At 63.3% G+C, this 57,671-nt stretch carries 48 protein-coding genes and 1 other RNA gene (1 of these 49 running past the window's edge); 14 read left to right on the top strand and 35 right to left on the bottom strand.

Going from position 1 to position 57,671, the window contains the following annotated elements; genetic code table 11:
* A protein-coding gene (locus M6D32_RS18825; RefSeq protein WP_298258947.1) for a L,D-transpeptidase crosses the window boundary here: on the top strand, nt 1-678 show its 3' portion. Its footprint begins 120 nt before the window's first position; 678 of the gene's 798 nt are visible here — the last part of the coding sequence; its start codon lies beyond the left edge, outside the window; the stop codon is at nt 676-678.
* A gap of 120 nt (nt 679-798) precedes the next feature.
* Here M6D32_RS18825 and M6D32_RS18820 read toward each other — a convergent pair whose 3' ends face one another.
* Nucleotides 799-1,032, bottom strand: a complete 234-nt coding sequence (locus tag M6D32_RS18820) for a hypothetical protein (protein WP_298258945.1) — start codon at nt 1,030-1,032, stop codon at nt 799-801.
* Between the two features lie 489 nt (nt 1,033-1,521).
* Here M6D32_RS18820 and M6D32_RS18815 point away from each other — a divergent pair, with 489 nt between their 5' ends.
* A complete protein-coding gene (locus tag M6D32_RS18815) occupies nt 1,522-2,916 on the top strand; it encodes a TAXI family TRAP transporter solute-binding subunit (RefSeq protein WP_298258942.1) in 1,395 nt (464 codons plus the stop codon).
* Nucleotides 2,917-2,959: 43 nt separating this feature from the next.
* On the opposite strand, the gene M6D32_RS18810 is transcribed toward M6D32_RS18815, so the two are convergent.
* The 3 genes from M6D32_RS18810 to M6D32_RS18800 all read right to left on the bottom strand — a co-directional run bounded on the left by M6D32_RS18810 (nt 2,960) and on the right by M6D32_RS18800 (nt 7,242).
* Nucleotides 2,960-4,213, bottom strand: coding sequence for a Spy/CpxP family protein refolding chaperone (locus M6D32_RS18810; protein ID WP_298258940.1), 1,254 nt, complete (start codon nt 4,211-4,213; stop codon nt 2,960-2,962).
* Nucleotides 4,138-4,743 carry a hypothetical protein gene (locus M6D32_RS18805; protein ID WP_298258938.1) on the bottom strand — a complete coding sequence of 202 codons (606 nt, stop codon included), beginning with the start codon at nt 4,741-4,743 and terminating at the stop codon, nt 4,138-4,140. Before M6D32_RS18805 ends, M6D32_RS18810 begins: the two co-directional genes overlap by 76 nt.
* Before the next feature lie 228 nt (nt 4,744-4,971).
* On the bottom strand, nt 4,972-7,242 hold the full coding sequence (locus tag M6D32_RS18800; protein WP_298258936.1) for a fused MFS/spermidine synthase: 2,271 nt from the start codon (nt 7,240-7,242) through the stop codon (nt 4,972-4,974).
* A 218-nt stretch (nt 7,243-7,460) separates the two neighbouring features.
* On the opposite strand from M6D32_RS18800, the gene M6D32_RS18795 reads away from it, so the two are divergent.
* Both M6D32_RS18795 and M6D32_RS18790 read left to right on the top strand, forming a co-directional pair.
* Nucleotides 7,461-9,062, top strand: a complete 1,602-nt coding sequence (locus tag M6D32_RS18795) for an NAD(P)/FAD-dependent oxidoreductase (protein ID WP_298258934.1) — start codon at nt 7,461-7,463, stop codon at nt 9,060-9,062.
* Between the two features lie 210 nt (nt 9,063-9,272).
* Nucleotides 9,273-9,656: a YkvA family protein gene (locus tag M6D32_RS18790; protein ID WP_298258932.1), complete on the top strand. Its 384-nt coding sequence runs from the start codon at nt 9,273-9,275 to the stop codon at nt 9,654-9,656.
* A gap of 405 nt (nt 9,657-10,061) precedes the next feature.
* Here the strand turns inward: M6D32_RS18790 and M6D32_RS18785 are convergent, their stop codons facing one another.
* Complete coding sequence (locus M6D32_RS18785) at nt 10,062-10,409, bottom strand: GrlR family regulatory protein (RefSeq protein WP_298258930.1); 348 nt, start codon at nt 10,407-10,409, stop codon at nt 10,062-10,064.
* A 286-nt stretch (nt 10,410-10,695) separates the two neighbouring features.
* The gene (locus tag M6D32_RS18780; protein WP_298258928.1) at nt 10,696-11,109 is read right to left on the bottom strand and encodes a hypothetical protein; all 414 of its coding nucleotides are present in this window, start codon (nt 11,107-11,109) and stop codon (nt 10,696-10,698) included.
* A gap of 659 nt (nt 11,110-11,768) precedes the next feature.
* Between M6D32_RS18780 and M6D32_RS18775 the strand changes: the two genes are divergently transcribed.
* Nucleotides 11,769-12,662 (top strand): 50S ribosomal protein L11 methyltransferase, encoded by an 894-nt coding sequence (locus M6D32_RS18775; protein ID WP_298258926.1) that lies wholly within the window; start codon nt 11,769-11,771, stop codon nt 12,660-12,662.
* A gap of 88 nt (nt 12,663-12,750) precedes the next feature.
* Here the strand turns inward: M6D32_RS18775 and M6D32_RS18770 are convergent, their stop codons facing one another.
* Nucleotides 12,751-13,035: a hypothetical protein gene (locus M6D32_RS18770; RefSeq protein WP_298258924.1), complete on the bottom strand. Its 285-nt coding sequence runs from the start codon at nt 13,033-13,035 to the stop codon at nt 12,751-12,753.
* Nucleotides 13,036-13,151: 116 nt separating this feature from the next.
* On the opposite strand from M6D32_RS18770, the gene M6D32_RS18765 reads away from it, so the two are divergent.
* Both M6D32_RS18765 and M6D32_RS18760 read left to right on the top strand, forming a co-directional pair.
* Nucleotides 13,152-14,981 (top strand): aminopeptidase P family protein, encoded by a 1,830-nt coding sequence (locus M6D32_RS18765; RefSeq protein ID WP_298258921.1) that lies wholly within the window; start codon nt 13,152-13,154, stop codon nt 14,979-14,981.
* Nucleotides 14,982-15,293: 312 nt separating this feature from the next.
* Complete coding sequence (locus tag M6D32_RS18760) at nt 15,294-16,571, top strand: multidrug effflux MFS transporter (protein WP_298258919.1); 1,278 nt, start codon at nt 15,294-15,296, stop codon at nt 16,569-16,571.
* A 59-nt stretch (nt 16,572-16,630) separates the two neighbouring features.
* Here M6D32_RS18760 and ligA read toward each other — a convergent pair whose 3' ends face one another.
* On the bottom strand, nt 16,631-18,781 hold the full coding sequence (ligA, locus tag M6D32_RS18755) for an NAD-dependent DNA ligase LigA (RefSeq protein WP_298259047.1): 2,151 nt from the start codon (nt 18,779-18,781) through the stop codon (nt 16,631-16,633).
* A 152-nt stretch (nt 18,782-18,933) separates the two neighbouring features.
* On the opposite strand from ligA, the gene M6D32_RS18750 reads away from it, so the two are divergent.
* Complete coding sequence (locus M6D32_RS18750; protein ID WP_298258917.1) at nt 18,934-19,221, top strand: GIY-YIG nuclease family protein; 288 nt, start codon at nt 18,934-18,936, stop codon at nt 19,219-19,221.
* A gap of 92 nt (nt 19,222-19,313) precedes the next feature.
* Here M6D32_RS18750 and recN read toward each other — a convergent pair whose 3' ends face one another.
* From recN to rsmH, 18 genes are all read right to left on the bottom strand, one after another.
* On the bottom strand, nt 19,314-21,002 hold the full coding sequence (recN, locus tag M6D32_RS18745; RefSeq protein WP_298258915.1) for a DNA repair protein RecN: 1,689 nt from the start codon (nt 21,000-21,002) through the stop codon (nt 19,314-19,316).
* 81 nt (nt 21,003-21,083) lie between these two features.
* Nucleotides 21,084-22,001, bottom strand: a complete 918-nt coding sequence (locus M6D32_RS18740) for an outer membrane protein assembly factor BamD (RefSeq protein WP_298258913.1) — start codon at nt 21,999-22,001, stop codon at nt 21,084-21,086.
* A gap of 290 nt (nt 22,002-22,291) precedes the next feature.
* The gene (gene lpxC / locus M6D32_RS18735; protein WP_298258911.1) at nt 22,292-23,257 is read right to left on the bottom strand and encodes a UDP-3-O-acyl-N-acetylglucosamine deacetylase; all 966 of its coding nucleotides are present in this window, start codon (nt 23,255-23,257) and stop codon (nt 22,292-22,294) included.
* Nucleotides 23,258-23,610: 353 nt separating this feature from the next.
* Complete coding sequence (gene ftsZ / locus M6D32_RS18730; protein WP_298258909.1) at nt 23,611-25,413, bottom strand: cell division protein FtsZ; 1,803 nt, start codon at nt 25,411-25,413, stop codon at nt 23,611-23,613.
* Between the two features lie 87 nt (nt 25,414-25,500).
* A complete protein-coding gene (gene ftsA, locus M6D32_RS18725; RefSeq protein ID WP_298258907.1) occupies nt 25,501-26,823 on the bottom strand; it encodes a cell division protein FtsA in 1,323 nt (440 codons plus the stop codon).
* Nucleotides 26,820-27,806 carry a cell division protein FtsQ/DivIB gene (locus M6D32_RS18720; protein WP_298258904.1) on the bottom strand — a complete coding sequence of 329 codons (987 nt, stop codon included), beginning with the start codon at nt 27,804-27,806 and terminating at the stop codon, nt 26,820-26,822. Before M6D32_RS18720 ends, ftsA begins: the two co-directional genes overlap by 4 nt.
* 299 nt (nt 27,807-28,105) lie before the next feature.
* On the bottom strand, nt 28,106-29,104 hold the full coding sequence (locus tag M6D32_RS18715; RefSeq protein ID WP_298258902.1) for a D-alanine--D-alanine ligase: 999 nt from the start codon (nt 29,102-29,104) through the stop codon (nt 28,106-28,108).
* Nucleotides 29,105-29,201: 97 nt separating this feature from the next.
* The gene (gene murB / locus M6D32_RS18710) at nt 29,202-30,122 is read right to left on the bottom strand and encodes a UDP-N-acetylmuramate dehydrogenase (protein WP_298258901.1); all 921 of its coding nucleotides are present in this window, start codon (nt 30,120-30,122) and stop codon (nt 29,202-29,204) included.
* Nucleotide 30,123: 1 nt separating this feature from the next.
* The gene (gene murC, locus M6D32_RS18705) at nt 30,124-31,527 is read right to left on the bottom strand and encodes a UDP-N-acetylmuramate--L-alanine ligase (RefSeq protein WP_298258899.1); all 1,404 of its coding nucleotides are present in this window, start codon (nt 31,525-31,527) and stop codon (nt 30,124-30,126) included.
* Between the two features lie 205 nt (nt 31,528-31,732).
* Entirely contained in the window at nt 31,733-32,833 is a 1,101-nt protein-coding gene (gene murG, locus M6D32_RS18700; RefSeq protein ID WP_298258897.1) for an undecaprenyldiphospho-muramoylpentapeptide beta-N-acetylglucosaminyltransferase, read from the bottom strand.
* A 48-nt stretch (nt 32,834-32,881) separates the two neighbouring features.
* Entirely contained in the window at nt 32,882-34,030 is a 1,149-nt protein-coding gene (gene ftsW, locus M6D32_RS18695) for a putative lipid II flippase FtsW (protein WP_298258895.1), read from the bottom strand.
* A 113-nt stretch (nt 34,031-34,143) separates the two neighbouring features.
* Entirely contained in the window at nt 34,144-35,544 is a 1,401-nt protein-coding gene (gene murD, locus M6D32_RS18690; RefSeq protein ID WP_298258893.1) for a UDP-N-acetylmuramoyl-L-alanine--D-glutamate ligase, read from the bottom strand.
* 181 nt (nt 35,545-35,725) lie between these two features.
* The gene (mraY, locus tag M6D32_RS18685) at nt 35,726-36,829 is read right to left on the bottom strand and encodes a phospho-N-acetylmuramoyl-pentapeptide-transferase (RefSeq protein ID WP_298258891.1); all 1,104 of its coding nucleotides are present in this window, start codon (nt 36,827-36,829) and stop codon (nt 35,726-35,728) included.
* A 10-nt stretch (nt 36,830-36,839) separates the two neighbouring features.
* Nucleotides 36,840-38,279 (bottom strand): UDP-N-acetylmuramoylalanyl-D-glutamyl-2,6-diaminopimelate--D-alanyl-D-alanine ligase, encoded by a 1,440-nt coding sequence (locus M6D32_RS18680; RefSeq protein ID WP_298258889.1) that lies wholly within the window; start codon nt 38,277-38,279, stop codon nt 36,840-36,842.
* Entirely contained in the window at nt 38,276-39,739 is a 1,464-nt protein-coding gene (locus M6D32_RS18675; RefSeq protein ID WP_298258886.1) for a UDP-N-acetylmuramoyl-L-alanyl-D-glutamate--2,6-diaminopimelate ligase, read from the bottom strand. Before M6D32_RS18675 ends, M6D32_RS18680 begins: the two co-directional genes overlap by 4 nt.
* Nucleotides 39,740-40,118: 379 nt before the next feature.
* On the bottom strand, nt 40,119-41,867 hold the full coding sequence (locus tag M6D32_RS18670; protein ID WP_298258884.1) for a penicillin-binding protein 2: 1,749 nt from the start codon (nt 41,865-41,867) through the stop codon (nt 40,119-40,121).
* Nucleotides 41,864-42,292, bottom strand: a complete 429-nt coding sequence (locus tag M6D32_RS18665) for a hypothetical protein (protein WP_298258882.1) — start codon at nt 42,290-42,292, stop codon at nt 41,864-41,866. The genes M6D32_RS18670 and M6D32_RS18665 overlap by 4 nt, the downstream gene beginning before the upstream one ends.
* 3 nt (nt 42,293-42,295) lie before the next feature.
* Nucleotides 42,296-43,300 (bottom strand): 16S rRNA (cytosine(1402)-N(4))-methyltransferase RsmH, encoded by a 1,005-nt coding sequence (gene rsmH, locus M6D32_RS18660; RefSeq protein WP_298258880.1) that lies wholly within the window; start codon nt 43,298-43,300, stop codon nt 42,296-42,298.
* A gap of 588 nt (nt 43,301-43,888) precedes the next feature.
* Between rsmH and M6D32_RS18655 the strand changes: the two genes are divergently transcribed.
* Nucleotides 43,889-44,671, top strand: coding sequence for an N-acetylmuramoyl-L-alanine amidase (locus M6D32_RS18655; RefSeq protein WP_298258878.1), 783 nt, complete (start codon nt 43,889-43,891; stop codon nt 44,669-44,671).
* Between the two features lie 80 nt (nt 44,672-44,751).
* On the opposite strand, the gene M6D32_RS18650 is transcribed toward M6D32_RS18655, so the two are convergent.
* Together M6D32_RS18650 and M6D32_RS18645 are read right to left on the bottom strand one after the other, a co-directional pair.
* Nucleotides 44,752-45,987, bottom strand: a complete 1,236-nt coding sequence (locus tag M6D32_RS18650) for an RNA polymerase sigma factor (RefSeq protein WP_298258876.1) — start codon at nt 45,985-45,987, stop codon at nt 44,752-44,754.
* An 8-nt stretch (nt 45,988-45,995) separates the two neighbouring features.
* On the bottom strand, nt 45,996-46,346 hold the full coding sequence (locus M6D32_RS18645) for a YciI family protein (protein WP_298258874.1): 351 nt from the start codon (nt 46,344-46,346) through the stop codon (nt 45,996-45,998).
* Between the two features lie 148 nt (nt 46,347-46,494).
* Between M6D32_RS18645 and rnpB the strand changes: the two genes are divergently transcribed.
* From rnpB to M6D32_RS18630, 3 genes are all read left to right on the top strand, one after another.
* Nucleotides 46,495-46,900: RNase P RNA component class A (gene rnpB, locus M6D32_RS18640), an RNA gene on the top strand.
* 151 nt (nt 46,901-47,051) lie between these two features.
* Nucleotides 47,052-47,606, top strand: a complete 555-nt coding sequence (locus M6D32_RS18635) for a hypothetical protein (RefSeq protein ID WP_298258872.1) — start codon at nt 47,052-47,054, stop codon at nt 47,604-47,606.
* Between the two features lie 58 nt (nt 47,607-47,664).
* Nucleotides 47,665-48,411: a sulfite exporter TauE/SafE family protein gene (locus M6D32_RS18630; protein ID WP_298258870.1), complete on the top strand. Its 747-nt coding sequence runs from the start codon at nt 47,665-47,667 to the stop codon at nt 48,409-48,411.
* Between the two features lie 7 nt (nt 48,412-48,418).
* Here the strand turns inward: M6D32_RS18630 and M6D32_RS18625 are convergent, their stop codons facing one another.
* Both M6D32_RS18625 and M6D32_RS18620 read right to left on the bottom strand, forming a co-directional pair.
* Nucleotides 48,419-49,921, bottom strand: a complete 1,503-nt coding sequence (locus M6D32_RS18625; protein ID WP_298258868.1) for an MBOAT family protein — start codon at nt 49,919-49,921, stop codon at nt 48,419-48,421.
* Nucleotides 49,922-49,930: 9 nt separating this feature from the next.
* On the bottom strand, nt 49,931-50,920 hold the full coding sequence (locus M6D32_RS18620) for a hypothetical protein (protein WP_298258866.1): 990 nt from the start codon (nt 50,918-50,920) through the stop codon (nt 49,931-49,933).
* Nucleotides 50,921-50,935: 15 nt separating this feature from the next.
* On the opposite strand from M6D32_RS18620, the gene M6D32_RS18615 reads away from it, so the two are divergent.
* Nucleotides 50,936-51,310 (top strand): hypothetical protein, encoded by a 375-nt coding sequence (locus M6D32_RS18615; RefSeq protein ID WP_298258864.1) that lies wholly within the window; start codon nt 50,936-50,938, stop codon nt 51,308-51,310.
* 258 nt (nt 51,311-51,568) lie between these two features.
* Here the strand turns inward: M6D32_RS18615 and M6D32_RS18610 are convergent, their stop codons facing one another.
* From M6D32_RS18610 to M6D32_RS18590, 5 genes are all read right to left on the bottom strand, one after another.
* Complete coding sequence (locus tag M6D32_RS18610; RefSeq protein ID WP_298258862.1) at nt 51,569-52,456, bottom strand: alpha/beta hydrolase; 888 nt, start codon at nt 52,454-52,456, stop codon at nt 51,569-51,571.
* Between the two features lie 110 nt (nt 52,457-52,566).
* Nucleotides 52,567-53,511 carry a transporter substrate-binding domain-containing protein gene (locus M6D32_RS18605; RefSeq protein ID WP_298258860.1) on the bottom strand — a complete coding sequence of 315 codons (945 nt, stop codon included), beginning with the start codon at nt 53,509-53,511 and terminating at the stop codon, nt 52,567-52,569.
* On the bottom strand, nt 53,508-53,885 hold the full coding sequence (locus M6D32_RS18600) for a cytochrome c (protein ID WP_298258858.1): 378 nt from the start codon (nt 53,883-53,885) through the stop codon (nt 53,508-53,510). The genes M6D32_RS18605 and M6D32_RS18600 overlap by 4 nt, the downstream gene beginning before the upstream one ends.
* A 199-nt stretch (nt 53,886-54,084) precedes the next feature.
* Nucleotides 54,085-55,749, bottom strand: a complete 1,665-nt coding sequence (locus M6D32_RS18595; protein WP_298258856.1) for a methanol/ethanol family PQQ-dependent dehydrogenase — start codon at nt 55,747-55,749, stop codon at nt 54,085-54,087.
* A 333-nt stretch (nt 55,750-56,082) separates the two neighbouring features.
* A complete protein-coding gene (locus tag M6D32_RS18590) occupies nt 56,083-56,472 on the bottom strand; it encodes a hypothetical protein (RefSeq protein ID WP_298258854.1) in 390 nt (129 codons plus the stop codon).
* Nucleotides 56,473-56,744: 272 nt separating this feature from the next.
* On the opposite strand from M6D32_RS18590, the gene M6D32_RS18585 reads away from it, so the two are divergent.
* Nucleotides 56,745-57,461: a response regulator transcription factor gene (locus tag M6D32_RS18585; protein WP_298258852.1), complete on the top strand. Its 717-nt coding sequence runs from the start codon at nt 56,745-56,747 to the stop codon at nt 57,459-57,461.
* Nucleotides 57,462-57,671: the final 210 nt, after the last annotated feature.

The following is a 57,671-nucleotide window of genomic DNA, read 5'->3' as shown; positions in this document are numbered from 1 at the left end:
GTCACCCGTTATCACTGGCCGGTCTCCACCGGAAATCCGTCGCACGAGACGCCGAACGGCACCTTCCGCACCTTCCGCATGGAAGCCGACCACTTCTCCAAGGAATTCGACGACGCGCCGATGCCGCACTCGATCTTCTTCACCAAGATCGGGCACGCGATCCACGGTACCGAGTCCGAACGAAGCCTCGGCATGCCGGTCTCGCATGGTTGCGTGCGGCTGTCGCGCGCCAACGCCTCGACGCTCTACGCGCTGGTCGAGCAGCAAGGCGTGCTCAACGCCACCGTGACGCTGACCGGCTCGTCCACAGTGGCGATCGCCCGCAAGCGGGGCAATACCGCCGTAGCGCGCAACGAGCCCCAACAGCCGGATCAGCAATATCAGCAACGGCTATATCAGCAGCAAACTTCGGACGCCGGCCAGCCGATGTTGCTGACGCCGCAGCCGCAATTTTTCCCCGGCCGCCGCCCCGTGCAGCAGCAGCAGCAGCAGCAACGGGCCGACGACGGCTACATCTATCCGGCCGATGGCAGTTCGACCGATCAGCGCTATCCGGCACCACGCGGCGTGCGGCGGCCCTCAGACAGGCAGGCCGATTACTATCAGCAGCAGCCGCAGGGCTATGACGGCTACGGCAATCAGTACCAGCAGCAGCGCGGTTACTACTATTCGAATTGATCAGGCACTTGGAGTTGCGAGGCATCCTTCAAGTCGCGCTTGATGGACGCCAGTAGGAGCTGACTCAAGAGCTGAGGCGCGCTTTGCGGCGCTAGCCAAAACGGGCACTGGTTTGAGTCCCTACGGTTCGGCCGGCGGTCTCGCACCGCGCAGCCGGCACGAGGTGTTGCAGGTCACCACATTGCCCTTCATGCAGACCCGGCACACGTCGACACATTGGTCGAGTTGCTTGGCGTCATAGGCGGCATAGTGCGAGGCAATGCAAACCCGTTGCTCCGGGGTGTAGTCCGGCTCCTGGCAGGCCGAAAGGCCGGCCGTCAGCACTACCAGGCAAAGCACACGTCGCCATCGCACGGCACGCTCTCCTCGGCGCGCGCGTTCGGACCTGCCGAAACGCGTCCGGGCCAAATTGTCGGTTTCACAACATTCGGCGGGCATAACTGGTTCTGCACCATCGTGTTCGAAATAAGCGCAAACCATCGGCCGAATGCCACGCCCCGGCAACGAAATTCCCCGGGTCGGGCCATCGTTACGCGATTCGGCAATTTTAACGATGACCGAAGCAAGTCCGCCAACATAAATAGTAGCGCCCGCACAACCTCCGAGGCGTGCTGGTGCGGCGAATTTGAAGTTCCTATCAGTTTCGCCGTGAGTTCGTTATACGAACTTCAAATTCAAAGCCTACTCAAAACAATAAGTTGCTAGAGCTCCTTTGATTCCGAAGTTCGCATCGGAGGGGCCGCAATAGCTTGCGAACTTCGGAATCGGAGCTCTAGAATGGTGCAGCGCATCCTTGGGGCCTGGGATAGGCTTTCGGGGGCTACCAATTCATCTGGCGGCGGCATGCCTGTATCGGACAGTTTGAACGCGAAGCTGGCTTCCGGCGGACGGAAAAGCGGCTCTCCTTTTTTGCTCATTGCCGCCGCGCTGCTGATCTTGGCGGCGGTCGCCGGCGCTGCCTTCCTGCTGTCGCGGCCAGCCGTCTTGCGCATCGCGGTCGGACCGGCCGGAAGCGAAGACCAGAAAGTGATCCAGAGTCTGGCGCAGGAGTTCATCACCGAAGGAACTCCGGTCCGCCTGACCGTGGTCTCGACCGCCGGTCCGGTCGAGAGCCTCGGGCTCCTCGCAGCCGGTGAAGTCGACCTTGCCGTCGGCCGTGCCGACGAGGACATGCCGAAGGGGGCGGGATCGGTCGCCATCCTGCGCAAGAACGTCGTGGTGCTGTGGGCGCCGTCCGGCGCGCCGCGCAAGAGCGGCAAGAAAGAAAGCAAATCGAAAATCAAGGAGATCGCAGAGCTCGACGGCAAGCGTGTCGGCGTTCTCGGCCGCACCGCGGTCAATGTCACCCTGCTCAAGCTGATCCTGAGCGAATCCGGCCTTAACCCCGACAAGGTAGCGATTTCGCGCTTCCCCGTTTCGCAAGTAACCGAGATGGTGAAAGATCCCTCGATCGACGCCTTCATGACGGTCGGCCCGCTCGATAGCAAGATCACCACCGATGCCATCGTCACGACCGCGCGGCTGCGCGGCGAGCCGGCTTTTCTCGCCATCGATGTCTCGGAGGCGCTCGCCCACAAGCATCCGCTCTATGAGTCCGAGGAAATTCCAGGCAGCTCGTTCACGACCTCCCCTGCCCGCCCCGACGACACAGTCGATACCGTCGGCGTCAACCACCTGATCGTGGCGACGAAGAAGCTGTCGGACACGAAGGCCGGCGCGTTCACGCGGGCGTTGTTCAACGTGCGCCCGGCGCTCGTCAAGCAAGACCCCGCTGCATCCAAGATCGAAAAGCCGGACACCGACAAGGACGCGGCGATCCCGGCGCATCCCGGCGCGGCGGCCTTTATCGACGGCACCGAACGGACCTTCCTCGACAAGTACAGCGACTACATCTGGGGCGTCGTCTTGCTGCTTTCGGTGCTTGGGTCGGCGACGGCGGGGTTCCGCCATTACATGAAGCGCGACGAGCGCTCGCTGACCGGCGAGCATCGCGACAAGCTGCTGGCGCATATCGCGCAGGTGCGCAAGACAAACTCGCTTGAAGAACTGGACGCGCTCCAGGAAGAGGCCGATGAATTCCTCCGCGAAACGCTGGAAGGCTACGACGACGGCGCGATCGATGAAGGCGATCTGTCCGCCTATGGTCTCGTGCTCGAGCAGTTTCATCACGCGGTCGCCGATCGCCGCGCGGTGATCGGCGGGGGCGCGGCAGGTTTGCCGCGCGTCCGGGCTTCATGAAAAACGCGCCGGCAAGAGCCGGCGCGTTGCTTGCGAAATCCGATCAGAACCCGATCAGCCGGCGGATAATGCCCGCCGCGCTGGCGTGATGGCGATGATGGTAGTGGTGCCGTGGCGCCGGGGCCGTCTCATTGGTATCCGAGACCTGGGCGGCATCGCGCGATGTCCCGATCGATTCGAACTCGGCCTTCTGCTCATCGCTCAGCTGGTTGTAGAAGTCATCGAGTGCGGGTTTGACGGTTTCAACCGCTTGCAACATCGCATCCAGGCGTTTGCCGGCTGCCGCGAGCCGCGCCGGCGGGGTCAATGCCTCGTTGGGCTCGCACGTTCCCTTCAGCATGTCGGCTGCCTTAGCCGTGACATCCTTCAGATTGTTCAGGCTCGCCTGCTGTGCCTCGGTCGGACGCAGCTTTCGTTCGATTTCGGCCGCCGGCCAGTCCGTGACGCCGGGCTGCCCGTTACCGCAGGCTTGCGTCGACGAATCGTCATTGTTGCGGCCGCGCCGCTGCTCTTCACCAAGCGCCGTCAACCGTTGCTTTTGCTCGTCGTTGAGCAGGCCGTAGAAATGATCGAGCGGCGGCTCGACGGTGTTGACGGCCGAGATCATCGCCTCGAGCCGCGTCCGCATCGCAGCCAGCCGGCCGGGCGCGGTGGATGCAACTTGCGACGGGCAGGCATCCTTGATGATCTGGGCCGCCTTGACCGACGCATTGGCGAAATCGTCGAGCGCCTTGCGCTGCTCGTCATCCGGATTGATCGCCTGTTGGATCCGGTCGATCGGAAGGCCGGCGATGTCCTGGGTGTCCTGGCCGCACATTTGCGTCAGTTCATTCGGCTGGTTCGGCGCAGCCGCACGACCGGACGGCGCCGCACCGCTACCGGCAGTACCGCCGCCGGCATAACCGCCGCCGGAATAGCCGCCGCCGGCATAACCGCCGCCGGAATAACCGCCGCCATAAGGCAGATAGCCGGCCAGGTCGTCATAACCGTAAGGCGCGAAAATTCCAGCGTAGAGATCGCCATAGCCGTAGTCCCAGAACGAGGGACCATAACCCCACATCGCATAGTCATACATGTCGTTGTAGGCGAACGGCCAGAACAGCGGGCCGACCCAGCCATAGCCGCCATTGCCGTGCCGCCACCAGCCGCCATTCCGGTCGTGACCACGCCATCCGGCCGTCGCTGCAGCCGCCGAAATATGTGCACGCGATGCCGGATTGTTTAGCGCACCGCGGTTATGCAGCGCGCCGGCAACAGCGGCGCCGGCAAGTGCGTGATGAACGGCGTTCGCCCGCATTGCGGCGTGACGGTTGTTTCCACCGTTACGTCCCGCCAGCGAGTGAGCCCCGCCGAAATTGCCGCCGCGGCCTGCGCGCGAAATTGCGCCACCGCCGCGGCCAGCGTTCGAAATTGCGCCACCGCCGCGGCCTGCATGCGCAGTCGCGCCAGCGCCGCCGAGATGCCCAGCACCGCCGACGTGGCGTCCGCCACCCGCGAAATGCCCGCCGCCGTGGACGCCTCCGCCACGCGCACCGCCGACGTGACCGCCGCCAAATTGGCGACCGGCCATATGACCGCCGCCAACGTGACCGCCGCCGAAGCGCGCGCCGCCGCCATGGACGCCACCGAAATGCGCACCACCCCCGCCGAAATGCGCGCCGCCGCCGTGAAAGCCGCCACCCCCGCCGCGGAATCCTCCACCGCCACCGCCGTGAAATCCTCCACCTCCACCGCCGTGGAAGCCTCCACCTCCGCCGCCGTGGAAACCTCCACCTCCGCCGCCGTGCCCCCCGCCCCCGCCCCCGCCTCCGCCTCGTGGACCCGCATAGGCGCCGGCTGACAGTCCAACAGACAGCACAACGACCGATAACCATTTGATGCTTGACATAGACTCCTCCCGGGCGACGCGCCGGCATCGCACAAGCAAGGTTGCAAGCCCGAACGGCGGCACAAACTTCGACAATGTGCAAGAAAACGCCGAGATTACCGGCCGAGTTCCCCGAGACTATGGCGGAAGACTAAAATCGATTTCAGAATTGGCCGTTCTTGAAGCAGCTATCCGCCTTCGCGAAGGCGTCGATAAACCGCGCCAAGCACGTTGCAATAGTCGTCGGTCCAGACCCGCTGACCGGCGGAAGGTTCGGTTTCTTCCCATTTGTCCGATGACACGAGCTTGCCGACATCGGCCACCGCGCGCGCCGACACCACGACATTGGTCGCGAAGATATATTCGTCGTCGCGGCCGGAATCTTCATCATAGACCCAGCTTTTCATTGCGTTGGCGTCCGCAATGCCGACCACGACGCTCGCCAGTTCCAGATGCCGGTTCGAGACGTGCATCAGCACCACGCCTTGCGGAGCAAGCTTGTCCTTGTAGATCTTCATCGCCTCCTGCGTGGCGAGATGGATCGGGATCGCGTCGGATGAATAGGCATCGACGATGATCAGGTCGTAGAGCCCGTCGGGCTCGCGCGCAAACGTCAGTCGTGCGTCGCCGATGACCGGCTTGAAATCGGGCTGGCAATTCCGGACGTAGGTGAAATATCTGATATCGCGCGCGGTATCGACCATGGTCTGGTCGATCTCGAAGAACTTCCAGGTCTCGCCCGGCGCGGCCGCACAGGTCAGCGTACCGGAGCCGACGCCGATCGCCGCTACGCGCAGCGGCGCGCCCTTGCGGTCGCGGACCGCGGCGATCGCCTGACCGATGCCGCCGTCCTTGTGATAGTAGGTGATCGGGTCGGGCCGGCCCACGACCGGCGTGCCGTCGGCGTTGGCGAATTTCTGCGCGCCGTGAATCGTGGAACCGTGCATCAGCACGTGGTAACGGCCGCTTGGCGTCGTCACGATCTTGTGGACGCCGAAGAAGCTGCGCACGGTATCCACCCGGCCGTCATCGGCGGGATAGACGCGCACCAGCACCAGCGCCAGCGCCGCGACAACGGCGAGCTTGAACCGCGCGGTGTCGAACACGAGCGCCAGCAACATGCCGAGACCGGCGACGCCGCCCGCGACATCGACGCGATAATCCTCGAACCAGTCGAACAGTTCGCCTTTCATCTGCGACGGCACGATCAAGAGCAATGCAACCATCACCGCGAGCGGCCACAGCCAGCGGCTCAGGCGCGGCCAGCGTTCGTTCTCAACCGGGCGGCACAGCGCAGCGAACACGATCAGGATCGGGTATTCCGCGATCCAGGAAAACACGTTCGGCGCGATCAACCCGGCGAAGAGCCCGCCGATCATGCCGCCGAACGACAGCGCGACATAGAAGCCGGTGAGATATTTTGCGTGGGGGCGCGTGCGCGCAAGTTCGCCGTGGCACGCCATGGCGATGACGAAGAAACAAAGTTGATGTCCGCCGAGCGTCAGCAGCAAATTCTGTTCACCGCCGACAGCGAGCAGCATGATGGCGCCGGCGATCGCAACCGGCTGCGCCAGCAACACCCATTTATGCGGTATCAGCGGCCGCGACTGGAACACCAGTACCCAGGTCAGGAGATAGAGCGAGAGCGGCAGCACCCACAGCAAGGGTGCGGCGGCGACGTCGGTCGAAATATGCGCGGTCACCGCAATCAGCAGGCCGGACGGCACCGCGGCGAGAAACACCCAGCGCGCGCGGGTGGCGAGAGATGGCGCCGGCGCGTCGCTTTCGGCCGTCATGCCTGAAGGCACCAGGGCTGGAGACCGCCACAACAGCAAGCCACAAGCCGCGATCAAGACGATCAGGAGGCCGTAGCCGCCGCTCCAGAGCAGATTCTGCATCCTCAGCGTGAAGAGCGGCTCTAACACCAACGGATAGGAGAGCAGCGCGAGGAAGCTGCCGACATTGGAAGAAGCATAGAGAAAATACGGGTCGACGCCATCGGGATGGCCGGTGCGGACGAACCAGGCCTGGAGCAGCGGATTGTTCGCCGCGAGCGCGAAGAACGGCAGCCCGATGGAGGCCACAAACAGGCCGAGCAGCCAGATCGCGTAGCCGCCGGTCGGCGGATCGCCGAAACCGGCTGCGATCGCGAGCGGCAGCGTCGCGAAGGCGACGATCAACAGCGCCACATGCACCAGGATCGCGACCAGACGGTTAGCGATCCGCATCAGAAGATGCGCATAGGCATAGCCCGCGAGCAGCAGCGACTGGAAAAACACCATCGCCACCGACCACACCGCCGGCGAGCCGCCGAGCCGTGGCAGCACCATTTTGGTGAACAGCGGCTGCACCGAAAACAACAGCAGCGCACTGACGAAGATCGCCGCCGTGTAGACCAGCAGCACCAGCCGGTTTCGCGAGACGGACGGCCTGTCTGTCACCAACTCAACGGCGGACATGAAAACTCCGGGTAGGGCCGGGCAATGGAGCATAGGATGGGAATGCGGGCAACGGACTGAACGTAACCCAACGCTCGCATCGCCGCCTTCGATGTGTCATCTAGCAGTCATTCCGGGGCGCCTCGAAGGGGCGACCCCGGAATCTCGAAATTACGGCGCGAGATTCCGGGTCCACGCTTTATGCGTGTCCCGGAATGACGCCCGGGATGAAACCCCACATGAACGAAACCGACGTCGTCATCATCGGAGCCGGCCACAACGGCCTCACCTGCGCGGCCTATCTGGCACGGACCGGCTTGCGGGTGCGCGTGGTCGAGCGACGCAAGGTCGTGGGCGGCGCTGCGGTGACGGAAGAATTCGTTCCGGGCTTCCGCAATTCGGTCGCCGCCTACACCGTGAGCCTGCTCAACCCCCAGATTATTTCTGACCTGAAACTCGGCCAGCATGGTTTGAGGATTGTCGAGCGCCGCGCGCAGAACTTCCTGCCCGCGCCTGACGGCCGCTATTTGCTGACCGGCGAAGGCCGCACCAGGGATTCGCTCGCAAAACTCAGCCCGCGCGACGCCGCCGAACTCGACGGTTTCAACCGAAAGCTGGAGGAGATTGCCGACGTGCTGCGCGCCTTCGTGCTGCGCGCGCCGCCGAACCTGGTCGACGGTTTTGGCGCGGGCGCGATCCGCGAAAGCTTCAATGCGCTCGGCACGGCGAATATCCTGCGCAAGCTGTCGATGGAACAGCAGCGCCTGCTGCTCGACCTGTTCACGCGCTCGGCCGGCGAGATGCTGGACGAGGTGTTCGAGAGCGACCTGATCAAGGCGCTGTTTGGTTTCGATGCCATCGTCGGCAACTATGCATCGCCCTACGCCGCAGGCTCGGCCTATGTGATGCTGCACCATGCCTTCGGCGAAGTGAACGGCAAGAAAGGCGTCTGGGGCCATGCCATCGGCGGCATGGGCGCGATCGGCCAGGCCGTCGCACGCGCCGCCAAAGAGGCCGGCGCCGAGATCACGCTGGAGACAGGCGTTCGCGAGGTGATCGTCGAGCGCGGCCGCGCGGCCGGCGTCGTGCTCGACAATGGCGAGACCATCCGCGCCCGCTATGTCGTGTCCGGCGTCAATCCGAAGCTGCTCTACACCCGCCTCGTGCCGTCAAACGCCCTGCCGGAGGATTTCCTCAAGCGCATGCAAAACTGGCGCAACGGCTCCGGCACCTTCCGCATCAATGTGGCGCTGAAAGCGTTGCCTTCGTTCACGGCGCTGCCGGGAGAAGGCGATCACCTCACCTCGGGAATCATCCTTGCGCCGAGCCTTGCCTACATGGACCGCGCGTGGCTGGACGCGCGCGAAAGCGGCTGGAGCCGCGCGCCCGTGGTCGAGTTGCTGATCCCCTCGACGCTCGACGACAGCCTCGCGCCGCCGGGCCAGCATGTCGCCAGTCTGTTTTGCCAGCACGTCGCGCCGGAACTGCCGGGTGGGCTGTCCTGGGATAACTATCGCGAGGAAGTCGCCGACCTCATGATCGCCACCGTCGACCGGTATGCGCCGGGCTTTGCGGCGAGCGTGATCGGACGCCAGATCCTCTCCCCACTCGACCTCGAGCGGCAATTCGGACTGCTTGGCGGCGACATATTTCACGGGGCGCTGACGCTGAACCAGCTGTTCTCGGCGCGCCCGATGCTCGGCCACGCCGACTACCGCGGCCCGCTCAAGGGGCTTTATCACTGCGGCTCCGGCGCCCATCCCGGCGGCGGCGTCACCGGCGCGCCCGGCCACAACGCCGCGCAGGTGATCTTGCGCGATCGCCGGGGAGTGTTTGCGTAAAGGCGGTGGACAGCCTGGGGATGAGATGTGGATGGCCGGTGCAGTGGAGTGGATTTGACATTCGCTACCCACCTAGCCGCGGGTTCGTCAAGCGAATGTCAAATCCAAAACTCCACTAGAAACCCATATTTGCTAGTGGTCCTTCTAATTCTAACATTCGCAAAAGCGACTGCTGAGAAGGGATGCGAATGTTAGAATTGGACCACTAGAATGTGGGGAGAGGTGAAGAACTGGGCTCGTCTCGTCAAACGGGACGTTCACGCCCTTTACCTTGCCAGCCGGGACCCGCGTGTCCCCTGGTACGCGAAGGCACTGGCCGCGCTCGTGGCGGGATACGCGCTCTCACCGATCGACTTGATACCTGATTTCATCCCGGTCCTCGGTTACCTGGATGATGTCATCCTGGTTCCTGCGGGTATCTGGCTGGTCATCCGGCTGATCCCTGCAGACATCATGGAAGAGCACCGGGCGTTGGCGGAGGCGGCGCAAGCGCGACCTGTCGGCAGGCGTGCGGCGGCAGCGATCGTTGCGGTCTGGATGGCGGTCGCCGCAGGCTTCGGATGGTGGCTGTACCGCCGTCTGACGTCAAACTGACGCAGCTCGCGAAATGGAAACGGGCGACCGCGTCGTGAACGTCAACTCGCGACGGCGAGATCGTTCGCGGGTTCTGCAAGCGCAGTCTTCAGTTCACTCAACTGGAGTCGCAACAGCAACGCCAAAATCCCTGGCGGCGGCGGAGTCTGCGACCGGTCGAGCAAAACACGAAGACGTTCGCCAACCTCGTCGCAAATTGCGCGAGCATGGACGTCGCTACTGGTGCAAGAACCTGGGTCTGGCATATCCCGTCTCCGTCTGGGCCAGACCATGAGCTACCGCCGCTGTTCAACCGGTTAAGTCAGGCAATTTCCGTCGCGGCATAGTCAAACCTGAGTAAATGCCGACAGCTTTCCAAAAAGCCGGAAGTGGATCGTTAACCAGGCACGGCGCTGCTGCTTCTTGCTATTCCTCCGCCAACAGCTTCAGCACGGCGCGAAAGGAGAGGCTGCGCGATCCCACCAGGGTCGTGCCGAACACCTCGGACTCGTCGTCGGCAAATTTCCCGGTAAATCCGGAGCTGACCTCCTCTCCGCCGAACAGCGGGCGGCCGAAGGGATCGGTGAATGGCGTATGCTGGTTGGTGACGAGTTCGCCATTCCAGGTGCCGTCACCCACGCTGTAGCGGCCGACCGACCAGAAAAACGGACCACCCCCGAGCAACTGGCCGTCCTTGAGAATGAGGATTCCGCTATCGCGGCCCCTCACGCCGTCGAGCATGTGGATGTTGATGGAGTAAAGCCCGTTGCGCATGGATCAGGTCGCCCTTCACTCTCCAGAAGGTAGCAGCGGATCTAAACGTCAAACCGCTGGATTGTCGCGCGATCTTTGCACCTGATACGGTGGATGGGACGCGGAAAAGTCTGGGGACGCGCGGCACTCTCAAAGCTCAAGGGACGCATTTGTGACGCGCCGATGAAGCCTGGGGAAAAGCCGGCAAGCGCTTGAGACAACGGCGAATGTTTGACGTCAGTAACTGTGGACGAGCGTTGGGTTCGCTGGCCAATCGGTAGTGCGTCACTGACCCACTACCGATGTGTCACCACCTGGAGGCCCCCCTCCTCCGGATGCACTCATACTGACCCGCGACGATCAAGGCCTGCTCCTCCACCGTGAAGGGCACGCTCGGAACATACCCGGCCGGGCAGGCCGTAAAGAGCCAGCTCGTCATATTGATCACCTGTTCGGGCAGCTTGATATCGAACCGCTCCTTCGGCTTGATCACGCGATCAAACCGGCGCAGGCCACCAAGCTCGACGAAGACGAGCGCCACCGGCTCGCTGCACTCGTTGGTGAAAGTGAAGCTGCCTTGTTGTTCGGTCCATTTGGTGCAAGCTTCGAGGTGAAGCCGGGTGTCGCCTGGGCCCGGCGCGAGATTGGTCGCCGCGTGAAGCCGCCCCAAGACGGCGGACGCGAGGACACACGCTGCGACAAGACCGAATGGGCGCTTCACAATTCTCTCCGATTTCGTTCGCTTACTTAGCGCGGCCGGATGAGAACCTGACAAGAAACGTGAAGCCGTTCGGATTTTGCGCATGAGGGAAGCATCGTCGAGGTGCATCGCGCGAGAAGCCGTCCGCGGCAACCAGGCGATCGGGCCGCAAATCGGCGACCGCCATTCGCGCAGCAACCGTCATCTCCACGGGTTGATCAGCCAGCAAATTCAAAACGATGGAAAGCTTGCTTTAACCAACACTTAACCATCAAGAGGATGAAGCCTGCGAAGGGGGAAGCGATCCCGGCATTTGAGGCGGCAAATGAGCTGCCTCAACGGATAGTTTGAGAACCACCGCTATGCCCTTGCGCGTTAATCTGCTTTTTAACCACAGAGGTGCGCGGAGCCGATATCGGCGCCAAAACGCGCGCACGGGCGTCTCGCACAGGCGAACCTAGAATAACGGGGTGAACGAAACCTTAAATTGGGCCATGACGAACCGACTGTTGATCCCGCCGGGGCTGAGTACACTTTTCTTTTTCCCGCCCCTTGCGGGTCGGGGTGGGGTATAGGCCCCCCACCCTGGCCTCCGCTTCCCTACGGCCTTCCCTCCCCACCGCTTCGCGGGGGGAGGGATCGACCGAGCCGATCAACTCTACCCGATAGCAGCCGATCCAATGACCTCGACGCTCACCCCGCAAACACACCGCGCCACGCTGCCCATCGGCGACGAGGCCACCGCCCGCCGCGTCGCCGATCGCCTGACCGAAACCCTCGATGAAGGCGAAGCAGCCGTCGGGGCCTTCGAGGGACCGGGCGGACGCTGGGACGTGGCCTTCTATTTTGCGGACGCGCCCAACGAGACCGCGATCCGCGAACTGGTCGCTTTGGCCGCCGGGGAGGACGCTGGCCGGGCCGTGACGTTCGACACCGTCGAGCCCAAGGACTGGGTCAAGGCCACGCTGGACGAGCTGGTGCCGGTCCATGCCGGTCGCTTTGTCGTCCATGGCCGGCACGACCGGGCCAGAGTCGCGCCCAACAGGCTCCGCGTCGAGATCGAGGCGGCGCTGGCGTTCGGCACCGGCCATCACGGCACCACCCGCGGCTGCCTGCTGCTGCTCGGCCACGTCCTGAAGGCTTACCGGCCGCGCCGGGTGCTCGATCTCGGCACCGGCACCGGGGTACTGGCGATCGCCGCCGTCAAGGCCCTGCGCGACCAGGTGCTGGCGAGCGACATCGATGCGCTGTCCGTGAAGGTCGCCGCCGAGAATGCGCGGCAGAACGGGGTCGGTCCGTTCGTTGAGGTGACGTGGGGCAACGGCTTTTCGGCACCGCTGCTGCGCCAACGCCAGCCCTTTGACCTCATACTGGCCAATATTCTCGCCAATCCGCTGCGGCAAATGGCGACACCGATGTCGCGGCACCTCGCCGGCGCGGCGCGGCTGATCCTGTCCGGATTGCTGACGCCGCAGGCGGCGTCGGTGATCGCAGCCTACCGGGCGCGCGGGCTGATCCTGGAGCGGCACATCAGGATCGAAGGCTGGAGCAGCCTGTTGCTGTGCAAGGCTTAATCAGGTCATTCCGGAAACCGCGCAGCGGTTATCTGGACTCTCGAGATTCCGGGTCTGGTCCTTTGGACCATCCCGGAATGACAGTGGATTATTTGTTCGGCGTCTGCTGTTGCGGCGGGCTACCGGAATTTTCCTCAACGGCCGTGCGCTTGACGCGCGCCTCGACGAAACGATCCAGGAACTGAACGATAACGTTGCGCGGTTTTTCGGCAGCAGGCGCGGACGCAGCCGCACTGAGCGGCGGCGAAATCTTCTCAAAGGTGAAGACGGGCATGATTAATCCCTCGACGCTAGTAACAAAACGCCCTTGGAACTGCCTTGGAATTCCACCCGAAGATTTCTTCTCGAAGCGCCTCGCGACCATGGACGTCACGAAACGTTCAAACCCGTCTAACGCAGGTGCAGCAATTCAATCACAATAAATTCCGAATCGGAAGCGATTTGAGTCGGTTACACAGTTGTCCTTGGAAAAGATGATACTATCGTCCAATGTTCGAAGCCCTGTTCCAGACGTTCGAAGAACCCGAAACCGGCGTCGCCCTGACCGCGCGCCTCTCCGCATTCCGCGAAGAACTGACACGACGCAACCTGACCGGGTTCGTGGTGCCGCGCGCCGACCAGCAGCAGAACGAATATGTCGCGCCGTCCGAAGAGCGCCTGGCGTGGCTGACCGGTTTCACCGGCTCGGCCGGCATGGCGATCGTGCTCGCCCGCGAGGCAGCTGTCTTTGTCGACGGGCGCTACACCCTGCAAGCCGGCAAACAGGTCGACACCAGGGTGTGGAGCGTCCAGCCGCTGGTGGACCCGCCGCCGGAAGCCTGGCTGGCGCAACATCTTAGCCCCGGCGATCGCCTCGGCTTCGATCCCTGGCTGCACACTACTGCGGCGGCCGAGAAGCTCGCGGCCGCCTGCGCCAGGGCCGGCGCCGAACTGGTCGCGGTCGAAGGCAACCCCGTTGACGTCGTCTGGACCGAGCGGCCACTTGCGCCGGTGGCGCCGGTGTCGCTGCACGGAAAGCAATTCGCGGGCGAAATCGAAGCCGACAAGCTGAAGCGGATCGAGGCCGAGATCGCAAAACTTAACGCCGATGCGCTGGTGCTGTCGGATAGCCATGCGGTCGCGTGGACCTTCAACATCCGCGGCGCCGACGTCGCGCACACGCCCCTGCCCATGTCCTATGCGCTGGTGCCGAAAAGCGGCCGGCCGACGCTGTTCATCGATCATAGAAAACTCTCCAACAGCGTGCGCGATCACCTCGAACAGACCGCTGATATCGTCGAGCCCGGTGCGATGACGCCAAAGCTGGTGGAACTGTCGAAAAGCGGCGCCTCGATTGCGCTCGACAGCGCGACGGCCGCCGACGCCCTGACCCGCCTGATCATCTCGAGCGGCGGCAAGCCGATCCGCGGGTCCGATCCGATCGCGCTCCTCAAGGCCGTGAAGAACGCCACCGAGATCGCCGGCACGAAAGCCGCGCACCGGCGCGACGCGATTGCGCTGGCGCGCTTCCTCGCCTTCGTCGATCGCGAGGCGCCGTCGGGCAGCCTCACCGAGATCGACGCGGTCGAAGCGCTGGAAACGTTTCGCCGCGACACCGGCGCGCTGAAGGATGTGTCCTTCCCCACCATCTCCGGCACGGGGCCGAACGGCGCCATCGTGCACTACCGCGTCACCCGCAAGAGCAACCGCCGCATCGCGCCTGGCGATCTGCTGCTGATCGATTCCGGCGCGCAATATGAAGACGGCACCACCGACGTCACCCGCACGATTGCGATCGGCGAGCCGACGCCGGAGATGTGCGACCGCTTCACCCGCGTGCTGCGCGGCCATATCGCGATTGCGCGCGCGCTGTTTCCCGACGGAACGTCGGGCGCACAGCTCGATACGCTGGCGCGGCAATATCTCTGGCAGGCCGGCGTCGATTTCGAGCACGGCACCGGCCATGGCGTCGGCAGTTATCTTTCGGTGCATGAAGGGCCGGCGCGGATTTCCAAGCTCGGCACCACGCCGCTGAAGCGCGGCATGATCCTTTCCAACGAGCCCGGCTATTACAAGACCGACGCCTTCGGCATCCGCATCGAGAATCTCGAACTCGTGGTCGCCGCCGAGGTCGCCGGCGCCGAAAAGCCGGTCAACGCCTTCGAGACGCTGACGCTGGCGCCGATCGACCGTCGCCTGGTCGATCTGAATATGCTCAGCGGCGACGAATTGAGCTGGCTCAACCAATACCATGAGCGCGTCCGCCACGCCGTCCGCGGCCAGGTCGACGACGCCACCAGGACCTGGCTCGACGCGGCCACCGCGCCGCTGTCGTTGTAGGTGCCATGTTGAAACGTCGTTCCGGGGCGCGCGTGAGCGCGAACCCGGAACCTCGAGATTCCCAGGTGCGCAATTGCGCACCATAGCTCGCGTCTCCGACGCACCCCGGAATGACGAAGAACAACCATTCCCCGACGACATTCCCGATTGCGCACCACGCATCCCGGAAAACGAATAGCCGCATTCCGAAACACCGCATTCGCCGTGCGCGGAATGGCGCTAGGGTCCGACTTAACAACATCACGTAAACGAAAGCATGAAGCGCATGCCGGACCGATGACATCTGCGCCTAACTAAGGAAACGAGCTCTTGATGCATGGCGTCGTCGACAGACCGGCCGCACCGACCAAACAAGACGCGCCGAACGCGCGCATCATGCTGCTGCTGCTCGTCGCCATGACCGGCGTGGCGCCGATCTCGCTCTACATGCTGGTGCCGGCGCTGCCGTTGCTCGCCACCGGCTTTGCGAGCGACATCTCCATCGCGCAGATGACGGTGTCGCTCTACATGGTCGGCATTGCCTGTTCGCAGATCCTGATGGGGCCGCTCTCCGATCGCTTCGGACGCCGGCCGGTTCTACTGGCGGGCCTCACCCTGATGGTGGTGGCGAGCGCGGCCTGCACCTTCGCCCATACGCTGCCGCAACTGATTGCCGCGCGGTTCTTCCAGGCGCTCGGCGGCGCCACCGGCATGGTGGTGAGCCGCGCCATCATCCGCGACCTCTATAGCCGCGAGCGCATCTCCTCCATGATCAGCCTCGTGATCGCGGTCATGATGATCGCGCAGATGCTGAGCCCCCTGACCGGCGGCCTGATCGAAACCGCATTGGGCTGGCGTGCGATCTTCTACGTGATCACGGCGGGCTCCATTATCGTCGCAGCCGCGATCGCACTGGTCTTGCCGGAGACGCGCCGCGTCCGGCCCAGGACGGGCGGCGGCTTTCGCGGCGATGTCGGCAGTCTCCTGACCAGCCGCGCCTTCATCGGCTATGTGCTGTGCCAGGTGCTGGCCTCGCAGATCATCTTTGCCTTCGCCGGCGGAGGGCCCTACATCGTCGTCACGCATATGGGCCGCACCGGCGCCGAATATGGCGCGTGGTTTGCGACCACGGGATTTGCCTATCTGATCGGCAATCTGTTTTGCGTGCGCTTCTCGCCGCGCTATCAGCTCGAAAAGCTGATCTGGTTCGGCCTTGCGCTGCAACTCTTCGGAAGCCTCTTGAACCTGATCTGGGGGCTCAGTGGGATCAACCAGGTGCCGTCCTGGCTGTTCGGCACGCAGATGATCGTGATGTTCGCCAACGCCTTCGTGATGTCGAACTCCGCGGCCGGCGCCATCAGCGTCCGGCCTGAAGCGGCCGGCACCGCCTCCGGCGCGATGGGATTCCTGCAAATGGGGCTTGGTTCGTTCCTGTCGCAGTTCGGCGCCTGGCTCGGCGACCATTTTGCGACGCCGGCGCCGCTCAACGCGGCGATATTCGTGCTCTCGCTCGCCTGCGTTTCGACGATGGTTTTCATCATTCCCCGGCGCAATCTGGTGGTGAGCCAGGCGCTGATCGAAAAGGCGGAAGAAGAAGGCGGGATTGTGTGAGGGAATGTCATTTCCGGGTCTGGCGCTGACGCGCCATCCCGGAACGACAAATTCAATAATCACTCCCCGACCATCTTCAGCCACTCGTCCTCGGTCAGGACGGCAACCCCGTGCTTCTGGGCTTCCGCGAGCTTCGATCCCGCGCCGGGACCCGCGACGACGTAATCCGTCTTCTTCGAGACCGAGCCCGCCGCCTTGGCGCCGAGACGCTCGGCCATCGCCTTGGCCTCGTCGCGCGTCATCTTCTCCAGCGAGCCCGTGAACACCACGGTCTTGCCGGCAACCGCCGAATTGCTCTTCGGCTTTTCGGCATCCTGAATCGCGACCTCGCGGGTGAGCCGCTCGACGATGCCGCGGTTATGGCTTTCGCCGAAATAGGCCTTGATGCTGGCGATCACGGTGTCGCCGATCTGATCCAGCGCGTCCATCTCGGCGATTACCTCCTCATCGCCCCTGGCGACCTTCCGGCACGCATCGTGGAAGGCGTCCCATGAGCCATAGCCGCGCGCCAGCGCCAGCGCCGTGGTCTCGCCGACATGGCGCATGCCGAGCGCATAGATGAAACGCTCCAGCGAGATTCTCCGCCGCCCCTCGATCGCGGCAAACAGGTTGCGCACGGAGGTTTCGCCGTAACCTTCGATCTCCTCGAGTTTGAGTTTGGCATTGCGCTTTTGCAGCGTGAAGATGTCTGCGGGCTCCCTCACCCATTCCTCGTCGAAGAAATACTGAAGCTGCTTCTCGCCAAGGCCGTCGATGTCGAAAGCACGCCGCGACACAAACAGTTTTAGATGCTCGATCTTCTGAAAAGGACAGGCGAACTCGCCGGTGCAGCGCGCCCGCGAGCCCTCTTCGCCTGTCGCGGTCTCCTCGCGCACCACGTCGGTGTGCAGCGGACACGGGCATCTCTTCGGGAGGCGAAACTCCCTGGCATCCTTTGGCCGCTTGTCGATCACGACATCCACCACCTGCGGAATCACGTCGCCCGCGCGCTGGATCACGACGGTGTCGCCGATCCGGATGTCGCGTCCCTCGCGCAGTTCCTCGCCCTTGTTGCCGATGCCCTTGATGTAATCCTCGTTATGCAGCGTCACATTCTGGACGATGACGCCGCCGACGCCGACCGGCTCGAGCTTGCCGACCGGCGTGAACGAGCCGGTTCGTCCGACCTGAATCTCGATGTCGCGCAGCACGGTCATGGCGCGCTCGGCGGGGAATTTGTGCGCAATGCCCCAGCGCGGGGTGCGTGAGACGAAACCGAGACGTTCCTGCCAGTCGAGGCGATCGACCTTGTAGACGACGCCGTCGATGTCGTAGTCGAGCCTGGCGCGCTGCTCCTCGATCTTGCGATGAAAGGCGATCAACTGCTCGACCGAATGACAAAGCTTGGTCAGCGGGTTGGTCTTGAACCCGCATTGCTCGAACCAGGCGATCATGCGCGACTGCGTATCTTCCGGCATGTCGCTGATCTCGCCCCAGGCATAGGCGAAGAAGCCGAGCGGGCGCGAGGCGGTAATCGAAGGATCTTTCTGGCGCAGCGAGCCGGCGGCCGAATTGCGCGGATTGGCGAAGATAGTGTCGCCGGCCGCTTTCTGCCGTTCGTTGAGCGCGAGAAAGGCCTTCTTGGTCATGTAGACCTCGCCGCGCACCTCGCAGATTTGCGGCACCTTGCGGCCTTTCAGCTTCTTCGGCACGTCTTCCAGCGTGCGGATATTGGCGGTGACGTCCTCGCCTTCGGCGCCGTCGCCCCGCGTCGCCGCGGTGACGAGTTCGCCGTCCTCGTAACGCAGCGACATCGAAAGCCCGTCGATCTTGGGCTCGGCGGAAAAGTCGATCCGCTCGTCCTCCGCCAATTTCAGAAAACGGCGGATGCGCCCGACGAAATCGACGACGTCTGCCTCGGCGAAGGCGTTGTCGAGCGAGAGCATCGGGATCGCATGGCGAACCTTCCTGAATCGGCCAGACGGCGCCGCGCCGACCCTTTGCGACGGCGACTCCGCGCTGACCAATTCCGGGAAGCGCTTTTCGATGGCGTTGAAGCGCTGCCGCAACGCGTCGTATTCGGCGTCGGTCACATCAGGCGCGTCGTCCTGGTAGTATGCCCTGTCGTGCCCCTCGATCTCGAGCGTAAGACGCATGTGCTCGACCTTCGCCTGCGCCTTGGTGAGGTCGGCGACGTCGGTGAGTGGTTTTGGTTTGGCTTTTGCTATCATGCTCGAAATCTGCTTCGTCATTCCGGGATGGTCCGAAGCGACAAAATTGATATTCAATTTTGCGCTGAGGACCAGACCCGGAATCCCGAGATTCCGGGTCGCGCTAGGCGCGCGCCGGAACGACTGGTCGGTTGGGGCAATCGGCGACAATCATGGCTTACTACGTCTATATCCTAGCAAGCCGGAAAGATGGGGCAACCTATGTCGGCGTCACCAACGACCTTGTGCGCCGGGTCTACGAACATCGTCAAAAGTCGGTCCCGAGCTTCACATCCAGGTACAACATAACGAAGCTCGTATGGTTCGAGACCTACGATGACCCGGTTTCCGCCATATCGCGCGAAAAAGAACTCAAGAAATGGAAGCGGGATTGGAAAGCTCGATTGATAGAGGCTGAAAATCCACGGTGGCTGGATTTGTACGACTCGATTTGCACGTAATCCGTCATTCCGGGATGGCGCGCTAGCACCAGACCCGGAATCTCGAGATTCCGGGTTCGATGCTTCGCATCGCCCCGGAATGACGTCACACCTTACGCGGTTGCGGCCTTGAGCAGCCGCTCGGCGGCCGCGCGGGCCTCGGCGGTGATTTCCGCGCCCGCCAGCATGCGGGCGATTTCCTCGCGGCGGTGATCGGCGGCAAGCGCATTGACGCGGGTGGCGACGCGCTTGCCCTTGTCGAGCGCATCCTTGGAAATCAGCAAATGCCGGTTGGCGCGCGCGGCCACCTGCGGCGCATGCGTCACCGCCATCACCTGCACCTTGGAAGCAAGCCGCGCCAGCCGCGCGCCGATCGCGTCCGCCACCGCGCCGCCGACCCCGGTATCGATTTCGTCGAACACGAGCGTCGGTGCCGAGCCGCGGTCCGACAGCACCACCTTGAGCGCCAGCAGAAAGCGCGACAACTCGCCGCCGGAGGCGACCTTCATCAGCGGTCCCGGCCTGGTGCCGGGATTTGTCTGCACCCAGAATTCCACGCGGTCGTGGCCCTGCGGGCCGGGCGAAGCGGGATCCGATTCCACTTGCGTGGTGAACTTCGCGCGCTCGAGTTTGAGCGGGGCAAGCTCGGCGTTGACGGCCTTGTTGAGCCTTTCGGCCGACTTGACCCGGGCCGCGGAGAGTTTCGCGGCCGCCGCTCCGTAACGCTTGTCGGCCTCAGTTGCGGCCGCTGCCAGCTTCTTCAACTGATCGGCGCCAGCATCGATCAGCGCGACGTCGGCGGCATATTTCGCGGCCAGCGCCGCAAGCCCATCGACCGGCGTCGAATATTTGCGCGAGGCGGCGCGAAGGGCGAACAGCCGCTCCTCGATGCGCTCGAGTTCGGCGGGATCGAAATCGGCCGCGGCAAGCGCAGCCGCAAGATGCTGGTCGGCTTCTTCCAGCGCGTTGATCGCGATATCGATTGCCTTCACCGCGGGTTCGACTAGGGCGGGCGAATTGGCCGCGCGGCGTTCGAGGCGGCGCACGGCCGCCGAGAGGCTAGCTACCGGCGAGTGATCGCCGCTGACGGCGTCCTGCGCCTCGCGCAAGTCGGATGCGATCTTCTCGCCCTGCATCATGGTAGTGCGGCGCGAGGCGAGATTGGTTTCCTCGCCGTCCTTCGGGCCAAGCTGCTTCAATTCGTCGGAGGCGTGCCTCAGGTAATCGGCCTCGCGCGCGGCGCGCTCCATGCCGGCGCGATGTTCGTCGAGCGCCTTGTTGGCCTCACGCCGCGTCTCCCAGAGCCTTTCCAGCGCAGCGACATCCTTCTCGAGGCCGGAAAACGCATCGAGCAGGCGGCGATGGGTCGAGGCATCGACCAGCGCGCGCTCGTCATGCTGGCCGTGGATTTCGACCAAGGCGGAGCCCAGCGCCTTCAGGGTCTGCACGCTGATCGACTGATCGTTGATGAAGGCGCGGGAGCGGCCGTCGGCGAACTGCACCCGGCGCAGGATCATTTCGCAAGAATCCTGAAAGCTCGCGTCATCGAGGCCATTTTCGGCAAGCAGGGTTGCGGCCGGATGGCCCTTCGGCACATCGAAGGTGGCCGTCACCTGGCCCTGCTCGACGCCGTGGCGCACGAGGCCGGCATCGCCACGGCCGCCAAGCGCCAGCGCGAAGGCATCGAGCAAAATGGATTTACCCGCGCCGGTCTCGCCGGTGAGAACGGCCAGCCCACGGGCAAACTCGATATCGAGCCGTTCGATCAGGACGATGTCGCGGATCGACAGACGCGCCAGCATGCGATGAAGATTCCCAAGCTCCAACCCGACGGAATCAGTGATTCCATCTCCGTTTCAGCATAGTCGCTTCGGAAAAAAGGACTATGCCTTGCCGATACCGAGCGCTCTGAAGGCCTTGGAAATATAGGAGCCCGTATTCTCGCTCGGCTCGACTCCGCCGGACTTTACTAGATTGTAGGCGTCCTTGTACCAGGGACTGTCAGGAAAATTGTGCCCGAGCACGGCGGCGGCGGTCTGGGCCTCGCTGACGACGCCGATCGCCATATAGGCTTCGGTCAGCCGCGCCAGGGCTTCCTCGACATGGCGGGTGGTCTGGTACTGGGTGACCACGGTCTTGAAGCGGTTGATCGCGCCGGTGTAGTTGCGCTTCTGCAGGTCATACCGGCCGACATTCATCTCCTTGCCGGCCAACTGGTCGCGCGCGGCCTCGAGCTTCTGCTTGGCGCTGACCGCATATTCAGACGTCGGATATTTGCGCACCACTTCTTCGAGCGCGGCGATCGCCTTCTCGGTGCGGCTCTGGTCGCGGGTGACATCGGCGATCTGGTCGTAATGCGAGGCGGCAATCAGATATTGCGCGTAAGCCGCGTCCGGGCTGCCCGGATGCAGCGTGACGTAACGGGTCGCAGCGCCGATGCAGCTGTCATAGTCGTTGGCCTGATAGTAGGAGTAGGCCGACATCAGAAGCGACTTGCGCGCAAGATCCGAATAGGGATGCTGGCGATCGACTTCCTCGAACTTCTTGGCGCCGCCCTTCGGGTCGCGCTTCTCGTTGGTCAGGAACAGGCCTTCGTTATAGAGCTTTTCCGCCGGTTCATCGACAAAGGTGTCGTCCTTTTGCGTCACCTTGTCCCACAATTCGGTGGCCCCGCCGCAGGCGCTCAACATGGTCGCGGCAACAGCAAGGCCCGCCACAATGCGCAGCGGCCGCACGAGAGCTTCAAGGCCCCAATGATTCGAAAGCCGCCGGCATTGGGGCGTCATACGCTTTGTCGACATGGAGTTCAGACCTGACGCCTTTCGAACATCATATGCGCTGGTGTCTTGTTCCGGCATTCGTGCCTTTCGCGGCCAAGCGAATGTCAATTCACCACTGCGGGGCGCAATAAAACCCGGGGGCCTTCGCACCCGGCGCCCGGCCCTGTTTATCTAAAACAAGTCCTTTAACCAACCGGATACGCAGCTATTTCGCCCGGATTAAGGCGGTTCTAGTGGTCCCATTCTAACATTCGCAAAGCGCCCGCTGAGAAGGGACACGAATGTTAGAATCAGACCACTAGACGGACGTTTCAGGAAACGTCGGGACCGTAGGCGGGAGCCACCATGCCGCCAACCATGCCGCTGCCGACCTCGGCGTAGGTGCGGGATGAACGGCGTGCGGTGGTCTCGAGCTCGACCACCCGCCAGGCGGTACGATCGGCCAGAAGCGCCGTCAGCACGGCGTAGTTGAGCTTGTGGCCGCCACGGACCGAGCGGTAGGTGCCGAGCATCGGCAGGCCTGCGAGCGCCAAATCGCCAATTACATCCAGCATCTTGTGACGCACGCATTCGTCGCCGTAGCGCAGGCCTTCGGCATTGAGCAGGCGGCTCTCATCGAACACCACCGAATTCTCAAAGGACGCGCCGAGCGCAAAACCGGCGCTCCACAGACGCGCGACGTCGTTGACGCAGCCGAAGGTGCGGGCGCGGGAAATCTCGCGACGGAACCGTTCGGCGCTGAGATCGAGGATATAATTCTGCCGGCCGATCACCGGGTTGGCGAAATCGATTTCGACCTCGGCGCGGAAACCGGAAGAGTTCGGCCGCAATTCGCCGAAGGAATCGCCGATCGCAACCTGAACCGGCCTGGTTATCTGGAGGAAACGGCGCGCCGCCGACTGGCTGACGATGCCGGCCTGGTCGATCGCGGCAACAAAGGCCGCCGCGCTGCCGTCCATGATCGGCACTTCGGGGCCGTCGACTTCGATCGTGGCGTTGTCCACACCCATGCCGCGCAACGCGGCGAGCACGTGCTCAGCAGTTGAGACCAGTGGTCCGTTGCGGTCGCCAAGCACGGTGGCAAATTCGGTAGCAATGACGGATTCGGCAATGGCGCGGACTTCACGGTCGCTGCCATCAAGGCCGGTGCGGACAAAAATAAAACCCGCATCCACGGATGCAGGTCCGATGGTAAGATTGACCGGCAGTCCCGAGTGGACACCGACGCCCGTGACCGTTGCCTGCGAACGCAGCGTTGTTTGCCGACCGAATTTCATACAGAAGCGCCCACACTGACTTACCGTGAGACCGGGCTGACTTCCCCTTATGACGTCAGTCCGACTCAGTGGTTCCCCAAGTCACTGGCGAGAATAATCGCCGCCTTATTGCGCGCCAACTCACGCTTTTTTACCGATTGTTACCCTATCTCTGCCGCATTCGCGCCAAGCCTTGCCCCAAATCGGAAATCGAAAACGGCCGTCAACGGCTGTCATTCGAATTCCAGCAGGGCTATTTAACAAATATATTTCAACCGTTTGGGTGAATTTCCAGCCCATCGCCGCAGCCAGAACAAAAAGAGCCCCGGTGATCCAACCGAGGCCCTTTGTCGTCGCCGAGATTGTAACAAGTTTCAGGTTACCTGACGGCGCAGGAAGGCCGGGATATCCAGATGGTCGTCGCCCTGTGGCGCCGCGGCCACAGGTGCCGGGCGGCCGTGAGCGTCCAGACCTTGAGGTGCATGCCGTGGAGCATACTCCGATACCGGAGAATGGGCTGCGATTTGCTGAGCGACCGAGCGCTGAGGCTTGCGCTCCGGCAACGACGGCATCGCCGGCATGGCCGGACCCGAGGCGCGGGCCGCGATCGGCGGTTCGCTTTCGCTTTCTTCGTCGCGGCGGCCGAGGCCGACATTGGCCAGGCGCTGCAGCAGCGACATTTTGGTCTTCTGCGGATGCTCGTCCTCCAGTTCCCCGCGGGCCTGACGGATTTCGGCCTGGGCCGGCATCGGCAATTCCTCGAATTTCGGCATCCGCGGCGCACGGAGCGGCGGACGTTCGGCCGCTTGCGGGATGAACGTCTCGGGCGGGATCGGTTCGAGCGCGGGCGCCGCCGCTACTTCCGGATCGGGAAACAGCGAGGGCTTTTGCGCGATTGGACGAACCGTCACATCGCCATAGGCCGCCGGCTGCAACGGCGCAGCCGCCACAGGGGCCTGCGGCTCGGCTGAAACGGCCGCCGCAATGGCGGCAAGTGCGGCTCGCTCGACCGTGTTGCCTTGACGCGGCGGCGAAGCCGGCGCGGCCAGCGCCGCGTTCGAGCTTTCGAGCTTCTGGGCGCGCTCGGCGAGCCGCGCATTGTCGGCGCGAAGCCGCGCGGTCAGCTCGGCCAGGCGCGTGTCGGGAGACGACGTCGGCGGCGTGATGCTGGCGGCGGGAGTGGGCGAAGCGCCGGTGGTGCGCGAAATCTGCGCCTGCTCGATGCCGGTGGCGACCACCGAGACACGGATGATGCCGTCGAGCGCCTCGTCGAAGGTGGCGCCGACGATGATGTTGGCGTCCTGGTCGACTTCTTCACGAATCCGCGTCGCGGCCTCGTCGACTTCGAACAGGGTTAGGTCCTTGCCGCCGGTGATCGAGATCAACAGGCCACGGGCGCCCTTCATCGAGGAATCGTCGATCAGCGGGTTGGCGATGGCAGCTTCTGCCGCCGTCAGCGCGCGCTTGTCGCCGGAGGCTTCGCCGGTACCCATCATCGCCTTGCCCATCTCTCTCATCACCGCCCTTACGTCGGCGAAGTCGAGGTTGATCAGGCCTTCCTTGACCATGAGGTCGGTGATGCAGGCGACGCCCGAATAGAGCACCTGGTCGGCCATCGCGAAGGCGTCGGCAAAGGTGGTCTTTTCGTTGGCGACCCGGAACAGGTTCTGGTTCGGGATGATCAGAAGCGTGTCGACCACCTTGTGAAGCTCGTTGATACCGGCTTCCGCAGTGCGCATGCGGCGCTGGCCTTCGAAGTGGAACGGCTTGGTGACAACGCCGACAGTAAGAATGCCGAGGTCGCGGGCGGTCCTGGCGATGACCGGAGCAGCACCCGTGCCGGTGCCGCCGCCCATGCCCGCGGTGACGAACATCATGTTGACGCCAGAGATATGATCGCGGATCTCGTCGAGGACTTCCTGCGCGGCGGCTGCGCCCACGTCGGGCTGCGAACCCGCGCCCAGGCCCTGGGTCACCTGCGTGCCCATCTGGATGATGCGCTGCGCCTTCGACATCGTCAGCGCCTGCGCGTCGGTGTTGGCGACGACGAAGTCGACCCCCTGGAGGCCGGCGGTGATCATGTTGTTGACGGCATTGCCGCCCGCTCCACCGACGCCGAAGACAGTGATCCGGGGCTTCAGCTCATGAATGTCAGGAGGAGTAATATTGAGTGCCATGGTTGCCTCTTGGTCACGCGCGCGTGGGTTCGCCCCGGCCTCTTGCCGCGGGTGTTGGTGAAATCAGGGATTGGCGGAAAAAATTCATCAGAAACCCTCTCGAAGCCATCGGCCGACCTTGCCGAAATAGCCGTCGGTCCCTGTCCGGAGTTGCCGCGTGTGCCGCGGTTCAACATGTTCAAGGTAAGCGTATTGCGGATAGACCAGCAGCCCGGCCGGAACCGCGAAGGAAGCCCCCTTGGCTTCGTTGCTCAGCCGGCTGAAGCCGAGCGGCCGGCCGATCCGTACCGGCCGGTTGAGGACCTTGGTTGCCAGTTCCAGCGTGCCGGTCAGCTGTGAAGCGCCTCCGCTCAAAACCACACGGGCTTTCGGCTCCGCCGCAAAGGGAGAATCCGCCAGCCGGTCCCTGACCATCTCAAAAATCTCCTCGGCACGGTACCGGATAATGTTCGCAATCGTGGCGCGTGACACGACCTGCGGAACATCCAACTCGTCGTCGCCGGCAGACGGCACAGACATCAACTCGTGTGCGTCAGACCCGCCGGTCAGCACCGTGCCATATAACGTCTTGATTCGCTCGGCATCCGCAATGCACGCCGAGAGTCCCCGCGCCAGATCCATGGTGATGTGGTGCCCACCCAGTGCAAAACCCGATGTGTGCATGAACCGCCCGCCGGAATAGGTCGCGATCGTGGTGGTCCCCGCCCCCATTTCGACCACCGCCGCCCCCAGATCCGCCTCGTCGTCGGTCAGGACCGACAGGCTGGCCACATAGGGGCTCGCCGCCATCGCCTCGACATTGAGATGGCAGCGTTCCACCACCAGCATCAGGTTTTTGACGACCGTCGTATCCGAGGTGACGACGTTCATGTCGACGCCGAACTGCCGCGCCACCATGCCCTTGGCGTCGCGAACGCCCTTCACCCCGTCGATCGAATAGCTGATCGGCAGCGCGTGCAGCGCGGTGCGCCCCGCCCCGGTCGCATGATGCATGCCGGCGGAGGTGACGCGCGCGACATCCGCGGATGTCACGGCCCCGCCCTTGATATCGGCGGCCGCCTCGACCAGTTGTCCCTGCAGCCGGCCGGCCGAGACCGACAGCAAAACCGATTCAACCCGGACCTTGGCCATATCCTCGGCCGCGGCGACCGCCTGGCGAACGGCCTGCTCGCATTCGGCAAGATCGACGACGGCGCCGGCCTTGACGCCGCGCGACTGAATCTGGCCGTAGCCGATCAGTTCGACCGCATGGGTGCGGCCGCGCAAGGTTTCGCTCGGCAGGCATGGCTTCAGCCGCGCGATCATGCAGGCGATCTTGCTGGTGCCGATATCGAGCGAAGCGACCAGCGCGGTGCGCTTGCCGGACATGGGGCGCGTTTTCGGCGCCTGGTTGTTATCGAGGCCGCTCATGCGTCGCCGACCTTCTTTTTCGGTTCTTTCTTCTTGAGCGCGTCTTCGCGGGCCTTGGCCGCGTCATCCGACAACTGCACGATCAGCCGGTCCGGCAGACGGAGATCGATCGCGACGATGTCCTTGGAAAACAGCTGCTCGTCCTTGTCGAGTTTGCTCAAGGAAGCAAGCGCATTGCTGACGTCGTTTTTCGGCAGCCGAACTTCGAGGCCGTCGTTGAACAGCAGGCTCCAGCGCCGTTCACCGACGAAGATCGCAGCCCTGGTCACGGCATTGACCTGCGGATAACGGGCAAGCAACGCCAAAAAGTCCTTGGCGTGGGTTGCAGCTCCCTTGCCCACCACCAGCGGCAATTTGACGAAGCGGTCCGGCACGTAGTTCTGCAACACCGCGCCATCTTCGGAGATCACGAACAGGTGGCCGTCATGCTGCCACAGCGCAAACGGCGCCCGTTCGGTGATGTCGATGCGCAATTGGCCGGGATAGAGCTTCAGCACGGTTGCGTCGCTGATCCAGGCGTCGGCCCTCAGTTTCTCGCGAACCGCCGCCGCATCGAGGAACAGCAGGGAGGAGCGGCCGTTGACGCCGCCGATCGCAAGCACCTCGTCCTGAGAAAGTTGCTTGCGGCCGTTGATGGCGACCGACGTGATCCGGAAGCCGGCCGAATTGGCCAGCGCGTTGCGGGTGTCGCTCAAAGAGATCAGAAAATCATCGAGATGGCCGCCCTTGACGATGCCAAGTCCGGCGCTAGCCGCGAGCAACAACAGCGTCGCCATGAGGCCGGCGCGGCGGGGCAAACGTTCGATAAACGCGATCAGGCGGAGCGGATGCTCATCGCGGACGTCGCCGCGTGATTTGACGGAAGACGATCGACGGCGCAGGCGCGCGCGCAAGCCGGCGGCCGCGCCAAGGACGGCGTCCATCAGATCAACCTGTTGCCTCGGCGATCGCGGTGACCGGGCGAGACGTCCTCCACCATCCATTACTCGAGCTCGTCAACTATTGTGTCCGCAAGGATTTGCGGGTTGCGAGCGCATCTGACGGCTCGGCCGCACCGGGCAAGAAGATCACGATCCCCGCGCGCGCTGAAAGTTCCCCAAACAGCACGCGCCCCGGCGGCCAAGCGCACACGCGCCGCCAGCGTTAACCTTCGGACTTCCTGGTAAACAAAGGGTAAATTCCGCCGCCTCAGGCCCCGATTTCACGTGTTTCGATAAGGCTTTGGTAAGTAACGTTAGGATTTTCGTAACGCCTGAGCCCGTTCCACCGCAGAACCGCGGATTCAGCCACGGGAGCGCCGCTCTCCGATCACAATCTGGCCCTTGAGGAAATCGGCGAACTCGAGCCCAAACGCCTTCAACGCCTTGGGAAAAAGCGAGGCCTTGGTGAGGCCGGGCAAGGTGTTGGTTTCGAGATAAACCGGCCCGTTGTCCGAGACGATGAAATCGGTGCGCGAATAGCCGCCGCACGATAGCGCCAAGTGCACCCGCAAGGCCATGTCCATGATCGTTTCGCTGATTTCGGGCGGAAAGCGGCCCGGGCAGATTTCCTGGGTCGCTTTCGCAAGATACTTCGCCCGGTAGTCGAAGCCTGCCCCGCCCTCGGCCGGGATGATCTCGATCGGCGGCAGCGAGATGAGCGAACCATCGGCCTGCTCCAGCACGCCGCAGGTTGCCTCGGTGCCGGCGACGAACGGCTCGATCACATATTCCTCTGACCGGGCGGCGTTGCGAACGGCGACGATATCCTGCTTCGAATTCACGAAGATCAGCCCATAGCTTGAGCCATCGCGCGCCGGCTTTGCGATCAGCTTGCCGTACTGGGCGAAGGCCGCGTCAATGTCGGAAAGCGCAATGCCGTCAGGCGAATGGACGCCTGCGATCGCAGCAAAGCGCTTGGCCGCGACCTTGTCGAACGCAAGGTTGGACGAGGCGGAGCCGGAGCCGGTGAAGGCTATGTCGCGCAGTTCGCACATTGCCTGCAACTCGCCATTCTCGGCGCGGCCGCCGTGCAGCCCCAGCACCAGCAGGCGGCCATCGACCTTGGCGCGATCCATTGCCTGATCGATCGAAAGACTGACGCGCGCGCCGTCCGGCTTGAACGGATTTTCGAACGGCCGCGCGTGAGCGAGCAACGCCTTGCCGCTCGCCTCGTGCACGCTGTCGTCAGCTTCCCAGAACCACAGATCGGCGTCGGGCAGCGCGGTGTGCAACGCCTGGGCGCTTGCTACCGACACCAGCCGCTCCTTGTTGGTGCCGCCGAAGAGAATGGTGATCCGCATCAATTCGCACCCTTGTCATTCCGGGATGGCGCGGAGCGCCGGACCCGGAATCTCGAGATTCCGGGTTCGATGCTAACGCATCGCCCCGGAATGACGGTTAAAGAGAAACCCCGATCCGCTTGATTTCCCATTGTAACTCGATTCCGCAATTTTCCTTTACCCGCGCGCGAACCGTTTCACCCAGCATCTCAATGTCGGCTGCCGTGGCATCGCCGGTATTGATCAGAAAGTTGCAGTGCATTTCCGACACCTGCGCGCCGCCGACACGAAGGCCGCGACAGCCGGCGGCATCGATCAACTTCCAGGCGCTGTGGTCAGGCGGATTCTTGAAGGTCGATCCCCCCGTCTTTTCGCGGATCGGCTGCGCCGCCTCGCGATGGGCGTGCACCTCGTTCATCCGCACGCGGATCGCATCCGTCGTTGCCGGCCTGCCCTGAAAGCGGGCCGAGGTGAAAATGATGGAAGGATCGACACCCGACTTGCGGTAGACGAACTTCATGCCGGCGTTGTCAAAGACATGCTTCCGGCCATCACGGCCGATGCCCGTTGCTTCCAGTAGGACGTCCCTGGTCTCTGCGCCGTTGGCGCCGGCATTCATGCGTAGCGCCCCGCCGATGGTGCCCGGAATGCCGAAGAAGAATTCGAGCCCGGCAAGATTGGCGCTCGCTGCCACTTCCGCCACGCGCTTGTCGAGCGCGGCCGTGCCTGCGCTCACGACCTCGCCTTGTGTGATCGCCTCGCCGAAGCCGCGTGGCGACAGGCGGATGACCACCCCCGGCAGGCCGCCGTCGCGCACGATCAAATTGGAGCCGACGCCGACGATAGTGACCGGCAACTCTGCCGGAAGGTTGCTAAGGAAATATGCGAGATCATCTTCATCGGCCGGCGTGAACAGGACCTGCGCCGGTCCACCGACGCGAAACCAGGTCAGTTCCGCAAGCCGCTGGTTCGCCGTCAGCCGCCCGCGCAATTCCGGCATCGCGGCTTTGAGGTCGGCGGTGAGATCGGGGAAGGTCATCTCACCCCAGCGCCTTCAACTCGCCCGGAAGCGCGTAGGCCCATTGCGTGATGCTGCCGGCACCTAAGCAGACGACGAAATCGCCGCTGCCGGCCAGCCCCTTGACGATGCCGGCGAGCGCGCCCGCCTCGGGCAGCGGGATCACCTCGCGATGACCATGCGCCCGCAGGCCCAGCACGAAATGATCGCGGTCGATGCCTTCGATCGGCGTCTCGCCCGCGGGATACACTTCGGCCACGACGACGGCATCGGCATCGTTGAAGCAGGTACAGAACTCGTCGAACAACGATTGCAGGCGCGTGAAGCGATGCGGCTGCACTACGGCGATGACCTTGCCGTTGGTGGATTCGCGCGCGGCCCTGAGCACGGCGGCAATCTCGACGGGATGATGGCCGTAGTCGTCGATGACGGTGATGCCGTTCCATTCGCCGGTCTTGGTGAAGCGCCGCTTCACGCCGCCGAACCCGGCCAGCGCCATGCGGATCGCTTCGTCGGAAATGCCGAGCGCATGCGCCACCGCGATCGCCGCCGTGGCATTCAAGGCATTATGGCGTCCTGGCATCGGCAAGGTGATATCGGCGATTTCGTGCGCCGCATCGCGCTTGCGATCGCGGATCGCGACCTTGAATGTCGAGCCGCCCCCCATTGGCGCGAGATCGACCAGCCGCGCGTCGGCCTGCGGGTTTTCGCCGTAAGTGATGATGCGGCGATCCTCGATCTTGCCGACCAATGTCTGCACCACCGGATGATCGATGCACATCACGGCGAAACCATAGAACGGCACGTTCTCGACGAAATTGCGGAATGCTTCCTGGATCGCATCGAACGTCTTGAAGTGATCGAGATGTTCGGGGTCGATATTGGTGACGATGACGACATCGGCCGGCAACTTCAGGAAAGTGCCGTCGCTTTCGTCGGCTTCCACCACCATCCAGTCGCCTGCGCCGAGGCGCGCGTTGGAGCCGTAGGCGTTGATGATGCCGCCGTTGATGACGGTGGGATCGATGTCACCGGCATCCAGCAAGGTTGCGACCATGGTCGTCGTCGTGGTCTTGCCGTGGGTGCCCGCGATGGCGACGCAACTTTTCAGCCGCATCAATTCGGCGAGCATTTCGGCGCGCCGCACCACGGGGATGCGTTGCGTCCGCGCCGCCATCAATTCCGGATTGTCGCGCTTGATCGCGGTCGACACCACGACGACATCGGCACCGTCGACGTTCTCGGCCCTGTGGCCGACCGTGACCTTGATGCCTTTCTCGCGCAGGCGGGCGACATTGGCGCCTTCGGAGGCGTCCGAGCCCTGCACCGTGTAGCCGAGATTGCACAAGACCTCGGCGATGCCGCTCATCCCGATACCCCCGATCCCGACGAAGTGGATGGGCCCGATCTCGCGCGGCAGTCTCATTGGTGTTCCCCAGACATCAGAGTCCGCGAGGCAAAAACCAGCCCACGCGCATTACTGGATGCCCCGCTTTCGCGTGGCATGACAAGGGGGGATTTTCGTCATTCCGGGGCGGTGGGAACCACCGAACTACAATGTGCACTTGCACATTGGAGAATCTCGAGATTCCGGATCGGTCCGATTCTCGTCCCGTCCGGAATGACTAACGTCAAATCCCGGCGACTTTCGCCACCAGATCGGCGAGCCGCACCGCGGCATCCAGCCGGCCGGCATTCTTCGCGGCCTGAGCCATTGCCGTCAATTTTGACGGCTCGGCGCCGAGCGCAGAAATTTCCGACGCCAGGCGATCGGAGGTAAATTCGGCTTGCGGAATCCGCAAGGCGCCGCCCGCCTGCGACAGCACGCCGGCATTGGCGAACTGGTCCTGATCGATCGAACCCGGCAGCGGCACCAGGATCGAGGGACGGCCGATGGCGGCGAGTTCGGATACGGTTCCGGCTCCCGAGCGCGAGACGACCAGATGGTTGGCCGCAAGCCGCACTGGCAAATCCGTGAAGAACGGCGCGAGCTCCGCATTGATCTTGAGCCGGTCATAGATCGCGCGGACCCGCGCCATGTCTTCTTCGCGCACCTGCTGGGTCAGCTGCAGCCGGCCGAGGAGCGAAGGTTCGAGCTTTTCGATCGACCCCGGCACGATGTCGGCCAGGACGCGCGCGCCCTGACTGCCGCCAACTACGAGCAGACGAAGCGGGCCGGCCGGACCTGGCGTCGTGTATTTCACGGCGGCCGCGGCGAGAATGGCCGGGCGCATCGGCATGCCGATGGTTGTGGTCTTCGAGGCAAGCTCCGGATCGCGGTCGAGCACTCCGGGGAGTGAGGTCGCGATCGCGCTGACGCGCTTCGACAGAAAGCGGTTGGCGCGGCCAAGCACCGCGTTGGCCTCGTGCACGACGGAAGGAATGCCGAGCAGTCGCGCGGCGATCAACGGCGGCAGCGTCGGATAACCGCCGAAACCGACGACGGCTGCCGGCTTCAATTTGCGCAGCAAATAGATCGCGGCCGCCACGCCGCTGGCGAGCATAAGGCCGGTGCGCGCCAGCGATAACGGGTTGTGGCCGCGCACGGTTTCGCTCGGTACCACGTCGATGGTGTCGCGGGTGAACAGGCCGGAGTAACGCAACGCTCGCGAGTCAGTCGCCAGCCGCACGCGCAGGCCGCGCTTCATCAATTCCACGCCGAGCGCTTCGGCTGGAAACAGATGGCCACCGGTGCCGCCGGCGGCCAGCAGGATCAGGGCGTTTTGCTCCATGGCCGCCTCTTTACCGCCAAAGCCCTGACATGGCGAGGCGCGAAAGATTTATGCGTAGCCTGGCGCGGCCGAGGTGTTCATCGATTCCAGTTCCGTGCGCGGACGCTGCCGAGTCAAGGCGAGCATCATGCCGACACCATAGGCCAGCGACACCATCGATGAACCGCCATAGGAGATGAACGGTAGCGTCATGCCTTTGGCCGGAATCAGCTGCAGATTCACCGCCATATTGATCGCGGCCTGCACGCCGAACAGGATGGCAAGGCCGGAAGCCGCAAAGCGCGCGAACATGTCCTCGCTCCGATAGGCCCGCGACAACGCGCGGAGCACGATGAAGGCGAACAGCGCCAGCAGTATCAGGCATAGAATGATTCCAAACTCCTCCGCAGCCACCGCGAACACGAAGTCGGTATGGCTGTCCGGCAGACTGCGCTTGGCGATGCCCTCGCCCGGCCCGAGCCCGAACCAGCCGCCATTGCTGAAGGCTTCCATCGCCGTGTCGACCTGAAAGGTATCGCCGGAAGCCGGATTCATGAAGCGCTTGATGCGCCCGGCGACGTGCGGGACCAACAGATAGGCAACGAACAGGCCACTGCTCGCAGCGCCCGCAAGGCCGACCACCCAGATCATGCGCATGCCGGCAATGAAGAACAGCGAACCCCACACCATCGAAATCAGCATGGTCTGGCCAAAATCGGGCTCCATCACGAGCAACGAGACCAGCGTCAGCAGAAGCACCAGCGCCATCGAGGTCGCCGGCATTTCCGGCTTCTTCGTCGATTCCGCGAACAACCAAGCGGCGAGCACCACGAAAGCCGGTTTGGCGGATTCGGAGGCCTGGATATTCACCCCGATCAGCGTGATCCAGCGCCGCGAGCCCTTCACTTCAGGTCCGACCAGCAGCGTCAGCACAATCAACGCCACACTGACGACAAAAACGATCAGCGCCGTGCGGCGAATCTGCAGCGGCGACAGGAACGACACCCCGATCAGCACCGTGAACGACGGCAGCAGAAAGAACACGTGATGATTGAAGAAGTGGAAGGGATCGAGCCCGATCCGCACCGCAACTTGCGGGCTTGCCGCCAGCGACAGGATCACCCCGCCCAGGATCAGCGCGATGATCGCCGCCAGTTGCAGGAGGTCGACCGTCCACCACCAGTCGCTGAGGGGGTTGCGCTGTTCACGAGAGAGCATGGGCGTTCTCAAAGGTAAGAGACCCGCCCATTGGTCGCCCATGATGGTTTCCAAGGGGTTAATGGAATTGACGCTTTCTTATCCCTCCCCCTCGCGGGGAGGGATGAAGAAAGTCACACCACCGGCTTCACGCCCGGGAGCGCCTGCACGAGATCGCGGAATTTGGTCCCGCGGATTTCGAAATTGCGATACTGGTCGAACGAGGCGCAGGCTGGCGACAGCAACACCACCGCCTCCTTCAATCCCGACGCTTCCGCATCGCGCGCGGCGTGTTCGACCGCGACATCGAGCGTCTGCGATATCTCGTGGGCGACTGTCTTGCCGAGCGTGGTCGCGAATTCCGCCGCCGCTTCGCCGATCAGATAGGCTTTGCGGATGCGCGGAAAATATTCCGTGAGGCTGGTGATGCCGCCGGCCTTGGGCTTGCCGCCCGCGATCCAGAAGATGTCGGCAAACGACGACAGCGCATGCGCGGCCGCATCGGCATTGGTGCCCTTGGAGTCGTTGACGAACAGCACGTTGTTGCGGCGGCCGACCTGCTCCATCCGGTGCGCCAGCCCCGGAAAGCTGCGCAACCCCTTCTGCAAGACATCGCCGGCAACGCCCAGCGCGAGCGCGGCGGCAGAAGCGCATGCCGCGTTCTGCGCATTATGCAGGCCGCGCAGCGAGCCGATGCCGCCGATCTTCGCGATCTCGCTCCGCGCCCCGGTGGAAGCGCGCCAGATCACCTCGTGATCGATATAGATGCCATCAGGCAACGGGTTTCGCACCGAGATGCGAACGACGCGCTTGCCCGCCTGCTCGATCCGGTCGGCAGCCGCGCGGCACCAGATGTCATCGACGCCGACGATTGCCGTGCCCTGCGGCTGAACGCCGGCGACAAGGCGCTCCTTCACCGCGGCGTAATGTTCGAGCGTGCCGTGGCGATCGATATGGTCTTCGCTGACATTGATCAGGATGCCGACGGTCGGATCGAGCGAGGGCGTGAGATCGATCTGGTAGGACGACATCTCGATCACATGCACGCGGCCCTTGCGCGGCGGCTCCAGCGACAGGATCGCGGTGCCGATATTGCCGCCCATCTGGGTGTCGTAACCGGCGACGCGCATCAGATGCGCGATCAGCGCCGTGGTGGTCGATTTGCCGTTGGTGCCGGTGATCGCGACGAACGGCGCATCCGGCGCATGGCGCTGCCGCTCGCGGCAGAACAGTTCGATGTCGCCGATCACCTCGACGCCGGCTTGGCGCGCCATCACCACGCTCCAATGCGGCGCCGGATGGGTCAGCGGCGCGCCGGGCGTCAGGATCAGCGCGGCAAAGCGCGACCAGTCGACCGTTCGCAAGTCAGCGGTGATGAAGCCGGCTTTTGCCGCTTCCGCAAGTTTCCCGGCGCCGTCATCGCCGGCGATGACTTCGGCCCCGCCGGCCCGCAGCGCCTGACAGCTTGCAAGGCCCGAGCCGCCAAGGCCGAACACCGCAACGGTCTTGCCCGCAAAGGAAGTGACGGGGATCAAGATGACGCCTCACTCTTTGCTTTCTTGTTGCCTCCCCCCTTGTGGGGGAGGCCGACGCTGCGAAGCAGCGGCGGGAGGGGGGTGCGAATAGGCGCGCATCCAAAATCAGGATACCCCCCTCCCCAACCCTCCCCCACAAGGGGGGAGGGAGCGGAGCGAGCAGCGCGGCGGAGAAAAGTCATCACCGCAGCTTCAGCGTCGAGAGGCCGGCAAGCGCCAGCATCACCGAGATGATCCAGAAACGGATCACGATCTGCGGCTCGGTCCAGCCCAACTGCTCGAAATGATGGTGGATCGGCGCCATCTTGAAGATGCGTTTTCCAGTGAGCTTGAAGGAGGTGACCTGCACGATCACCGAGACCGCTTCCAGCACGAACAGGCCACCGATCACCGCAAGCACGATCTCGTGCTTCACGGCTACCGCGATCGAGCCCAGCATGCCGCCGAGCGCGAGCGAGCCGGTGTCGCCCATGAAGATCGAGGCCGGCGGCGCGTTGAACCATAAAAATCCAAGGCCCGCGCCCAGCACCGCGCCGCAAAGCACCGCGAGTTCGCCGGTACCCGCAACGTAGTTGATCTGCAGATAATCGGAGAATACCGCGTTGCCGGCCAGGTAGGAGATCATGCCGAAACTCGCAGCTGCGATCATGACCGGCACGATAGCGAGGCCGTCGAGACCGTCGGTCAGGTTCACGGCGTTGCCGGCACCGACAATGATGAATGCACCGAACACCGCGAAGAACCAGCCAAGGTTCAGCGCCACGTCCTTGAAGAAGGGAATGACGAGCGAGGTCGAGAACGGCTCGCGGCCGAGTCTGACGAGCGCGTAGCAGGCCGCGAGCGCAATGACACCTTCGAGCAGAAGGCGGATACGGCCGGCGAAGCCGCTGTGGCTCTGCTTGGTGACCTTCAGGTAGTCATCGTAGAAGCCGACGAAACCGAAACCGAGCGTCACCGCCAGCACGATCCAAACGTAAGGATTGACCGGATTGGCCCACAGCACGGTGGAGACCACGAGCCCCGACAGGATCATCAGCCCGCCCATGGTGGGCGTGCCCTTCTTGCTGAGATGGGATTGCGGGCCATCGGTGCGAATTGGTTGACCCTTGCCCTGGCGCAGCCGCAAGTGGTCGATGATCCAGGGTCCGAACAGGAACACGAACAGCGCCCCCGTCACCATCGCCCCGCCCGTGCGGAACGTGATGTAGCGGAACACGTTCAGGATGCCGTGCAACCCTGAGAGGCCGGGAACGGTGTTGGAGAGATCGATCAACCAATAGAACATTAAGGTCCGCCTATACCGCAGCTTCGTCGAATGCGGCCTTGCCGGGGAAGCGCTTTTCGAGCGCGGAGACAATGGTTTTCATCTTCGAGCCGAACGAACCCTTGATCATGACGGCGTCGCCGGCGCGAAGTGCGGCGAGAACCTGCGCTTCGAGGCTGGCCGCGCTGTCGGCATAACCGCCTCGCTTGCCGGTGGAAAGAGCGTCCCACAGCTTACGCATCAGCGGGCCACAACAATAGACGAGATCGATGTGCTCGGCCTTGATGGCGTCATTCAGGCCGGCATGCAATTTGGCGCCGGCCGGCCCCAGTTCGAGCATATCGCCCAGTACCGCAATCCGCCGGCCTTGCGAGCCGATCTGGGTGCGGCCGAGCACACTCAGGGCTGCCGCCATCGACGCCGGGTTGGCGTTATAGCTTTCATCGATCAAGGTGATTTCGCCGCCGGGAACAACGAGCGTACGACGAACGCCGCGACCGGCAGCCGGCACGAGTTGCGATAGCGACAGCGCGGCCAGCGCCAGATCGGCGCCCGCGAGCGAACTTGCGGCGAGCACTGCGAGCGAATTCATCGCGATATGCCGCCCGGGCATGCCGAGCTTGTAAGTGACTTCGTGGCCGAGGATTTTGGCATGAACCGCCGAGCAGGTCGCATGCAGTGAAACCTCAAGCAACCGCGCTTCGGATTTCCTGTCAACGCCAAAGGACACGATGCGCGAGATCCCGCAATCCCTGGCGCGGCCGTTGAGCCTTGCGAATTGCGAATTGTCGCGATTGAGTATGACCGCGCCACCGGGTTCGACGCCCTCGAAGATTTCCGCCTTGGCGTCGGCAATCGCCTCGATGCCGGAGAAGAACTCCAGATGCACCGGCTCGACCGTGGTGATAACAGCCACCTGCGGCCGCACCATCTTCACCAGCGGGGAGATTTCGCCGGCGTGATTCATCCCGATCTCGAACACGGCGAAGCGCGCCGTGGCCGGACAGCGCGCCAGCGATAACGGCACGCCCCAGTGATTGTTGAACGATGCGGCTGAAGCGTGCGTCTGCCCCTGCGCCGAAAGCACGTGCAGCAGCGCTTCCTTGGTCGAGGTCTTGCCGACTGATCCAGTGACCGCAATCACCTGTCCTTCGAGCCGCTCTCGCGAGGCCCGCGCAAGTTCGACAAGTCCTGCAAGCACGTCGTCGACCACGAGTAGCGGCGCGTCCGGCGCAAATTTACCGGCTTGCGCCTTTCCCACGACCGCCAGCGCGGCGCCGGCCTTCAACGCGGCAGCGACGAAATCATGACCGTCATGCACGGCGCCCCTGATGGCAAAATACGAATCGCCCGGGGCAAGCGTACGGCTGTCGATGGATATACCCGTGATCGCTTGCGGCAGCGCGCCGTTGGCTTCGGCGCGCATCGCCGAGCGCATTGCATCCGGCGTCCATAACGGCAAAGCGCTCATGCCACCGTCTCCGCCAAAACGGAAGCCACCGCATCGTGATCGCTGAACGGCAGCACACGGTCGCCAATAATTTGGCCGGTCTCGTGGCCCTTGCCGGCAATCAGGAGCACGTCGCCCTGCGTGAGACCGACAATGGCCTTCCCGATTGCCTCGTTGCGGTCGCCGATTTCCTTCGCGCCGTTCGCTGCGGCCAGGATCGCGGCGCGGATATCGGCCGGGTTTTCGCTGCGCGGATTGTCGTCGGTGACGATGACCTCATCGGCGTTCTCCGCAGCAATCGCGCCCATCAAGGGGCGTTTTCCCGCATCGCGGTCGCCGCCGGCGCCGAACACGACGATGAGTTTCCGTTTTGTGTAGGGCCGCAAGGCTTGCAACGCCTTGGTCAGCGCATCCGGCTTGTGCGCGTAATCGACGAAGATCGGCGCGCCGTTATGTTCGCCAACCCGCTCCAGGCGACCTTTGGCGCCTTCGAGCCGTTCGAGCGCGGCGAAAACCTGATCCGGTGCGCTGCCAGTGCCGATGGCAAGGCCCGCGGCCACCACCGCGTTCTCGACCTGAAACTCGCCGACCAGCGGCAAATGGACCTGATAGCGGCGCCCGCGATGTTCAAGCTCGAGCCGCTGCGCGAAACCGTCGATGGTGGTCGCGGTGACGCGAATCCCCTCGCCTCCGCCATCGCCCTTCGCGCCGACGGTGATCAGCCGCAACTTGCGCTTTGACGCCGCCTCGATCACCTGAGCCGAACAATCGTGATCGGCCGAGATCACCGCCGCGCCACCATCCACGACGAGATCGTGGAACAGCCGCAGCTTTGCGGAAAGATAGTGTGCGACGTCCGGATGGTAATCCATGTGGTCGCGCGACAGATTGGTGAAGGCCCCCGCGTTCACACGCACACCGTCGAGCCGAAACTGGTCGAGCCCGTGCGAGGAAGCCTCGAACGCCAGATGGGTGACGCCCTCGCGCGCGATCTCGTCGAGTTGGTGGTGCAAGGCGATCGGATCCGGCGTGGTCAGCGAGCCATAAATGGTGCGCTTTTCCGAGACCAGACCAATGGTGCCGATGGAAGCTGCCGAAAACCCAAGCCGCTGCCAGATCTGGCGCGTGAACGCGGCAACCGAGGTCTTGCCGCTGGTGCCGGTGACGGCGGCAATGGTCGACGGTTGTTTCGGGAAAAATTTTGCGGCTGCCAGCGCCAGCGCGCGGCGCGGATTAGGCGTCGCCACAAACGGAACGCGGCATCCGCCAGACGGCGGATGGCTGCCCGCAATTGCAACCGCGCCTGCCGCAATCGCCGCCTCGACGAAGCGCGCGCCATCGGTCTTCGCCCCGGAAAGCGCAAAGAACAGGTCGCCCGGCTTGACCGCGCGGCTGTCGACCGCAAGACCGGATACCTCGGTCGCGCCAGCGGCGCGCGGATCGATGGTGGCGTCATCACCGAAGAGGTCGGAGAGCTTCATGGTGTTTCTAGTGTCCCGGTTCTGACATTCGTATCATGCCTCGGAGGATTCGCTTACGAATGTCAGAACCTTCGGGACACTAGCAGATATATGATTCTAGTGCGGCTTGGATTTGACATTCGCTAACCGGACTCGCGTCACCACTAAAGCGAATGTCAAATCCGCCTCACTAGTCAGGGTCAACGCCCCAATCCTGCTGCGTCACAGCTTGCCCTCTTCCCTCATCCTGAGGAGCCGCGCAAGCGGCGTCTCGAAGGATGAGGCCAATATCGGGGCCTCATGGTTCGAGACGCGCCAAAGGTGCTCCTCGCCATGAGGGTTTTGACGCAGCAGGGCTAAACAACTCCGTTTCCGAATCTATTGCGGCACGGTTCGAGGCTTACTGGGTTGTCTTCGATGCCGCAAGAATAAGGCGGTCGGACGGCGGCAGGTCGAAGCGCGGCTCGACATCCAGAAGCGGCGCGATCCGGGAAATCACGTTACCGGCGGTCGGCACCGCGTTCCAGCCCGAGGTGATGAAGCCGTAGGTTTCCTTCAAGGGCTGCGGCTCGTCCAGCATGATCAAAACTTGGTAGCGCGGCTTGTCGACCGGCAAAATTGCGGTGAAAGCGGTGAGCACGCGTCTCTTGGCATAGCGGCCGTTGATGACCTTCTCGGCCGTGCCGGTCTTGCCGCCGATGTAGTAGCCCTTGACGTCGGCCTTGCGCGCGGTTCCGACCTCGGCATTGAGCCGCATCAGGAACCGCATCTTCTCCGACGTCTCCGGCTTGATCACCCGCGTCGCCAATTGCATCGCCTCTGCTTCGGTGCGCTTGAGGAAGGTCGGCGGAATGAGATAGCCACCATTGACGAGCGCGCTGACGCCCATCACAGCCTGCAGCGGCGCCACCGCGATGCCGTGGCCGAAGGCAATCGTAATGGTGTTCAGGTCACCCCAGTGCCGCGGCACGATTGGCGAGGCACTCTCGGGCAATTCAGTGCGCAGTCGGTCGAGCTGACCCATCTTGCGCAGGAACGCCTTGTGCGCGTCGACGCCCTGCGCAAGCGCAATGCGGGCCGCGCCGACGTTGGACGAGAAGGTGAAGACTTCCTTCATGGTGAGGAAGCGACCCTTCGGCTCGTCATCGTGGATCGCGAACTTGCCGTAATGCAGCGGCCCGCGCGCATCCCACAGCGAATCGAGATCGTACTTGCCGGTATCGAGCGCCATCGCGAGCGTAAACGCCTTGAACGTCGAGCCCATTTCGTAGACGCCGGTGGTCAGGCGGTTGATGCGGTCGGGATCGTGCGCTTCCTTCGGATTGTTCGGATCGAAGTCCGGCAGCGAGATCATCGCGATCACCTCGCCGGTCCTGACGTTGGTGACGAGGCCGCTTGCCGCCTTGGCGTGAAATTTGTCCTTCGCCTTTTGCAGTTCGTCGCGCAGCGCATGCTCGACGCGAAGGTCGACCGACAATTCGACCGGGTTCTGCAGGCGATCGGTGGCAAAGCCGGCGCGATGCAGATCGGCAAGACCGTTGGTATCGAGCCACTTCTCCATCCCGGCGATGCCCTGGTTGTCGATATTGACCAGGCCGATCAGATGCGCGACCTCGTTGCCGCTCGGGTAGACGCGCTTGTTCTCGCGCAGGAAGCCGATGCCGGGAATGCCGAGGCGGTGGATTTCCTGCTGCTGTCGCGGCGTGATTTCGCGCTTGAGCCAGACAAAACCCTTGCGGCCCGACAGGCGCTCGCGCACCTCGGCGGTGTCGAGGTCGGGCAGGGTCGCGGTCAGAAGTTCAATCGCCTCCTCCTTGTCGATGATCCGGCGCGGCTCGCCGAACAGGCTCGGCGCCTTGACGTCGGTGGCGAGAACCTCGCCGTTGCGGTCGAGGATATCGGGCCGCGCGGTCGCGATCGCATCCTGGCTGGCGCTGTGGCGCGCGCTGCGGCTATCGGCGCCGGTCGCAAACATCACGAGTCGTCCGCCGATCACGGCATAGATCGCGACAAAGGCCAGCATCACGAAGCCGACGCGGGCGCGCGCCTTCGCGGTGCGATCGACGTTACGCCCGTAAAGCAGGCTGCGGATCAGCCGCTGCCGCCACGGCTCCTGGGATTTCTGGGTGGAAGGGACGCGACCGGTCATTGCGGCGCCTCCTGAGACCGAGACTGAGACCGAGACTGAGCCTTAGGCTGCGTCGGAATCGAACCTGTTGTCGTCGGCGCGTCGACGGACGCCTCGATGGTCTGGAGCATGGAGCCAATCGGATCCGGATCGCCCGGCTTGACCAGGCTCGGCGGACGATCGGGCAAATTCTTCAATGAGTCGTACTGATTGGCGTTGAGCGGCTTGAGCGGCAAATGACGCTCGACCAGGCCTTGCAGCCGCTGCGGCGAATCGAGCTTGGCCCATTCGGCGTGCAGCAACGCAATCGCGTCGCGCTCTTCGTGAATTTGAGCGCGCAACCGCAGCACACGCTCGGTGCGGTCGGTCGATACCATCTTGATCCGGTAGACGTAGGCGGCCGCAAACACCAGCGCACCGATCACGAGGAGATGGATGATGCGCATGCCTCAGCCTCCCCTCATTACGCTATCGAGCGTGGGCCATCCGGGCTGTTCGGCCGCCGGATACACCGGTGCATCGCGGCGCTCGCCGGCGCGGAGTTTTGCCGAACGCGCACGCGGATTGGCCGCGACTTCATCCTGTTGCGCCACCACCGGACGCTTGGTGAGGATGGCAAAGCTTGGCGCGGCTTTCGCGCTCTCCGGCTGGTGCCGCGAGCCGCCGCTCACCCTGGCACGCTCGTTCAGGAAATTCTTGACGATGCGGTCTTCCAGCGAATGAAACGACACCACGACCAGCCGCCCGCCGGGCTTGAGCACCTGTTCGGCGGCCGACAACGCTGATAGCAGTTCGTCGAGTTCCTGGTTGACGAAAATCCGCAAACCCTGAAACGTCCGCGTCGCCGGGTGAATGTCGCCCGGCTTACCACGCACAACTTTTCCGACGAGATCGGCCAGCGCACGCGTTGTCGCGATCGGCGCTTCCTTGCGCGCGGCAACGATCGCGCGCGCCACGGCGCGCGAGTGGCGCTCTTCGCCGAAGATATAGATGATGTTGGCGAGATCGGCCTCGGAGGCCTTCGCGATCACGTCGGCCGCGGTCGGACCGCTTGACCCCATCCGCATGTCGAGCGGCCCATCGGCGCGAAATGAGAAACCGCGCGCGGCTTCATCCAGTTGCATCGAGGACACGCCGATGTCCATGACGACACCGTCGACAGCGGTAATGCCTTGCCCGCGGCAGATATCGGCGAGGTTCGAGAAGCGATCCTCAATCAGGGTAAGGCGGCCCTTCGAGCGATCGACCAGTTCGAATCCGCCTGAGACCGCGGTACGGTCGCGGTCGATGGCGATGACGCGGGTGTTGTCGGTGTCGAGGATGGTGCGGCTATAACCGCCGGCGCCGAAGGTCGCGTCGACATAGATTCCGCCTTCGCGCGGTTCCAGCCAGTCCATTACCTCGCGGCCAAGGACCGGGATATGGCGAGGGCCACTTGCCGCGGGCGGCGTCATGCCGGCCCTCCCGGCGAAAGCCGAGAGGCGATGCGGAACTTGGACGCGAAGGAGCCCATGGCGCCTCAAAAGTAAGCTTCTCGCCGGCCTTTCCGGTTGCAGCGGCCGGCGCATGGTGGGAACTCGAGCTGGGACTCCAAAGGACACGTCAAACCTATGCTTCCCGCGTGCCCTCCGGCGGAGCGACCCGAGCCCGAAGCGCAGCCCCTATGCAGAAACGGCGGCGCCCACCGGCCCGAGGACATCGAGCGCGGCTCTTCACCACTTGGTAAGTAACGACAAGTAGCGTTAAGAAAGGGTTGAAATCGCCAAACTCCGCGCTGTCCGGCCAACGAGGGTAAGTCCACCGCCCGGTTGTGGCCCGCGAATGGCGGAGTGATGCCTTCCGCACACACCCACCCAAAATGCTCGTCGGATGCCGGTCAGGCGATTGCGCCGCGGACGGCGGCAGAGAATAGTGCTGACGTTGTCTTGAAAAATTTGGTTGCCGTTGTGTTGCCGGGTTTGAGTATTGATATGTCGCTCGGTTCGTTCACATCCAGTGATTCGAAGCGGCGTGCCACCCCGCTGCCCCGACCTATCGAGAATATGCAGACCTTTACGCCAGACTCCTCGATCGCTTCCGACGTCATTCCTTCCGCAAACTTCGGCGAGCGAAACAAGGGCCGCCTGCCCGACATGATCCTGCTGCACTACACCGGCATGCCGGATGTGCAGGGTGCGATCGCGCAGCTCTGCACCGCAGGAACCGACGTCTCCGCGCATTACATCGTTCTGGAAGACGGGCGCATCGTGCAGTGCGTGCCGGAAGCCAAGCGCGCCTGGCACGCCGGCGTCGCCTCGTGGGCCGGAGAGGACGACATCAACTCCTGTTCGATCGGCGTCGAGATCGTCAACCGCGGACATGACTGGGGTTATCCCGAATTCCCGCTGCGCCAGATCGCCGCCGTTATCGCGCTGTGCCGAGGTATCATGCTTCGCCGCAACGTGCCTTCGCAGCGGGTGCTGGCGCATTCCGACGTCGCGCCTTCGCGCAAGAAGGACCCCGGCGAGAAATTCCCGTGGCATTCGCTGGCCAATTCCGGCGTGGGTCACTGGGTCCAGCCGGCGCCGCTCGTGCGCAGCGAGGGATTGAGGTTAGGTGCGACCAGCAACGAGGTGCGCGGCCTGCAACAGGCCCTCGCCCGTTACGGCTATGGCCTTTCGATCACCGGCAAGTACGACACCACGACCACGGAAGTCGTCACGGCTTTCCAACGTCACTTCCGCCCGGCCAAGGTGGATGGCGTCGCCGATCACTCGACACTGGTGACGCTGCAGGCACTGCTCGCCAGCCTGCCGGCGGAAACCGCGGCAACCGCCGCGACATAGCGACTTATCGAACCCGGCGCTGCCGTTGACCCGAAAGAATTTGAACCGTTCGATCGTCGAGCCTGACGGCGTTGCTCGCGTCAACCGAGCTCAGCCAAACGCCGCGCGTAGAGCCGTCGCAGCGGTTCGAGTTGCGTCGCTTCAGTCGCCGCCAGATAGGCTTCGCGCGCAGCCTGGCGCCGGCCGAGCCTTCGCAACAGATCGGCACGCACCGCCGGCAGCAATTCATAGCCATCGAGGCCGCCGCGCGCCTGCAAGGCATCGACGAGGTCAAGCGCTCGCGCCGGTCCATCGACCATCGAAACAGCGGCGGCGTGATTGAGCTCGATGACCGGCGAAGGCGAAATCCGCAGCAGCACTTCGTAGAGCCCCGCGATCTGCTTCCAGTCGGTATCGTGAAAATTCGGTGCCTGTGCATGAAGCGCTGCGATCGCGGCCTGCACCGCATAAGGTTCGGGACGGCCCGGCAACAGCAGCGCTGCTTCGACGAGCATCAATCCTTCGGAGATTTGAGCTTGATCCCAGAGCGAGCGGTCCTGCTCCTCGAGCAGCACGATATCGCCGCCTGCGGTCTGACGCCCGGTGCGGCGCGCGTCGTGCAAGAGCAACAAGGCGAGCAGGCCCTTGACCTCGCGGCGGCGCGGCATCAACACATCGAGCAGGCGCGCCAGGCGGATTGCTTCGCGGGCAAGATCGGGCCGCATCAAGACCTCGCCTGACGTGGCGACATAGCCTTCACTGAAGACGAGATAGATCACCGCCAGGACCCCGCGCAGCCGCGGCTCGAGGGCGTCGCGCTCGGGCACCTCGTAGGGAATGCCGGCGAGCTTGATTTTCTGCTTGGCGCGAACCAGACGCTGGCCCATCGCATCCTCGCTTGCGAGGAACGCGCGCGCCACCTGCGCCGTGGTCAACCCGCAGACGGTGCGCAACGTCAGCGCCACCTGGACTTCGGCTGCGAAGGAAGGATGGCAACAGGTGAAGATCAGCCGCAGCATGTCGTCGTCGAGCGCGGCATCGTGCTCGTCCTGCGAAGGTTCGGCGTTGAGCAGCACTTCATGCGTCAACGCTTCCTGCTTGTCGCGAAACGATATCTGCCGGCGAATGCGATCGATCGCCTTGTTGCGTCCGACATTGACCAGCCAAGCCCGCGGATTGGACGGCGGCTCTGCGTCGGGCCAGCGCTCCAGTGCCGCCGCAAAGGCTTCCTGCAAGACGTCCTCGGCGAGATCGAAATCGCCGACGAGGCGGATGAGCGTGGCCAGCGCCCTTCCCGCCTCGTCGCGAAATATCTTTTCGATCTCGGCTGGCTGCATCTCTGGCGTCAGTTGTAGACCCAGATCGGGCGCACCTCGATCGATCCGTCGCGGGCGGTAGGAATGCGCGCAGCGATGCCGATCGCGGTGTCGAGATCATTCGCCTCGATCAGGTAATAGCCACCGAGCTGTTCGCGCGTTTCCGCAAACGGGCCGTCCGTGGTCAGAATCTTGCCATCGCGGACGCGCACCGTGGTCGCGGTCGATGTCGGCCGGAGCCGGTCTCCGCCCTTGAAATTGCCGCTCTGGATAATCGACTGGGTAAAGGTCTGGTATTCGGCCATGGTCTTCTCGGTGGTCGCGGCGCTGCGCTTGGCGTATTCGACTTCGTTGCTGTAGATCATCAGTAAATACTGCATGTCACTTATCCTCGTGTTCGGCTGGATCGCCGACAAGCAGTCGAAGTGCCCGGCCGCCAAACGACATCTTCACGATAATTATTTTTGGGGGCCCTGTCCGGTTGTTAACGGCTTGACGGGGGCAGCCATAAATCCCATGCCTTAGCCGTCAGTCGGCCGGACGGCCGCTTCCGCAAGGGAGAGGAAAGTCCGGGCTCCATCGACATACGGTGCCGGATAACTCCCGGCGGGGGCAACCCCAGGGAAAGTGCCACAGAGAACGAACCGCTTCCTCCCCCGGGAGGCAGCAAGGGTGAAAAGGTGCGGTAAGAGCGCACCGCGGGACCGGCAACGGAACCGGCATGGTAAACCCCACCGGGAGCAAGACCGAATAGGGACGGCAACGCGGGTCGTTCGCGAAAGCGATAACGCCTGCGGGAGCGATGTCAGGCTCGCCGTCCGGGTTGGTTGCTCGAGGCCCCGCGCAAGCGTGGTCCCAGAGGAATGGCCGTCGCGTCTTGTCTACGCAAGTGGGCAAGGCCCTACAGAACCCGGCTTACAGGCCGGCTGATGCTGATAAATGAGGGGTTCGGCGTTAAAGCGCCGGGCCCCTCGCCCGTTTTCCGACCTGTCGGCGACACCCGGCACGGTAAAGCTGCCTTGCGGACGCCATATCCTGCCTTTATTGCTGGGCGATCGACCGGACCGACGGTCAGGGGGCTCGTCTTGAATCACGCATTGTCCTGGATCCGGACTGCCGCTGCGCTGGCCGCGGCCGCGCTCGCCGTTGCCGGCTGTGCGGCGGCGAACAATGCGACCTCGAGCCAGGCGTCCGCGCAAGGCGAGCAGCCGTACAGGACCGGTTACGGCTTCAGTAGCGACGGACCGACCACCGACCTCTACACCGAAATCTTCGGGTCGAGCCAACCGAAGCCGGCCCCGGCAACGACGGTTGCCAATGCCGAGCCGGTTCAGCAGGTCACCGCCCAGCCGATGACCCCGGTTCAGCAAGGCCAGCAATATCCGGCGCCACGCACGGGTCAGGCCGTCGCGACAGAACCCAGCCGGCCGAACCAGGCGCAGACCGCGGCGTCAAGCCGGGCGCCGCAACCCGCCTACGGCCAGCCCACTCCCGCGCCGTTGCAGGTCGCGCAACAACCCGCGCCGCCTGCGCCTCCGCCAGAACAGGCCTCCCCGACCGCTTACGGCATCTCGACCAACGGGCCGACCACCGATCTTTACACGGCGATCTTCGGACCCCGGCACAGCGACGGCCAGTAGTCTCGCGCCTGCCTGAGCCAGTTTGACATTCGGATACGAATGTCAGAACCACGTTTGCATGAGCATGATCACGATCGCCGTGCTGTTGTTCGGCGCGCTCGCCGGCGGCTTCGTGTCGGGCCTTGCGGGATTTGGTACCGCGCTGATGGCGCTCGGTATCTGGCTTTACGTCGTGACGCCGGACGTCGCGGTCCAACTGGTGCTGATCTGCTCCATCATTGCCCAGACCTGGACCATGCCGTCGATCTGGCGATCGATCGATTTCAAGCTGGTGTTGCCGTTTCTGGTCGGCGGCCTCGCCGGCGTGCCGATCGGCACGTGGTTCGTCGCCTATGCCGATCCGCGTCATTTCAAGCTCGCCGTCGGCATCCTGCTTCTGATATTTCCCACCGCGCTTTATCTCCAGCGCCGCCCGATGACGGTGACCTTCGGCGGCAAGGCTGCCGACACCGGCATCGGATTTGCCGGCGGCGTGCTCGGCGGGCTTGCGGGACTTTCCGGACCGATTCCGATTCTGTGGGCGAGCGTGCGCGGCATTGGCAAGGATGAACGGCGCGGCCTGTTCCAGACCTTCAACTGGACCATCCTGACGGCCGCGCTGGTCGCGCAGGGAGCTTCGGGGCTGATCAAGCGCGAGACGCTGTGGCTGGCGCTGGTCGTGTTTCCGGCAACGATCGGCGGTGCCTGGCTCGGCACGCGCGCCTATCGCGTACTGAGCGACGGCAATTTTCGCGACGTCGTGCTCGGGCTTTTGTTTCTGTCCGGCGTCACGCTGGTGTGGAGTAGCCTCGGCCAGCTCTTTTGAGCGTAGGTCAGAATTGAAAATACAGAAATTCGAGCCGCTGCCACATGCCGAATAGCGAGATCGCCAGGGCAAACGCGGACGCCAACGCCCATGCGAAGCGCGGCTGCCATTGTGGCCAGCTCGATGATTCCGGCGCGCGGCGATATTCGCGGTAGCGGAAGATCTGCGGCACGTTGGGCAAGAAGAGCGCGATCGCAAGCGCTGTCGTGACCGCGCCACTGCCGATCAGGAGCAGAGGTTCGTCGCCGACGAGCAACGGCAGGTCCATCACCCGCAGGATGCCGGGCGAGACATAGGCCGAACTCTCGGCTGCAAATCCGGCCAGCGCCTTCAGCATGATCCAGGCGCCCGCCGCGGTCCTGGCGCGGAAGAACACCCAGGCGATGACGACTGCGAAAAAAGTGAGGGCCCATGAGAGGAACGTGGCAACGTGATTGGACGTCGATGCCTTCGCCGTCACGCCGCGCCATTTCTGCCAGAGATGATTGATGCCGAGATAGAGGCCGTGCAGGCCGCCCCAGATCAGAAAATTCCACCCCGCCCCGTGCCAGAGCCCACCGAGCAGCATGGTCAGCATCAGGTTGACGTAACGACGCGGCTCGCCGCGGCGGTTTCCCCCGAGCGGAATGTAGAGATAATCGCGCAGGAACCGCGACAGCGTGATGTGCCAGCGCCGCCAGAAATCGACAATCGACGTCGCCTTGTAGGGCGAGCGGAAATTCACCGGCAGGCGAATGCCGAACAACAGCGCCAGCCCGACCGCCATGTCGGAATAGCCGGAGAAATCGAAATAGATCTGCAAGGTATAGGCCAGCGTCGAGAGCCACGCCCATGACGTGGTGACGCCGCCGCCGGCGTCGAGATGCGCGAACACCGGCGAGACGAACTGCGCCAAATTGTCCGCGATTACCACCTTCTTGAACAGACCCGCGGCGAAGATCGCCATTCCCCTCGCCGCCAGCACGGCCGAGCGCTGCGTCCGCCCGCGCTTGAATTGCGGGATCATCTCGGCGTGATGGACCAGCGGTCCCGCGATCAGGTGCGGAAAGAACGAGACGAACAGCGTGTAGCTGACGATGTCGCGCTCGAGCTTCGCGCCGCGCATGACGTCGACGAGATAAGCGATCTGCTGAAAGGTGAAGAACGAGATGCCGAGCGGCAGCACGACGTTCACGAGCGGCAGCGGCGCGCCGGTCAACTGATGGATGCCGCCGAAGACGAAGTTGGTATACTTGAAATAGCCGAGCAGCGCGAGATTGAGCGCGACGCCAAGCATGCCGATGGCGCGGCGGCGATGCGGCTTCTCCATCAACAGGCCGAGCGAGAAATTCGCGGCGATCGAAGCGAGCAGAAGCAGCAGATAGACCGGCCGCCACGCACCGTAGAAGAACAGCGAGGCACCGACCAAAACCAGAATGCCCGCGCGCGGTGAGTGCCGGCGCGCCGCGACAAAGGCCAGCACCACGGCAGGCAGGAACTGGAACAGGAAAGTGTAGGTGGAGAACAGCATCGCCCGCCGCTAACGCTTCAACTGCGATACGAGATAGCGCGTATAGATCGGCACGCCGGACGCATTGACGTGCATCTCGTCGGCGTAGTCGCCCGGCGTCAGCCCGGGAACCGCCACGATGTTCAGGACATCGAAACCGCAGGTGCGGCCAGCATCGGCGACCAGCGCCACATATTGTTCGTCGTTTTCCTTCCACTCCGGGTCACGCGCGCGATCGTAGCGTGGCGACCACGGCGGAATAACGACGGTGATTTTGCGCGCCAGCTTCGCCATCTCGCACAGCGCGCCGATTTCGAAGTGCGCCTTGGGCCCGGCGATATTCCAGCCGGTGTAGTGCGGATGCGAGCCAAGCGCGGCCGGCAAGCGGTTTTCAGGCCGAGAATAGCCGAGCAAGAACAGGCCGAGCGCGTCCAGCGACTGCGCCGGATGCGCCGTATGCAGCCTGGATTCGAGACGCGCGGCGAAGGCCTCGCGGATGAAGCGGATCAGCGTGCCGGCGCGCAGCGGCAGATAGGTCGTCATCTGCTTGAACACGCCAAGACGGGCGATGACGTCTTGCGGATTGAAGACGGCCGGCCGCACGCCTTCATTGAACAGAAATGGCGCAACGCTGATGACGACGTGCGCGCCTTGAAACACGTCAGGTTCGCGGCGCATGGCGGCCAGTGCCGCCAGCGGCTCGCCGGCATCATAGGCGATATTGACCGCCGATCCCTCTGGCTTGCCGATCAGTTGCGCCGCCAGGCGTGGATCGACCTGGTATTCGGTACGGCTTTCGCCCGCGAAAATGAGTTCCGGATGCGAGGCAAGCAGCGGCAGCTTGACCGCCAGCAACACCGGGATGTCGTCGTGCACGCGACCTGCGACCGCGAGCAGGCCCGCCAGCACGGCCAGCCACGCGGCGCCTGTGAGTACGATCGCGGCCGCGATCCAGCGCGCGGAGCCGATTTCCGCTCGCCGCAGCGCGCCTCGAACGGAAATGGAAACGGCCTGTTTCATGCGGGCCGTTCAACCATGAACCGCGGCTTCGGACAATATCAAACCCTTCGGCCGCTGGCTGCCGAGCAGCAAGTCAGCGGGGATGCGGGCGAAGTGGCTTTTCAGCCAGAGCATGTGAACTACCTCACATCGATTACCGACCGACCAAGTTATTCCTTTGATTGGAATGCGGATGAGGTGTGCAACATGCAAAGCCGCTGGGATGCGTTAGCAACTGTCAGGGCCGTCTGTGTCGCAGCCTATGTGGCGATCGCGATCAGATATGTGGCGCACTACGATCTTGGATTCTCGCTCTCCGAAATTCGCGGCGCGGCGGTGGCAATTGCGATTGTCATAGCGGCGCTGACGGGCATCGATTTCTTCGGCAAAAAGCTGCGCAAGACCAGATAGACCTGCGGCTGAAAAGCACCCTCACAACAAGGCGTGATTTACCAGGCAGCCTTCGCAAACTTCAGTGCGTAGGATGGGTGGAGCGAAGCGATACCCATCAGCTAACGTCCTGACATGATGGGTTTCGCAAACTGCTCAACCCATCCTACGCCGACCGTCATTTGCAGGGAGCCTCAGGTTACCGCCTTCGCAAACTTCGGCATCGATTATCACCGATGTCGAACGGATAGCACAACAGTCCGGCGATTTAAGACCTCGCTACGCCGTCTGATGTCGCTTCAGGAAAGTGCGCGCGCGGTTGATGGTGCGCGCCTTCAGTTCCGGCGGCTCCTTCCAGGGGAACACCGTGATCTCGGCATTCGGGCAAAGCGAGGCGACGTCGATCGAAGCCGCCAGCGGATGCGCATCGACGTTGTCCGGCAGTACCAGCATCGGCGTCTGGCATGATTTCGCGAAATCGCGCGAGACGCTGTACACGAAATCGGGACGCACGCGGTAGAGGTTGTGCAGATATTTCTCGATGGTCTCCATCGAGACGTCGCTCTGGCGCTCGCGCAGCTCCTTGGCCCAGACGGTCTTGCCGGCGTCGTACATGTAATCCGGTTTCGCCGCGTTGTGCCCGACTGGCTGGCTCAATATCGCAGCAGCGATGCGCTGTGGCGCCCGCTCCATCAGCTTCATCGCGAACGGGCCTCCGATGCAGTTGCCGAAGAAGAAAAATTTGTCGATGCCGAGATGGTCCATCACGCCCAGTTGGTCGTCGGCGAACGCGCCCCAGGGATCGTCGACCGGAACCGGGCCGGTGGATTCACCGCCCGTGGCATTGCGCTGGTCCATGGTGATCACACGGAAGTCGTTCTTGTACTCCTGCGGAATGTCGATCACCGCGCGCGCCCACACGGCGATACAAGAGTTCAAGCCGCCGCCGGGCGTCGCCAGCAGCGGGAAGCCCGAGCCAATCTCGGCATAGCGGATGCGAACGTCACCTTTCTCGTAGAAGCCGATCTTGGCGCCATCAGGCAATCCCGGAACCGCGCCCGCCGGCTGTGCGTGTCCTTCCGCTTGGGCGAACACTTGCGGCGCTGCGCTTGCCGCCGCGGCGGCAGCACCGCTTGCAAGAACGGTGCGTCGGCTCGAATCGATCATCGGCTACTCCCTTGTCGTCGCACCAATTGCGAAGTTCACATCAGAGGTCGCCCCGATAGCTCGCGAACTTCGGAACCGGAGCTCCAGGCGATCCCCATTGAGGCGACGGCTTACTTCCGCAAGATCTGCGGCAGAACGTCGCCAAGGATGATGGGCTCGCGAGGCTTCTGATAAGTGAGACCGGAAGTTTTGGCCAGCTGTTCGATGGTGCCGTTCGCTTCAAGATCCGCCAGCACCTTGTCGACGGCCGCGATGAGCGCGCCGTCGCTGGCAACACCGATATAGGCGCGGTTGACGCCGATCGGGTAGTAATATCCGCTCGCCGCAAGATGGCTGTCCGGATGCGCGGCGCGATAGGCGTCGAGGCGGCGCGTGTCCACCAGCGTCGCGTCGAGTTCGCCGCGCTCGAGTTCGCCGAGCAGATCGCTCCGCGTCGGCACCAGATGGGTGATCTGGTCGATCAGTTTGCCTTTGTCGAAGTTCATCAAGATAGCGTCCGCGAGCGTGCCGCTCTCGATGCCAATTCTCAAATCCGCAAGGTCGCCGAGGTCTTTGACATGGCGATCGCCCGCCTTGCTGCCGAGCACCACCGTGAGGGCCGAATAGACGTAGGGCCGGCTGGGTGCAAGGACGCCGAGCGGGACACGGCGCCGGCGATCGTCCCTGGTCGCGCCGTCGAAATCGGGAAGCTTCGCCGTCTTGACGCCGGGGGCGACGAGTGAATCCTGGGTCAGCGCGTAACCGCCGAGCAGCGCGCACCGGCCGTCCGAAAGCAGCGCATTGGCCTCAAGTGCGGGGCTTGAGTCCTCGTCCAGCCTGGTTTCGAACCACTGGATATGGAGCGGCCGTTGCAGTTGCTTGGCAACGGCCTGCGCCAGCAGGACGTCAAATCCGCTGTCCGGCTTGCCGCGCCTGTGGACCGACGCTGGCGGCAGGTCTTCGTCGAGACACACCTTCAGGACGTCGTCGGATGCGGCGACAGGCCTGTCCGTGATCGCCGATAGTGCAACTGAGAGCAGCGCGCTGGCACAGATCGCCGTCAACGAACGTCTCATTGGCCCCTCCGGCTCGTCACGTAGGCCCACAGGTTCGCGATGTCGTCGTCGCTCAAGACGTCGCCCCAGGGCGGCATCCGGTTGTTCTTGCCGCTTTTGACGGTGGTGACGAACCGCGGTCTGTCGTCGGGAAATTTGCGCAGGTCGGGCGTGATCGTGCCCGCATTGACCATGTTGAAGCCGTGGCAGTGCGAGCAATGCTCTGCAAAAATCGCCTTGCCCTTGTCGATCATTCCCTGGTCCGCGTTTGCCGGGCCGGGCTTGGCTTGCTCAGGAGCGGACTGTTGTGCCGCCGCGGGTTGCGCGGAGGGTACCACCATCGCCACAATGGCAAGGGCGGCGAATGCCGCCGCCCAGCCGATACGTACTTGCATCACGTAAGAACCACTTACTTGTTGTTATCTAGTGTCCTGGTTCTGACATTCGTATCGGATCGCAGCGGGCACTTTTACGAATGTCAGAACCAAACGGACACTAGCAAATCTATGATTCTAGTGTGGCTTTAACTCTGACGTTCCTTCGACGAAGCCGCCGAGAAACTGAAAGGAACGTCAGAGTAGCCACACTAGCAGGTTACTTCTTGACCGCGAACACCCACAGCGATCCGCCAGCCGGCACCTTGGCCAACCGCTCGTCGCCGGAGAACAAGGAGTAGACGCCGCCATAGCCGCTCGCGACGGCGACATACTGCACGCCATCCTGCTGCCAGGTCACCGGTTGTCCTTCGATGCCCGAACCGGTCTGGAACTGCCAGAGCTTCTTGCCGCTGTCGGCATCGAATGCCTCGAACTCACCGGTCAACTGGCCGGAGAAGACGACGCCACCGGCGGTCGACAGCACACCCGAAAAGCGCGGAATGTCGCTCGGCGCTTCCCACTTGGCCTTGCCGGTCAAGGGATCGATCGCCTTGAGTGCGCCGCGCGGCCCGGTACCCCACTCCCAGAGATCGGTGAGGTCCATGCCGACATACCATTCACCTGCCTTGTAGGTTGCAGGCGCGGTCTTGTAATGGCCGCCGAACAGAAGCGTGTTGGCATAGGCGAGGCCGGTCTGCGGGTCGAACGACATCGGCTCCCAGTTCTTGCCGCCGAGGATTGACGGGAAGACCGTGACCTTCTTGCCTTCGCGCGCATCCTTGGTGACGTCGGTCTCGATCGGACGGCCGGTCTTCATGTCGATGCCGGTCGCCCAGTTGACCTTCACATAGGGATTGGCCGCGAGCAGCTTGCCGTTGGTGCGATCGAGCACATAGAAGAAGCCGTTGCGGTTGGCATCCATCAGCACCTTGGTCGGCTTGCCGTCGACCTTGATCTCGGCAAGCACCATCTCGGCGACGGCGTCATAGTCGAAGGGGTTGTTCGGCGAGAACTGGTAGTGCCATTTGATCTTCCCCGTCTTGGGGTCGAGCGCGAGCACGGAGCAGGTGTAGAGATTGTCGCCCGGCCGCCCGGCCGCGTCGAACGGACCTGGGTTGCCGATGCCCCAATAGACCGTCTTCAACTCGGGGTCATAGGAGCCTGTGATCCAGGTCGATCCACCGCCGAGCTTCCAGGTGTCGCCCTTCCAGGTGTCGCCGCCTGGCTCATCGGGGCTCGGGACGGAGTAGGTGCGCCAGAGATGCTTGCCTGTTCCGGGATCCCAGCCGTCGATGAAGTCGCGGGTGCCGAACTCGGCTCCGGAAACGCCGGTCAGCACGACGCCGTCAGCGACGAGCGGTGCGACCGTCATGGAGTAGCCTTCCTTGATGTCGGCCGCCTTCTGCCGCCACAGCTCCTTGCCGGTTTTCATGTCGAGCGCGATGACGTTGGCGTCCAGCGTCGTCCGGTACAGCTTGCCGTCCTGGATCGCCGCGCCGCGGTTGATGATGCCGCAGCATACGATGCGCGGCGTCTCGGGCGGATATTCGACCTTGGTCTTCCAGATCTGCTTGCCGGTTTTGACGTCGATCGCCATCGTGGCGCTGTTCGTGGTGACGTAGATCACGCCCTGGTATACCAGCGGCTGCGATTCCTCGCTGCGGTCGTCGGCAAAGCTGTAGTTCCACACCGGCACAAGCTCCTTGGCGTTGTCCCGGTTGATCTGGGTCAGCGGACTGAACCGCTGCAGATTGTACCCCATGCCATAATTGAGAACGTTTGACGTGTCGGTCGCGCCCTTGACCAATTGATCGGCGGACTGAGCGTTGGCACTGAGGGGCGCGAGCAATATAGCGCACGCCACGAATGCAAAGCGATTCATCGATACCCTCCCTGGTGACCTCTTAGCGGATCGGCTGCGATGCTATTCGCAGGCAAGTGATGACGTCAATGAAAGCGAGCAATACGAAGGCAAAAAGAGAAAATTCGTATCGTCAGTTTTTCCGCAAAGCGGAATGCACCTGACTCAGTAGCCGTCCGCCGTCGGTTTTCGCTGCATCGGATCGATGGTGCATGGCGGATGAGAGGCCGAACAGCGCCGCAGCACATCGCGCCGCACAAAATACCCGGCTAGTGTCCCGATTCCGAAGCCGGCATCAAACGAGCCGTCCGCGCCAGTCTTTATAGCTCCGGGATAGCACCCGCTCCTCGTATCTCATGCGCTGAAGCTGGAAACGCCGAGCGGGAGCGTCAACGCGGTCAGCGATTTTTTGTCGAGGCGCGTCTCTTCCGAACATCGCTTCGGGTCATGAGTCGAAATGGAGCAGCGCCCTCGCCCTTCGCCCGATTGTCGCCAGGGCCGAGCCGCTCGCCTTGGCGACCACCTGAAATCGCGAACGCCGTCTTCATCGAATTCGTGCAACGGCACGTACCGGCGCGTAACGGCACTGTCCACAATGGTGAACGTACGATTGTCGAGAATGAGCCAATGCTCGCCGTCTCTCATCAAAATGGCGAGATGCAAGCCGGGCTTGTCGAATATCATCACGGCAAAATTCGAATCCTCGACGTCGACGGGCTGAAGCAAGTCAACTGCGAATGCCATGAGGCGCTTAACGCCATTTTCGCCGCATCATCGGCTGGGACCCACACCGACATAAGCCAAACAAGACGCTCCGGCGGCACGGGAACTCGTCCGATTGTCGCATTTAGGACAGGGATGCTGTCTTGGGTGCGCGTCGAAAGTATCGTAAGTTATTTGCAAATAAATCCAAGGATGTACGTTTGATCTCGCCGGCGACAGGCGGCGGGGCAGCTGAAGAAAATAAGTAGTGTGTTAATTGGAGCGGCTGCGAGGCGATGTCGAGTGAGTCCGCTGTGCCGACCTATATCCTGCGAAGCGATGGCCTGTTCCGGGAAGGTCTTCGGCTAATACTGTCCAAGACCCGCTTTCGTCCCCTCGGTTGCGCAATCGACTTGGAGGATCTCACGGAAATCCCCGATGACGGGCCTATCCTGTTCATCGTGGCGGTAGACGCGGACCACGCTGTCGTATGCAGCAAGATTCGGAGCCGGTATCCGCTCGCGTTCATTGTAGCGGTTGCGGATGAGAGCAATCCGCGCTCGCTCGCAAGCGCGCTTGACGACGGAGCCAACGCGGCGCTCTTCAATACCGTCAGCCCGAGTGACCTTGTCAGCACGCTGCAGGCGGTCATCAACGGCAAGCTCATTCTCATCGACGCTCGCCTCTGGCCGTTGGAAATCCAGCCAAAGGCCGAAGACCCGCCGTCGCCGCCCCTCACTGGCGAGGTGCTATGGGATGTCGCCGACGAACCTCAGGCCGCGAAGCTGTCGGCACGAGAGGTCGCTATCCTCGAGCGCATCGTTCGGGGCGATTCGAACAAACAGGTCGCACGGTTCTTCAGGATCGCGGAGCCGACCGTGAAGGCGCATGTGAAGGCGATCTTGCGAAAGATCGGCGCCAGCAACCGTACACAGGCAGCGATTTGGGCGTTTAACCAGCGTCTGAGCGACCAGGCCGGCGAGGAGCGGGCCGGGCTTCCCATCTTGCTGGACGACGAAACGGCTCGATGAGCGCTCCAGCCCTGCCTAACCTGCAGGCGCCTTCCGGTCCGGCCATCGCGGGCGCGGAGCTGGATTCTTGCGTGTGTGCCTGATCGTAGCGAGTCGTCTGTGAACAATACGTTTTCAGGCGGGCGATAGATTTGGCTTGGGAAAGATCGCGATCAGGATGAGGCACAATAAAATTCTGAGCCACTTGATGAGGCGGCGGAAGTTGTAGCC

The organism is Bradyrhizobium sp., from assembly GCF_027307225.1.
In the GTDB taxonomy this organism is placed as follows: domain Bacteria; phylum Pseudomonadota; class Alphaproteobacteria; order Rhizobiales; family Xanthobacteraceae; genus Bradyrhizobium.
The sequence above is the reverse complement of the archived record's forward strand: the minus strand, read 5'-3'. Positions and strand labels throughout refer to the sequence as shown.

What these genes read in the sequence shown, in the direction of transcription:
- M6D32_RS18815 (WP_298258942.1), top strand. Translation starts at nt 1,522, where the DNA reads ATGCCTGTATCGGACAGTTTGAACGCGAAGCTGGCTTCCGGCGGACGG.
- M6D32_RS18810 (WP_298258940.1), bottom strand. Translation starts at nt 4,213, where the DNA reads ATGCGGGCGAACGCCGTTCATCACGCACTTGCCGGCGCCGCTGTTGCC.
- M6D32_RS18805 (WP_298258938.1), bottom strand. Translation starts at nt 4,743, where the DNA reads ATGCGGGTCCACGAGGCGGAGGCGGGGGCGGGGGCGGGGGGCACGGCG.
- M6D32_RS18800 (WP_298258936.1), bottom strand. Translation starts at nt 7,242, where the DNA reads ATGTCCGCCGTTGAGTTGGTGACAGACAGGCCGTCCGTCTCGCGAAAC.
- M6D32_RS18795 (WP_298258934.1), top strand. Translation starts at nt 7,461, where the DNA reads ATGAACGAAACCGACGTCGTCATCATCGGAGCCGGCCACAACGGCCTC.
- M6D32_RS18790 (WP_298258932.1), top strand. Translation starts at nt 9,273, where the DNA reads ATGTGGGGAGAGGTGAAGAACTGGGCTCGTCTCGTCAAACGGGACGTT.
- M6D32_RS18785 (WP_298258930.1), bottom strand. Translation starts at nt 10,409, where the DNA reads ATGCGCAACGGGCTTTACTCCATCAACATCCACATGCTCGACGGCGTG.
- M6D32_RS18775 (WP_298258926.1), top strand. Translation starts at nt 11,769, where the DNA reads ATGACCTCGACGCTCACCCCGCAAACACACCGCGCCACGCTGCCCATC.
- M6D32_RS18765 (WP_298258921.1), top strand. Translation starts at nt 13,152, where the DNA reads ATGTTCGAAGCCCTGTTCCAGACGTTCGAAGAACCCGAAACCGGCGTC.
- M6D32_RS18760 (WP_298258919.1), top strand. Translation starts at nt 15,294, where the DNA reads ATGCATGGCGTCGTCGACAGACCGGCCGCACCGACCAAACAAGACGCG.
- ligA (WP_298259047.1), bottom strand. Translation starts at nt 18,781, where the DNA reads ATGATAGCAAAAGCCAAACCAAAACCACTCACCGACGTCGCCGACCTC.
- M6D32_RS18750 (WP_298258917.1), top strand. Translation starts at nt 18,934, where the DNA reads ATGGCTTACTACGTCTATATCCTAGCAAGCCGGAAAGATGGGGCAACC.
- recN (WP_298258915.1), bottom strand. Translation starts at nt 21,002, where the DNA reads ATGCTGGCGCGTCTGTCGATCCGCGACATCGTCCTGATCGAACGGCTC.
- M6D32_RS18740 (WP_298258913.1), bottom strand. Translation starts at nt 22,001, where the DNA reads ATGTCGACAAAGCGTATGACGCCCCAATGCCGGCGGCTTTCGAATCAT.
- lpxC (WP_298258911.1), bottom strand. Translation starts at nt 23,257, where the DNA reads ATGAAATTCGGTCGGCAAACAACGCTGCGTTCGCAGGCAACGGTCACG.
- ftsZ (WP_298258909.1), bottom strand. Translation starts at nt 25,413, where the DNA reads ATGGCACTCAATATTACTCCTCCTGACATTCATGAGCTGAAGCCCCGG.
- ftsA (WP_298258907.1), bottom strand. Translation starts at nt 26,823, where the DNA reads ATGAGCGGCCTCGATAACAACCAGGCGCCGAAAACGCGCCCCATGTCC.
- M6D32_RS18720 (WP_298258904.1), bottom strand. Translation starts at nt 27,806, where the DNA reads ATGGATGGTGGAGGACGTCTCGCCCGGTCACCGCGATCGCCGAGGCAA.
- M6D32_RS18715 (WP_298258902.1), bottom strand. Translation starts at nt 29,104, where the DNA reads ATGCGGATCACCATTCTCTTCGGCGGCACCAACAAGGAGCGGCTGGTG.
- murB (WP_298258901.1), bottom strand. Translation starts at nt 30,122, where the DNA reads ATGACCTTCCCCGATCTCACCGCCGACCTCAAAGCCGCGATGCCGGAA.
- murC (WP_298258899.1), bottom strand. Translation starts at nt 31,527, where the DNA reads ATGAGACTGCCGCGCGAGATCGGGCCCATCCACTTCGTCGGGATCGGG.
- murG (WP_298258897.1), bottom strand. Translation starts at nt 32,833, where the DNA reads ATGGAGCAAAACGCCCTGATCCTGCTGGCCGCCGGCGGCACCGGTGGC.
- ftsW (WP_298258895.1), bottom strand. Translation starts at nt 34,030, where the DNA reads ATGCTCTCTCGTGAACAGCGCAACCCCCTCAGCGACTGGTGGTGGACG.
- mraY (WP_298258891.1), bottom strand. Translation starts at nt 36,829, where the DNA reads ATGTTCTATTGGTTGATCGATCTCTCCAACACCGTTCCCGGCCTCTCA.
- M6D32_RS18680 (WP_298258889.1), bottom strand. Translation starts at nt 38,279, where the DNA reads ATGAGCGCTTTGCCGTTATGGACGCCGGATGCAATGCGCTCGGCGATG.
- M6D32_RS18675 (WP_298258886.1), bottom strand. Translation starts at nt 39,739, where the DNA reads ATGAAGCTCTCCGACCTCTTCGGTGATGACGCCACCATCGATCCGCGC.
- M6D32_RS18670 (WP_298258884.1), bottom strand. Translation starts at nt 41,867, where the DNA reads ATGACCGGTCGCGTCCCTTCCACCCAGAAATCCCAGGAGCCGTGGCGG.
- M6D32_RS18665 (WP_298258882.1), bottom strand. Translation starts at nt 42,292, where the DNA reads ATGCGCATCATCCATCTCCTCGTGATCGGTGCGCTGGTGTTTGCGGCC.
- rsmH (WP_298258880.1), bottom strand. Translation starts at nt 43,300, where the DNA reads ATGACGCCGCCCGCGGCAAGTGGCCCTCGCCATATCCCGGTCCTTGGC.
- M6D32_RS18655 (WP_298258878.1), top strand. Translation starts at nt 43,889, where the DNA reads ATGCAGACCTTTACGCCAGACTCCTCGATCGCTTCCGACGTCATTCCT.
- M6D32_RS18650 (WP_298258876.1), bottom strand. Translation starts at nt 45,987, where the DNA reads ATGCAGCCAGCCGAGATCGAAAAGATATTTCGCGACGAGGCGGGAAGG.
- M6D32_RS18645 (WP_298258874.1), bottom strand. Translation starts at nt 46,346, where the DNA reads ATGCAGTATTTACTGATGATCTACAGCAACGAAGTCGAATACGCCAAG.
- M6D32_RS18630 (WP_298258870.1), top strand. Translation starts at nt 47,665, where the DNA reads ATGAGCATGATCACGATCGCCGTGCTGTTGTTCGGCGCGCTCGCCGGC.
- M6D32_RS18625 (WP_298258868.1), bottom strand. Translation starts at nt 49,921, where the DNA reads ATGCTGTTCTCCACCTACACTTTCCTGTTCCAGTTCCTGCCTGCCGTG.
- M6D32_RS18620 (WP_298258866.1), bottom strand. Translation starts at nt 50,920, where the DNA reads ATGAAACAGGCCGTTTCCATTTCCGTTCGAGGCGCGCTGCGGCGAGCG.
- M6D32_RS18615 (WP_298258864.1), top strand. Translation starts at nt 50,936, where the DNA reads ATGAACCGCGGCTTCGGACAATATCAAACCCTTCGGCCGCTGGCTGCC.
- M6D32_RS18610 (WP_298258862.1), bottom strand. Translation starts at nt 52,456, where the DNA reads ATGATCGATTCGAGCCGACGCACCGTTCTTGCAAGCGGTGCTGCCGCC.
- M6D32_RS18605 (WP_298258860.1), bottom strand. Translation starts at nt 53,511, where the DNA reads ATGAGACGTTCGTTGACGGCGATCTGTGCCAGCGCGCTGCTCTCAGTT.
- M6D32_RS18600 (WP_298258858.1), bottom strand. Translation starts at nt 53,885, where the DNA reads ATGCAAGTACGTATCGGCTGGGCGGCGGCATTCGCCGCCCTTGCCATT.
- M6D32_RS18595 (WP_298258856.1), bottom strand. Translation starts at nt 55,749, where the DNA reads ATGAATCGCTTTGCATTCGTGGCGTGCGCTATATTGCTCGCGCCCCTC.
- M6D32_RS18590 (WP_298258854.1), bottom strand. Translation starts at nt 56,472, where the DNA reads ATGGCATTCGCAGTTGACTTGCTTCAGCCCGTCGACGTCGAGGATTCG.